This is a genomic window from Actinomadura sp. 7K534 (genome assembly GCF_004348575.1).
GTDB lineage: Bacteria > Actinomycetota > Actinomycetes > Streptosporangiales > Streptosporangiaceae > Spirillospora > Spirillospora livida.
The window spans coordinates 1-48,292 of sequence record NZ_SMKB01000030.1; the positions used below are offsets into that span (position 1 = coordinate 1).

The window sequence follows — 48,292 nt, forward strand, 5'->3', positions numbered from 1 at the left end:
CCTTCGCGCCCCCGGCCTTGAGCCCCCGCATCGCGCCGCCCCGCTTGCGGCCCTTGAGGCCGTTCGGCTTGGCGATCTTCACCGTGACCGACTTCGCGGGCTTGGCCGCCTTGGCGCCCTTGGCCGCCTTCGCGGCCTGCTTGGCGGTCTTGCGGCCGCTCTCGGCGCGGGCGGTGCGCACCTGGCGGGCCGCCTCCCGGCGCGCGTCGCGCAGCGTGGCCGCGGCCTCCCGGCGCAGCGCCTTGGCCTCGGCGCCGCTCTTGAGCTGCGTCTCCCGCGCGGCGCGCCGCAGCTCCGCCATCCGCGGCGGGCGGCGCGGCTCGGTCGCCACCATGAGCAGCGCGCCGAACAGGCCGGCGTTCTTCAGCAGGTGGGACCGCTCGCTGGCGCGGCGTTCGGGGTCGTCCTCGGCCCAGAAGCGGTGCTCGGTCGCCAGCGCGGGCACCAGCTGCGCGGCGAGCAGCAGCGTCGTCAGCCGCCGGAACCTGCCGGTCAGCAGCAGGGCGCCGGTGCCCAGGCTGAGCGCGCCCTCCATGCGGACGAGCGTCTCGGGGTCCTTCGGCAGCCATTCGATCCGGTCGGCCACCGGCTTGACCGCGGGGCCCACCCGCTCGGCGCGCTCGCGCGGGTCCCGGACGGCCTCCAGGCCGGTCATGATGTAGGGCGCCGCCACGAACGGACGGGCCAGGGTCGTGAAGGGTCGCATGACCCGCTACATGCCCATCACGCCGCGCCTCAAGCACGGCAGGATGGGACCCATGTGCGGACGCTATGCCACGACCCGAGCGCGGCAGGAGCTGCTGGACGAGTTCCAGGTGCAGCTCGACGCCGTCGACGGGGACATCCAGCCCGACTACAACGTCGCCCCGACGAAGCAGGTTCCGGTCGTCCTGAACCGGCGCCCGAAGGACGCCCCAGAAGAGGCCGCGGCCGTCCGGCAGCTGCGGACGGTGCGCTGGGGGCTCGTCCCGTCGTGGGCCAAGGACCTGTCCATCGGCTCCCGCATGATCAACGCGCGGTTCGAGACGGTGCACGAGAAGCCGTCGTACCGCCGCGCGTTCGCGCGGCGCCGCTGCCTGCTCCCGGCCGACGGCTACTTCGAGTGGTACACCCTCCAGGACCAGGGCGGCCAGGACCAGGGCGGCCAGGACCAGGGCGGCCAGGACCAGGGCGGCCAGGACCAGGGCGGCCAGGACCAGGGCGGCCAGGACCAGGGCGGCTCGCCTGACCCGGCCGAGGGCGAGAAGAAGGCCAAGAAGAAGAAGCCGCAGAAGCAGCCCTACTTCATCCGCCCCAATGACGGCGCCGTCATGGCGATGGCGGGTCTCTACGAGCTGTGGAAGTCGCCCGAGGACGAGTGGATCTGGACGTGCACGGTGATCACCACCGACGCGCCGGACGACCTCGGCCGCATCCACGACCGGATGCCGATGATCGTCGAGCCGGACCGCTGGGACGCCTGGCTCGACCCCGCGCTGACCGAGACCGAGCAGGTCCGGGGCCTGCTGGTGCCCGCGATGGCCGGGACAATGGACGCCTACCCGGTGTCAAAGGCGGTCAACAACGTGCGAAACAACGGACCGGAGCTCATAGAACCCGCGCTTTCCGGGGATAGTCCAGGCAGCAATTCCGACGGTTTGTTCTGACCGCTGCCGGGAACGCGGCGGCGGCCGGAGTCGGAGCGCATTTGCCCGGGATCCCCCTGCCGGGAGGAGTTCGCAGCGTCGTGGATATCGCCGTAGCCCGTGCCCGCCTCGAGGCCATGCTCGAGGATTTGGATCGGTCCATCGCCATTCTGCGCGGGGAGAGCCCCGAGCGCGACAATTCCGCCGCGGACGCCGGGGCCGGCCTCACCGCCCTCGACCGCGTGGAGGCCGCCCTGCATTCGCTGGAGCGGCACCGCGACGGCGTCGTGGCCGCCCTGGAGCGCATCGGCGCCGGGACCTACGGCCGCTGCCTGGCCTGCGGCAAGCCCGTCCCCGAGGGCCGCCTGGAGGCCCGGCCGGACGCCGCCCGCTGCGTGACCTGCCAGGCCAAGCACGACCGGAGGCGCTAGGCCGCGGCCCGGCCTCACTTCCTCCTGGCGCTCGCCAGGAGGTGGATGCCCAGGGACTCGTCCGGTTCCGTGGCGTTCAGCTCGGTGCGGACCAGCCGGGGCAGCGCGCGGGGCGACTCGGCCAGCACGTGCTCGACGGTCGACGGGGACAGCACCGTGCGGGGCCGGATCCACTCCACTTCGAGCCCGGCGTCGCCGAGCAGCTCGCGGAGCTGGTGGGGCGAGAACGAGCGGGTGATGCTGCCGTCCGGCCACGGGATGAGGACGACCTCGGCGCTCGGCACGTCCGACAGGTGCGCCCAGTAGTTGCGCTCGGCGAGCAGCGCCATCCCGAGGGTCAGCGAGTCGACGCAGAGCAGGACCCGGCCGCCGGGGCGCAGCACGCGGGCGATTTCGGCGACCGTGCCCTCGGTGGCGAGGTGGCGGGACAGCACCCGGTTCTCGGCGATCACGGCGTCGACGGAGCCGCCGGCGAGGAACGTGAGGCTGCCGGTGTCGCCGATGATCGGAATGGTGCCGCACTTGGCGGGCGGCGCCCCGTCCGCCGCCGGGCGCCCGTCGCCCCTGGTCGGGTCGAGGACCTCCAGGACCGTGTGCCGGGCCTCGGCGGCCTGGGCGGCGGACCGCCCGCCGGAGATGTCCAGCACGCGGGACGGCCGCCGCGGCAGCCACCGGGTCAGCTGGGCGGCGGCGACCGCCCAGTAGAAGGTCCAGTAGCGCGCCAGCGCGTCCCCCGCCCCCTCCCCGGAGATGTCGCGCAGACTGGCGATGGTGGGCTCGGACGTTCGCGCCGACGGCACCGGGTGCACGTTTGCTCCTGTTCTCGCCGTGTATGTCACTTCTTTCCCCGTTACCGGAGGCGTCACCCTCCGTGCAGGACGCCCGCGGCGGCCCGTGTCCGCCGCGTCACCCCCGGGTGCGGGAATCGGCGGCACCCATCCGGTGTTGCACCGTCTCACAGGCCAAACGCGGAGGTGCACACCCATGACCACAGCCGTTGCCGACCAGCAGCGGAGCCCTGGACTCGCGGCCCCGCGCGGCGACGCGCAGACACCCGCCCGCGTGGGAAGGCCGCGCGGACCGCTATCGTCTGGTGGATACGGCGTCATCGGCCTAGCCGAGGCCGGCGGCGCCACAGCCGAGGGGGTGGGTCAGGTACAGGGCACCACGGAGACCGTGGAGCAGCGCCGCGACCGGTTCCAGCGCGACGTGCTCCCGTTCTTGGACCAGCTGTATTCTGCCGCGCTGCGCATGACGCGCAACCCGGCGGACGCCGAGGACCTCGTGCAGGAGACCTTCGCCAAGGCGTTCGCGTCCTTCCACCAGTTCAAGGAAGGCACCAACCTCAAGGCGTGGCTCTACCGCATCCTGACCAACACGTTCATCAACTCCTACCGCAAGAAGCAGCGCCAGCCGCAGCAGGCGGCCACCGAGGACATCGAGGACTGGCAGATCGCGCGCGCCGCGTCGCACACGTCCAGCGGCCTCAAGTCCGCCGAGACCGAGGCGCTGGAGCACCTGCCGGACAGCGACGTGAAGCGGGCGCTGCAGGAGCTCCCGGAGGAGTTCCGCATCGCCGTCTACCTCGCCGACGTCGAGGGCTTCGCCTACAAGGAGATCGCCGAGATCATGGGCACGCCCATCGGCACGGTCATGTCCCGGCTGCACCGGGGCCGCCGCCAGCTGCGGGGCATGCTGGAGGACTACGCTGAGGAGCGCGGTCTCACGCGGACGGGCGGAGGGGCCAAGTGAGCGGGAAACGCGCCTGCCGCGTACTGCGTAGCGAGATGCCGGACACCGCGCCGTGCCGCGGCGCGGTGAACGAGAAGGGTGAGTGAGCCATGAGCTGTGGCGACCACCACGAGACCCCTTGCGACGAGGTCCTTGCGCGGGTCTACACCTATCTCGATGGCGAGCTGGACCAGGGCGGATGCGGCGAGGTGCAGCAGCACCTGGACGAATGCGGCCCTTGCCTGCGCGAGTACGGCCTCGAGGAGGCCGTCAAGAAGCTGGTGAACAAGTCCTGCGGCTGCGAGCAGGCCCCCACCGACCTGCGCGCGAAGGTGCTCGGCCGCATCGAGGAGATCTGCGGGGACATCAAGGCGTCCGGTGACGCCGAGAAGACCGGCAGCGCCTGAGCGTCGTATCGTTCTCGGGTGCTCGCACTCGTCACCGGCGCGGCCGGCTTCATCGGATCACACCTGGTCGACCGGCTCGTCGCCGACGGCCACGAGGTCATCGGCGTGGACGACATGTCCTCGGGCGCCAACGTCCGCCCCGGTCTCGAACTGTGGGAGATGGACGTCGGCGACCCGGCGCTCGTCGAGCGCGCCGCGGCCCGGCGCCCCGAGGTGATCTGCCACCTCGCCGCGCAGGTGAGCGTGCGCGCCAGCGTCGCCGATCCGCTGGCCGACGCGCGCACGAACGTGGTGGGCACGGCGAACGTGCTGGAGGCGGCGCGGGCGGCGGGCGGCCGCAAGGTCGTGTTCACGTCGAGCTGCGCGGTGTACGGGGTGCCGGACGCGCTGCCCGTCCCGCCGGACGCCGAGCTGCGGCCCGCGTCCCCGTACGCGGCGTCGAAGGTGTCCGGCGAGGTGTACGCGGCCACCTACAAGGCGCTGTACGGCATCGACTGCACGACGCTGACGCTGGCGAACGTCTACGGGCCGCGGCAGACCCCCGAGGGCGAGGCCGGCGTCGTCTCGATCTTCACGGACGCGCTGCTGGCGGGCCGCCCCACGCGGGTCTACGGCGACGGCACCCAGACCCGCGACTACGTCTACGTGCTGGACGTGGTGGACGCGTTCGCCCGCGCGGCGGGCGAGGCGGGCGGCGGGCGGCGCCTCAACGTGGGCACCGGCGTGCAGACGACCGACCGGGAGCTGCACACGCTGGTCGCCGAGGCGGCGGGCGCGCCGGACGACCCGGAGTTCGCGCCGCCGCGGCTGGGCGACCTCCCCGCGATGTCCGTCGATCCGCGGGCGACCCGGGAGGCCCTCGGCTGGGCGCCGGAGACGGGCCTCCGCGAGGGGCTGGCGGAGACCGTGGCGTGGGCGCGGGAACGGATGGCCCCGGCCTGACGGAAAGCCGATGGTTGGTCGTTTCTGGGCATTTCCTGGGGATAATTGGGAACGCCCGGTAATGCACGTGCATTGTGACGTGCATCGACGCTGTGCAATTACGGTCGGTGTATTCTCCCGGGGCAATTGATCACTTAAGGTGACGGCCGCTTCACAGTTGGCTCTCGTTTCTCCGCATGCCTGTGTGACCTGGGCAGTTCGCGTTAGGCTTGGGCCGGAATCAGCGACGGGAGCACGTGCCCGCCCGTGAATTCGGGAGTATGTGCTCGCCCGGGCGAGAACCGGGGCCGACGAGGTCCCGGTGGCCGGCCGCGAGGCCGGCCGGCCCGGTTCGCGGGGGGAGGCAAGGAGCCATGCTCGAGCGTGTGAAGCCGGCGGTGAACGGCCGGTGCGAGAGCCCCTCGGCGGTGTCGCTGCTGATGCCCGAGGGCGTGTCCTGGGTGTAGTGCCGGCAGGCACGCGCACGCCCGGCGGCGGCCCGCCAGTCGAACCGAACACTCCTCCGTCCCGGCGGGCCCGCGCGGGCCCGCACCGCCGCGGACGGGGCCGGGTGTTCACACCCCGAGGGGGCGGCAATGCGTGGACTCCCACTCCCTGCCTGGGCGTACGTATGCGGCGTGGTCGCCCTGGCGGTCGGCCTCATCGCGACGTCGTCCTTCGCGGAGATCGACTGGGGGACGCTCGCCGTGCTGGCACTGCTGTTCCTCGTCTGCGACTCGGCGCCCGCCCGGCTGAACCTCGCCCGGGCCAGGGTGTCGCTGAGCTTCGCCGCGAGCCTGGCGTCGGTGGTCCTGCTCGGACCGGTCGGCGCGGCGCTGGTCGGCTTCTGCGCCGTGATCACCGGCCAGCGGATCTTCGCGCCGGTCAAGCGGGTCTTCAACGGCGCGCAGTTCGCGCTCAGCGGCTTCACCGCCGGGACGGTCTTCCAGCTCCTCGGCGGTGACCGCTTCCACCCCGAGCAGATCCGCTGGGTCGAGAACGTCATCGGGCCGTTCCTCGGCGCGCTGGTCACCTTCGTCCTGGTCAACCTGACGCTGACGGCCGGGGTGCTGCTGCTCAGCCGGCAGGCGGCCCCGCGCGAGCTGCTGCACGAGAGCGGCCAGCTCGCCGTCGGCTGCCTCGGCTACGGCATGGTCGGCCTGCTGATCGCCGGGCTGTGGCCGCGGATAGGGCCGTTCGCCGCCGTGCTGGTGCTGCTGCCGCTGCTCATCGCCCGCTGGGCGATGGACCAGGCGTACGTCCAGCAGCAGGCGCACGCCGCCACGCTCGCCGCGCTCTGCCAGGCGGTCGAGACCAAGGACTTCTATACCCGCGGGCACTCCGAGCGGGTGTCCCGCGGCTCGGTGATGATCGCGCAGGAGATCGGGATGCGGCCCGACCGGGTCGAGGCGATCCGGTACGCCGGGATGCTGCACGACGTCGGCAAGCTCGGCGTCCCCACCAAGGTCCTGCAGAAGAACGGCCCGATGACCGAGGAGGAGTTCGCCGCGATCCAGCTGCACCCGATGCGCGGGCTGGAGATCGTCCGCGAGATCGGGTTCCTGGACGAGGCGCTCGCGGGCATCATGCACCACCACGAGAAGATGAACGGCCGCGGCTACCCCATGGGCCTGGCCGGCGACGAGATCCCGGAGTTCGCCCGGGTCATCGCGGTCGCCGACGCGTTCGACTCGATGACCTCCACCCGCTCCTACCGGGCGGCCCGCAGCGTCGACGAGGCGGTCGCGGAGCTGCGCCGCTGCATGGGCGACCACTTCGACCCGGTGATCGTGGAGGCGTTCCTGCGGGCGCTCGAGCGCACCCCGTGGGAGCCGCCCGGCCCGGTCGTGCTGCCCGACGACGACGTGGTGGAGACCACCCAGCAGGACCACGACGACCCGAGCACGCCGCTGCGGGTCGCCGGCGACGAGGTGCGGCGGTGACGGGACGCCCATGAGCAGCCAGAGTGCCCGGGAGAGGGCCGCGTGGCAGAGCATCGACGCCGGCCAGCTGCTGCTGATCGCGACCGCCGGGCTGTTCGTCGTCGTCGCGGTCACGCAGGTCGCGGCGGTCGGCCTGCGGCAGCCCGACGTCGCGATCATCTTCGGCGTGCTGATCGCGCTGGGCGAGCTGTTCCGGATGGTGATGCCGGGCAACCGGGAGGTCGCGCCGGTCGCCGGCGCGGGCGCGATCGGCTACGCCCTGCTGGTCGGCGTCGGCCCCGAGGGCGCCCCGCCGGACGCGCCGCTCGGCGTCGTCGCCGCCGAGCACTCGGCGCTCCAGGTCGTCGCGGTCACCGCGGCCGGGATGCTGGTCGGGTCGCTGCCGCACTTCGCGGTGGGCCGCTCCCCGCGTCCGGACGCGATGGCGCGGCGGCTGTTCACCGTCGCGGTCATCGCGCTGTGCTTCCGGCCGATGCTGGGGCTCGACGTCGTGTGGCAGCTGCTGCTGGCGGTGATGGGCGTCGTCGTGATCGCGTCCTGCTTCACCGATGTGCTGATCGCCGCGATGATCCGGGCGGAGGCCGTCCGGGCGCGGTTCGGGATCGCGCTGCGGGACGAGATCGAGGCCAAGATGGCGCTGTGCGCGGCCACCAGCGCCACCGCGATGCTGATCGCGGTCGCCACGACCGCGATGGGCGAGGCCGCGCTGCTGATCTTCACGGTGCCGATCCTGGTGACGCAGTTCGCGTTCCGCCGGTACGCCGGGACCCGCGCCACATACCTGCAGACCGTCCGGGCGCTGTCGCGCGTCACCGAGGTCGGCGGCTACGTGGAGCCCGGCCATTCGCGCCGGGTGTCGCGGCTCGCGATCGCGATGGGGCGCGAGCTCGGCATGTCCGAGGAGGAGCTCCTCGAACTGGAGTACGCGGCGCTGATGCACGACATCGGCCAGCTGTCGCTCGGCGACCCGATCCCGGGCGGCGCGACCGTGCTGGCGTCCCCGGCCGAGCAGCGCCGCATCGCCGAGCTCGGCGCCGAGGTGATCAAGCAGACCGGCGTCCTGGACCGGGTGGCGCACATCGTGCAGCTGTCCTCGCACCCCTACCGGGCGGGGGGCGACCCGGGCGGCGCGGCCCCGCCGGTCTCGCCGCCGCTCGCGGGCCGCATCATCAAGGTCGCCAACGCCTACGACGACCTGGTGGGCGAGTCCTCCGACCGGGACAGGGGCGCGGCCGTGCTGGAGCGGCTGAGGCACGACTCCGCCGCCGAGTACGACCCGACCGTCGTGGAGGCGCTCAGCCGGGTCGTGGACCGCCGCCCCCGCCCGTGACGCGCCTGCGCCGCCGCGACGGCGGCGGTGAGGGCGGCGGTGACCGTCCACAGCAGCAGCGCGCCCAGCCGCTGGTCGTCCAGCGGTGACGCGCCCCACCCGCGGCCCAGCTCCTCGAACCAGCTGCCGCGGACGGTGCCGTCCCGCATCAGGGCGACCCCGGCGAGGACGTGCAGCGGCAGGACGGCGAACGGGAGCGGCGTCCCGGCCGTCCCGCGGAAGTACGCCAGCCCGATGACCAGGAAGGCGAGCATCGCGAGCGTGTGCAGCGCGTGGTTGCTGAGCGAAGGCGGGAACAGCGGCGACACGGAGAAGCCGTAGAGGCTGAGCGGGAACAGCACGGTCGCGACGATCGGATGGCAGAGCAGCCGTATCCCGCGGCAGCCGCCCGCGGCGGCGACGAGCCGCGCGTTCTCGTCCCGCAGGGCCCGCACCGCCAGCCGCAGTGGGGCGCCGTAGAGGAGCAGCAGCGGCGCGACCACCCCGATGAGGATGTGCTGGACGGCGTGCGCGCTGAACAGGACCATGCTGTACCGGGAGATCCCGCTGCCGGTGGCGAGGAACGCGGCGAGGAGCCCCGCGTACCAGGCGGCGGCGCGGTACCACGGCCAGTCCCGCACGCGACGCAGCCCGAACCCGTACAGGACGGCCCCGGTGACGATCAGCGCGGAAAACAGCGGGTCGAGCCACCAGTCCAGGAGGTAGGGGCCGGGCCCCGCCGGGCCCGGCATCGGGTAGCCGAGGCGCAGCGCGGTGAGGTCGAGCGTGTCGGGGGCGTTCTCCGGCGGGGGAGTGCGGGACAGCCCGGTGGCGAGCGCCATCGTCGCCGCCATGGCGAGGACCTCGGCCGTCCCGAGCCGCAGGAAGGGCCGCGCGCCCGTGCCGTCCCGCAGGGCGGGGATGGTGGCGCGGCGGTGCCACCAGCCCAGCACGCCGAGGACGCCGAGCGCCGCGATCTTGGCGACGACCACCCACCCGTACCGCGAGCCGAGGTTGACGCCGCCGAGGCGCACCCAGGCGTTGACGGCGCCGCTGGCGCCGACGACGGCGAACGACACCAGCGCCAGCGTGCTGTAGCGCCCGACGATCGCGGGCAGCTCGCCGCGGAGCGCGGGCCCGATGGTGATCAGGGCGACGAGCCCGCCGATCCAGAGCGCGGCGCCGAGCACGTGCGCGGCCAGGCTGTAGACGGCGAGCGCGTGGTACGAGGCGTTCGCCGCGTGCCCGGTGAACAGCGGCGGGAGCAGCGCGGCGAGCGCGCCCGCCAGCAGGTAACCCGCGCCGCCCTCGACGCGGGGGACGCTAGCCGCGACCGACAGCGCGACCGCGGCGGCCAGGACGAGCAGCAGCGCCCGCCCCTGGGGCAGCTCGATGAGCAGCGTCCGCATCATGTTCCCGGTGAGGCCGCCGATGCCGGTGCCGAACAGGTCCAGTGCGGTGAAGACGATCAGCGCCAGCGTGCACAGCGCCCAGACGAGCGCCGTCAGCGACACGGCCCGCAGGCAGCGGCGGCCGACGGGCGACGGCGGCCGGGCGAACACGGCCGCGACGAGCAGCCACCCGACCGTGAGGACCGCGGCGGCGTTTCCGCCGAGCTTGGCGACCGTCAGCCCGGTCTTCGTCAGCGCCCCGGTCTGCGACAGTCCGGGCGCGGCGGTCTCGCTGAGCGCCCCGCCCAGCCGCATGACCAGCGCCAGGACGACCAGCGAGAGCGCGACGGCACCGATGGCGAGCATCGGCCGGTCGGTCGGGGCGGCCTCAGCCTCCTGTGCAGCCACACCACCCCGTACGCACGCACCAGCCCAAACGGTTCAACCACGTCGCGTTAAGGGACTGCGAAGAGCACCGGCAGAGATGTCAGGGCGCGGTGGAAGGGGCCGGGGCGCCATTCCAGGTCGGCGGCCGGGACGGCCAGGTCCAGTTCGGGGAGGCGGTCCAGGAGGGTTTCCATGGCCACCGACGCGATGAGCCGGGCGTGGCTCTTGGCGGGGCAGGTGTGGGGGCCGCCGGAGAACGACAGGTGCGCGCGGTTGCCCTTCCGGTCGCCGACCCGCCGGGACGGGTCGGTGTTCGCGGCCGCGTAGCTGATGAGGACGGGCTGGTGGGCGGGCAGCCGGTACCCGCGGAAGTCGATGTCCTGGCGGGGGAACGTCGTCCCGTAGCTGGCCATCGGCGGGTCGGTCCACAGGATCTCGTCGAGGGCGTCCTCGACGGGGAGGCTGCCGCCGGCGAGGTCGCCGCCGAACCGGTCGTCCGACAGCAGGAGCAGGATGCCGTTGGCGATGAGGTTCTGCTCCGGCTCGGTTCCGGCGCCGACCAGCAGCGTGAGCTGGTGCGCCATCTCGAAGTCGTCCAGCGCGGCGGGGTGGCGCATCATCCAGGACGTGACGTCCGCGCCGGGCTGCTCGCGCTTGTGCGCGACGAGTTCGAGGGTGGCCTCCGCGAGCAGCGCGTTGCCCTCCTCGGCGCCGACGGTGTCGAAGATGGCGCTCATGCCGCGGACGAGCTTGTCGCCGATGGCGTGGGGGCAGCCGAACATCTCGTTGAACACCAGCAGCGGGAGCGTGCGGGCGTACTGGCCGATGAGGTCGGCCTTGCCGTCGGCGGCGAACCGGTCGATGAGGGTGTTCGCGGCGTCCGCGACGTGCTCGCGCAGGGCGGCGGGGTCGACGCGCTCCAGGCTGTCGACGATCACCGACCGGAGCCGGGCGTGGACGGCGCCGTTGGTGAACAGCGCGTTGGGCCGGGTCATCATCATCGGCAGCACCGGGCACTCGGGGCCGACCTCCTCCTCCCACACCTCGCTGCAGCGGGGGAACCGGTCGGGGTCGCGCATGATCTCCAGCGCCGCGTCGTAGCCGAGGACGAGCGTCGCCGGGACGCCCGGCGCGATCTCGACGGGCGCGAGGTCGCCGTGCGCGCGCATCCGCGCGTAGAGGGCCTGCGGGGCCCGCGCGAACTCCGGCCCGTACATCGGGAAGCGCTCCGGTTCGGCGGGCGCCCCGGTCGCGGGCCCGTCGCCGTAAGGGGGCTGGTCGGTCACGGCGTCTCCGGGTCGAGGGTGAGGAGGTGGTCGACGAGCGAGATCAGCGCCTGGGTGGACGACCGCCGGTCGCGGGCGTCGCAGGACACCAGCGGCGTGCCGGGCGCGAGGTCGAGCGCCTCGCGGACCTCGGCGTCCGGGAAGCGCGGCGACGCGTCGAAGTGGTTGACCGCCACCGCGTACGGCAGGCCCTGCCGCTCCACCAGGTCCATGATCTCGAACGACTGCTTGAGGCGCGCGGTGTCGACGAGGACCAGCGCGCCGAGGGCGCCGCGCGCCAGGTCGTCCCAGAGCCGGGTGAAGCGCTGCTGCCCGGGGGCGCCGAACAGGTAGAGGACGAGGGAGTCGCTCAGCGTGAGGCGGCCGAAGTCCATGGCGACCGTGGTGGTCGTCTTGTCCTCGATGCCGGCGAGGTCGTCGACCAGCGCGCCCGCCTGCGTCATCCGCTCCTCGGTGCGCAGCGGGCGGATCTCCGAGAGCGTCCCGACGAAGGTGGTCTTGCCGACCGCGAAGTGCCCGACGACGAGGATCTTGAGGGCGGTCCGCACGGTCTCGCGCAGGTAGGGCGGGTCAGAGGCGAGCGCGGAGTCCATCGAGCACCTCCTGTAGGAGCCGGACCCTGGACTGCCGGCCGTCCGCCGAGCCGGCCCTGGTGGTGAGGTGCCCGTCGTCGACGAGGTCGGACAGCAGGACCTTGGTGACCCCGACGGGCAGGCCGAGGTGCCCGGCGATCTCGACGACCGACAGCGCGCCGCCGCGGCACAGCTCGATGATGCGGAGCTTCTCCGGGGAGAGCCCGGCGGTCGAAAGCGGTTGCCGGGGGGCCTGGGGGGTCGTCCCCCCAGACCGGCGGGGCAGGTCGCCGTTGAAGATGACGAGCGTGACGAGGTCGAAGACGTTGCGGGTCGGGTGGGCGCGGCCGCCGGTGACGACGTGCGGCCGGACCAGCGCCCGCTCGTTCCTGCGGCGGGTCATGCGGGACGGCCCGCGCCCGGTCGCGGCGGGCTGGTCATCTCCTTGCCCAGCCGCTGCACGAGTTCCTGCAGCCGGAACGACACGGTCTCCATGTCCACGTGCTGCGTCGCCGACACCGCCAGGTACGCGCCGGGGCCGGCGGCGACGAGGAACACGTACCCGTCGTCGAACTCGTTGACCGTCTGCCGCCAGGTGGTGTCCGGGTCGCCGCAGAACTCGGCGGTGCTGCGGGCGAGCGACTGCAGGCCCGACATGCCCGCGGCCTGCCGCTCGGCGTCGTCCCGGCTGATCCGCTCGGAGTGGGCCATGAGCAGCCCGTCGGCCGACAGCAGGATCGCGTAGCGCGTCTCCGGCATGCGCAGCGCGTCGTCCAGCATCCAGCCGAGCCGGTTCGTCCCGTCGTCCATCGCGCCGTTCCACCCCTCGTTCATGGCCGCAGGTCCTTGCTCTCGGCGGCGGTCCCCTCGGCCGCCGCGTCCCCGGACGGGGCGGCGGCGCGGCCGGACCGCGTCCCGCGCTGCCAGGCGCCGAGGCCCGCCGCGGTCTCCCGGGCCGGTCTGGCCGCGGGCCACTCCCCGGTGTCCGCCGTGCCGGGTCCCTCGTTCGTGCCGGGCCGCTCGTCCGTTTCGCCGGGCCGTTCGGCGACCGCGAGGCGGCTCCGCTTGGGCAGGCCGCCCGCCGTGGACGGGCCGTCCTCCGGCCCCGTGCCGCTGTCCGCCGCGGGGCGGGGCGCGGGCGCGGCCTCCGGCGGGCGCTCGTCCGGGATCTCGGTGACCAGCGCGCTCGGGACGAACACCACGGCCCGCACACCGCCGTAGGGCGAGCGCGAATCGACCGACACGCGGAACCCGTAGCGGGCGGCGAGCACCCCCGCCACCGCGAACCCGACCTGCGGGGGGTCGCCGAGCCGGTGGATGTCCACCGTCGCCTCGCCGGACAGCAGGTCGGACGCGCGCTGGAGCTCGTCGGCGTCCATCGCGACCCCGGCGTCGTCGATCGTGATGGCGACGCCGTTGTGCGTGGAGCGGAAGTTGACCTCGACGGAGGTGTCGGGCCGCGAGTGCCGCGCGGCGTTGTCGAGCAGCTCGGCCAGCGTCAGCACGACCGGCTCGACGGCCCGGCTCGTCACCGCGCTGTTCACCGTCCCCTCCAGGTTGACCCGGAGGTAGTCGCGGATGCGGGACGTCGCGCCGCGCACCACGTCGGTCATGGAGGACGCCGAGCGCTGCTGCCCCGGCCACGACCCGCACAGCACGGCGGTGGCCTGGGCGCGCCGTCCGAGCTGGGCGTTCATGTGGTCGATGCGGAGCAGGCCCTCCAGCACGTCCGGGTCGTCGTGGCGCTCCTGCATGGTCGAGATGGCGAGCTGCTGCTCGTTCGCGAGGCTCTGCACGGCGCGCATCATCGCCCGCAGCGTCGACTTCGCGGACCGGTCCGCGCGCTCCTTCACGCGCGCCGCGGACCCGGCGAACAGGTCCGTCACGGTCTGCAGCGACCGCGCGAACTCGGGCGCCTCCCGGTCCAGGTCGTGCAGCGGGCCCGCGACCCGCAGGCCCGGGTTGCTCAGCGACTCCATGAGCTCGGGCAGCCGGACGTCGGCCAGGTGCCGCAGCTCCTTCTCCCGCAGCTCCAGGCCGCGCTCCAGCGCGGCGGTCCGCTCGCGCAGCGCGGCGGTCGCCCGCCGCTGGCGCAGCAGCAGGACCGCGGCGGCGATGCCGGCGCCCGCCACGAGGACGAACGCGGTCGCCAGGAGGAATTGCTCCATCAGATCCTCGGTGCACACGATTCGGGCGAGGCGGGCCGGAGCGGACCGCCTCTTGGCCGGGTGGGGTGGGTGCCGGACGGCGCGGAAATACGCCGCGGTCCGGGCACCGTAGGACGATCGCGCACGGCCGCGCTTGTGCTCACGCGCAGAGATCTTGCCGCCGGGCGCATCGCACGATCACGCGCCGTCTGAATCGCGTCACTTTCCGCTGGATTCGCCTGAATCGGCGGCGGGGTGCGTACTACGCTGCCAGGCGGCGGTCAGGGCGGTGATCAGCGGGTGCCGGGCGGTCACCGGCGCGCGGAGCGAGCGGCGGAAGGGCCTGCGGTGGACGACTTCCTCGGCGGGCCGGTCCGGCGGAGCAGCTCGGCGTACCGGCTCGTCCTGTACCGGTCGGACGGGGCCGACCACGTCCGCCCCGTCGGGATCCACGACGCCTACCGCTTCCTCCTCCCGCTGGACGGCGAACTGCTCGTGCTCCGCGACGGCGGCCGGGCGCGGCTCCGCCCGGGGACGGGCGGCCTGCTGTCGCCGGCGGCGCGGGTGCGGGTCGTCCAGCACCGTCCCGCCCGCGCGCTCGTCCTGACGATCCCGGCGCACGAGGTGGACGGACGCCTGCACCCCGAGTCGCCGCTCGCCGCCGACCTCGACCTGTCCGCGGGCCTCGGCCGCGTCGTCGCCGACATGGTCCGCGCCGTCGGCGACGAGCCGCTCCCCGAGCCGCAGTTCGACGCCGCCTGCGACCGGATCACCGAGCTGCTGTGCCTCGTCGTCGCGGGCGGGCAGCGGCCGCCCGCGCCCGGCCACCTCGCCCAGGTGGAGGCGGTCGTGCGCCGCTACGTCCGCGAGCACGCCACCGACCCCGGCCTCACCGGCGCCGCCATGGCGCAGGACCTCGGCTGGTCGCTGCGCCAGATCCAGCTCGCCCTGCAGCGCGCCGGGACGACCCCCCGGGACCTCATCCGCGAGGAGCGGCTCCGCGTCGTCCGGGACCGGCTGCGCAACCCCCTCGACCGCGACGTCACCATCACCGACCTCGCCCACGCGACCGGCTTCTCCTCCGCGAGCGCCCTCAGCCACGCGTTCCGCCGCCGCTACGGCGTCACCCCCCGCGACCTCCGCAGGCACACCGCATCCCGCTGAACGGCGGCGCCCGAGTGTGTCGCATGACATGGACGCCGTCCCCGTCCCGGCCTTCACTCGTACCGTGGACGCATCCCTCGATCCGGCGCCGCCCCGCGCCCTCACGGCCTGGTCGGGCCTGAACTGCTCCGTCCTGTTCTGCGACGTCGCCGGCTTCGGCGACCCGTCCCGCGACGACGAGGACCGCCGGGTCGTCCGCGAGGCCACCTACCGCATCCTCCTGACCGCGCTCGAAGCCTCGGGCGTCGGCCTCGCCCAGACCTACCGCGAGGACCGCGGGGACGGCGCCCTGGTGATCGTCTCGCCCGCCGTCCCGACCTCGGCGCTCGTCGACCCGCTCGCCGGCCACCTGGCCGTCGCGCTGCGCCGGCACAACCACCGCGCGAGCGAGGCCGTCCGGATCCAGCTCCGCGCGGCCCTGCACGTCGGCCCCATCACCCCCGACGGCGAGGGGCTCAACGGCCAGGCGATCATCCAGGCCGCCCGCCTCCTGGAGGCCCCGGCCCTGAAGGCCGCCCTCGCCGAAAGGGGCGCCGACCTCGGCTTCATCGTCTCCCCGTTCGTCTACGACGCCTTCGTGGCCCACCTGCAGGGCGCCGTGGACCGCGCCTCCTTCGAACGCGTGACCGTCGAGGTCAAGGAGACGGCCACCGAGGGATGGATGTACCTGGCCGGCACCGGCCTCCCGGCTCGCCGGGCCGCCGCGCCGCGCCCGCCCGACCCCGGCGGCCCCCGGGGCTCCACCGTCTTCAGCGCCGACGTCGAGGTCCACGGCGACCTGGTCCTCGGCAACAAGATCATCAACGAGCGCTGACGGCGTCCCGCACCGGCGCCGGGGAGCGGGGCAGCGCGATGGTGACGGACAGGCCGCCGGCCGGGCGGGGGACCGCCGTGATCGTGCCGCCGTGGGCCTGGACGATCGACTGGACGATGGAGAGGCCGAGGCCGACGCCCTTCGCGGTCACCACGCGGTCGGCGTCGAGGCGGCGGAAGGGCTCGAAGAGGGCGGGGATCTCGTAGGGCGGGACGACCGGGCCGGAGTTCGCGACGTCGAGGACCACGTCGTCGTTCCGGGCCCGGCAGGAGATCTTCACCCAGCCGTCCTCCGTGTTGTGGCGCAGGCCGTTCTCCAGGAGGTTCTGTATGACCCGTTCCAGGAGGAGGGCGTCGCCGGTCGTGACGGCCTCGGCCGTTTCGGTCTCGACGGTGATGCCGGCGTCCTTCGCCTCCGGGGCGGTCTGGGACGTCACGTGGTCGACGATGTCGGCCAGGTCGACCGGGGCGCGGGCGGTGATCTCGTGCTCGGAGCGGGCGAGTAGGAGCAGCCCGGTGATGAGGCGCTCGTGGCGGGCGTTGATCTGCAGCAGGGTCTCGCCGAGGCGCCGGACGTCCGGCGACGCCGACTCGCGGTGCATCGCCATCTCGACCATGGCGCGGCCCAGGGTGAGCGGGGTGCGCAGCTCGTGGGAGGCGTTGGCGACGAAGCGGCGCTGGCCGTCGAAGGAGCGGTCGAGGCGTTCGAGCATCGTGTCGAAGGTGTCGGCGAGCTCCTTGACCTCGTCGCGGGGGCCGCGCAGCGCGATCCGCTCGTGCAGGCCGCGGTCGGCGGCGGGGGAGCCGGCGATGCGGCGGGCGGTGTCGGTGACGCGGTGCAGCGGGGCGAGGATCCGGCCGGCGATGAGCCAGCCGAAGCCCACGGCGGCCGCCCCGACGGCCAGCAGCGCGATCGAGCCCTGGGTGAGCAGGGAGGAGATGGCCGCGTCGTGCAGTTCACCGCGCTCCTTCTCGAACAGGCGCCTGGTCTCGTCGACGATCCGGGCGCTGTCCCGGGGTGCCTGCGCGGCCGGGCCCGGGCCGGTGTGGGTGGCGAGGAACTTGGTGTTGCCGCGGGAGAGCTGCTGCTCGAACAGGACGTAGGTGACGCCGAGGAGCAGCACGCCCGCGACGAGGAACAGCAGGCCGTAGGTGAGGGTGAGCCGGGCGCGGAGCGACAGCCTCATGGGATCCGGTACCCCGCTCCCTTGACGGTCTCGACGACGGGCGGGTCGGCGAGCTTGCGGCGCAGTTTCAGGACGGTGAGGCGGACGGCCCCGGTGAACGGGTCGGCGTGCTCGTCCCAGACCTTCTCCAGCAGCTGCTCGGCCGAGACGACGGCGCCGTCGGCGCGGAGCAGCTCGGTGAGGACGGCGAACTCCTTCCTGGCGAGGGGGACGTAGCGCCCGTCCCGGAACACCTCGCGGCGCGCCGGGTCGAGGGTGATGCCGGCGCGGTGCAGCGTCGGCGGCGCGGCCGGGCGGCAGCGGCGGCCGAGGGCGTGCACGCGGGCGGCCAGCTCGGCGAACGCGAACGGCTTGGTGAGGTAGTCGTCGGCGCCGAGCCCGAGGCCGGCGACGCGGTCGGTGATCTCGGCGGCGGCGGTCAGCATCAGGACGCGCGCCGCGGTCCCGCCCCGCACGACCTCCCGGCAGACGTCGTCGCCGTGCACGAGGGGAAGATCGCGGTCCAGGACGACCACGTCGTAGTCGTGCACGCCGACGCGTTCCAGCGCGGCGGCCCCGTCGTAGGCGAGATCGACCGCGTGCGCGTCGCCGCGCAGCCATTCGGCGATCGCGTCGGCGAGCAGCCGTTCGTCCTCCGCCACCAGCACCCGCATGAGGCTCCCTCCGCCTTCTCCCGCCGCGAGTGTGCCGGAGGCGCTGTTTCGTTTCCGTTAGTGATCGGCGCCTGGTGATCGGCACCCGGACGCGGAAACGCGGGGGAAACGCCGGACCGGGTTGCATCGCTGCCCACCGGCCGGAACCGCTCCGGCCGGGGAGACGAGGGAAGGGCACATGCGACTTCGGATACTGGCGGTCCTGCCGCTCGCGCTGGCGCTGGCGCTGACCGGATGCTCGGAGGACGACGGCGGTTCGGGCGTCGCCTCGGCGGGCGGCGCGAAGCAGGGGGCCGCGGAGGGCGGCGAGAAGCTCGGCAGGGAAGAGATGGGCGTGAAGTTCGCCCAGTGCATGCGCGACCACGGCGTGGACATGGAGGACCCGAAGCCCGGCGGCCGCGTCCAGTTCAAGGTCAAGGGCGGCGAGGGCGAGCGAGCGAAGATGGACAAGGCCATGGAGGCGTGCCGCGAGTACAGCCCGCAGGCGAACGCCTCCGGGCCGCCGGACCCGCGGCAGCAGGAGCGCGCCCGCGAGTTCGCCGAGTGCATGCGCCAGAACGGTGTGGAGGACTTCCCGGACCCCGACCCGAACGAGCCGGGCATCCGGATCCAGCGGAAGAAGGGCGATGACGACGCCACCTTCGAGCGGGCGCGGCAGGCGTGCGAGAAGGTGCTGCAGGGCGGCGGGAAGTGATGGGGGAGACCACCGCGGAGCGCGCTCCGGACCGGGAGGAGGAGCACCCGCCGCGCCGCCGCCGGGGCCGGCCGCGGCTGAGGATCGCCCTCGCCGCCGGCGCCCTGGCCGCGGCCGGCGGGACCGCCGCCGCCGCGGCGCTCGGCACCGGCGGGGACTCCGGCGCGGCGGCCGCGGCCGCGCTGCCGCCGGCCACCGCGAAGGTGACCGAGCAGACCCTCAGGGACACCCTCAGCGAGGAGGGGCGGCTCGGCTACGGCCCGGTGCACGTCGCGACGAGCCAGGCGAAGGGCGTGCTGACCAGCCTTCCCGGCAGCGGCGACGAGATCACCCGGGGGGAGGAGCTGTACGAGGTCGACAACGACCCGGTCGTGCTGCTGTACGGGTCCAAGCCCTCCTACCGTCCGCTGGCGGTCGGCACCGAGGGGTCCGACGTCAAGCGGTTCGAGGCGAACCTCAGCGCGCTCGGCTACGGCGGTTTCACCGTCGACGCCGAATACACCGACGCCACGGCCGCCGCCGTCCGGGAATGGCAGGACGACCTCTGGGTGGCGGAGACCGGGATCGTGGAGCTCGGACGCGTCGCGTACGCGTCCGGGGCCGTGCGGATCGACGGCGTCCAGGCGAACCCGGGCGAGCCCGCGGCCCCCGGCAAGAAGGTGCTCTCCTACACCGGCACCGCCAAGGCCGTGACCGTCGAGCTGGACACCGCCGACCAGCGGATGGCGGAGAAGGGCGCGGCCGTCGAGGTGACGCTGCCGGAGAACGAGGAGGTCACCGCGAAGATCGACGAGGTCACGACGGTGATCGACCCGGGCGAGCAGGGCGAGGAGCCGACGACCCGGGTGGAGGTGACCATCTGGCTCGACTCCGGGAAGGCGAAGAAGGCGGCCGCCGCGTACGCCCTGGCCTCCGTCGACGTCACCTTCACCGCCGGGGAGCGCGAGAACGTGCTGACCGTGCCGGTCTCCGCGCTGGTCGCGCTCAGCGAGGGCGGCTTCGGCGTCGAGGTCGTCAAGGGCTCGACCTCGTCCTACGTCCCGGTGGAGGCCGGCCTGTTCGCGGACGGGAAGGTCGAGGTCTCCGGCCCGGGGATCGCGGCGGGCACGGTCGTAGGGGTGCCGAAATGATCGAGCTGCGGGACGTGACCAAGCACTACCCCGGCGGCGTCCGCGCCCTCGACGGCGTGTCGCTCCGCGTCGCCGCCGGGGAGCTGGTCGCGATCGCCGGGCCGTCCGGCTCGGGGAAGTCGACGATGCTGCACGTCCTCGGCACGCTCGACCGGCCCACCTCGGGCCGCGTCCGCATCGCCGGGCACGACGTGGGACGGCTGCCGGACGCGAAGCTGTCGGCGCTCCGGGCGGCCGCGGTCGGGTTCGTCTTCCAGCACTTCCACCTCGCGGCGGGCACCCGGGCGATCGACAACGTCGCGGACGGCCTGCTGTACACGGGGCTCCGCGCGGCGGTGCGGCGGCGGCGGGCGGCGGCGGCGCTGGAGCGCGTCGGCCTCGGCCACCGGCTGGACCACGAGCCGCACGAGCTGTCCGGCGGTGAGCGGCAGCGCGTCGCGATCGCGCGGGCGGTGGCGGGCGAGCCCGCGCTGCTCCTCGCCGACGAGCCGACCGGCGCGCTCGACTCGGCGTCCGGAGCCGGGGTGATGGCGCTGCTCCGCGAGCTGCACGCCGCCGGAACCACGGTCGTGGTCATCACGCACGACCGGGAGATCGCCGCGGGCCTGCCCCGCCGGGTCCGGATGCGGGACGGCCGCATCGTCGGCGACTCGGCCGCCGCCGCGCTCGCGGAGGCGGGCCGATGACCGCCCCCGTGTCGCGGCCGGTGCTCCGGCCCGCGCGGATGTGGCCGGGCGACGTGCTCAGGGTGGGCGCGGTGGGCCTGCGCACCCGCCCGCTGCGGGCGTTCCTGTCGGCGCTCGGCATCGCGATCGGGATCGCGGCGATGGTCGCGGTCGTCGGCGTGTCGTCGTCCTCCCGCGCCGACCTCGACTGGACGCTCGCCGCGCTCGGCACGAACCTGCTGACGGTCTCGCCCGGCAGCACGCTGACCGGGGAGAAGGCGCAGCTGCCGCTCGAATCGGAGGCGATGGTGGCGCGGATCGCGCCGGTCCGGGAGGTGACGGCGATCGGCCTGCTGGACGAGGCGAAGGTCTACCGGACGGACCGCGTGCCCGAGACCGAGACGAAGGGCATCGCCGCCTACGCGGCCCGCACCGACCTCCGGGCCGCCACGGGGGCGGAGCTCGCGGGCGGCGCCTGGCTGAACCCGGCGACGGGCGCGTACCCGGCGGTCGTGCTCGGCGCGACCGCTGCGGAGCGGCTCGGGATCGGCCGTCCGGACCCGGACATGCAGATCCTCGTCGGGGGCCGCCGGTTCACCGTCATCGGCATCCTGGCCCCGGCGCCGCTGGCCCCCGAGCTGGACACGGCCGCGCTGGTCGGCTGGCCCGCGGCGGAGTCCGTGCTGGGCTTCGACGGGCACCCGACGACGATCTACACCCGGTCGCGGGAGGCGAGCGTCGAGGACGTCCGGGACGTGCTGGGCGCGACCGCGAACCCGGCGGCCCCGAACGAGGTGGACGTGTCGCGTCCGTCGGACGCGCTGGCCGCCAAGCAGGCCGCGGGCGAGGCGTTCACCGGGCTGCTGCTCGGCCTCGGCGCGGTCGCGCTGCTCGTCGGCGGCGTCGGGGTGGCGAACACGATGGTCATCTCGGTGCTGGAGCGCCGCTCGGAGATCGGCCTGCGCCGTTCCCTGGGCGCGACCCGCGGCCAGATCCGCACGCAGTTCCTCGCCGAGTCGCTGCTGCTGTCGGCGCTCGGCGGCGCGGCCGGCGCGCTCATCGGCGTGCTCATCACCGCCGGGTACGCCCTCTACCAGGGCTGGCCGTCGGTCGTCCCGGCGTGGGCGGTGGCGGGCGGTGTCGCGGCCACCCTGGTCATCGGCGCGGTCGCCGGGCTGTACCCGGCCGTGCGGGCGTCCCGCCTCAGCCCGACCGAGGCGCTCGCCGCCGCCTGATCCCGTCACCGCCGCATGACGGCCCCGGAACCGGTGAGGTTCCGGGGCATGGACGAAGGGGAACCGGAAGACCCCGTCACGCTCGTGCTCACGTGGGACGTCAAGCCCGGCCGGGAACGCGACTTCGAGGAGCGCGCGGAGCGGCTGCACCGCGCCGCGGTCCGGTTCCCCGGGCACCTGGGCGCGGTGTGGCTGCGCGCCGAGGGGGCGCGGAACCGGTACTACACCGTCGTCAACTTCGCCGGCCAGGAGCGGCTCGACGGGTGGCTGGAGTCCGCCGAGCGCGCGGAGCTGATCGACCGCGTCCGCGAGGTCGCCGGCGAGCACCGGCACGACACCACCGGGATGGAGACCTGGTTCAGCCTCCCCGGGGAGTCGGTTCCGGCGCCGTCGAAGCTCAAGATGATCGCCGTGACGTTCTGCGCGGTCTATCCGCTCAGCCTCCTGCTGAACACGTTCGTCACCCCGCTGACGAGGTCGTGGCCGCCGCCGCTGCAGGCGCTGACGTTCCCGCTCCTGGTGATCCCGCTGCTCACCTTGTTCGTCATGCCGGCGCTGAGCAGGCTGCTGAGGCGCTGGCTGTACCCGTCCGGGCGGACCCACCGGCCCGCGCGGCCGGGCCGGTGACGTCCGGCCCGGCGGTCAGGCGAGCAGGGCGGTCAGGCGAGCAGGGCGGTCAGGCGAGCAGTTCGCGGAGTTCCTTGACGGCCTCGCGGAGGCGGTCGGCGAACACGTGCATCGCGTCCGCCACCGCCTGCGGCGTGCTGAGGTAGACGTTGAAGCGGTCCGGGAGCAGCACGTAGGCGACGCCGATGCACTGCTCGCTGGTCGACCCGAAGCCGAAGTACCGGATGTTGACCGACGGCGCCGAACTGGTGCTCAGGTAGTCGTCCCGCATCGTCAGCCAGCCCGGCGACTCGAACAGGCCGAGCGGCTCGGTGACGCCGAGCTCCGCGCCGCGCCGCCGCTGGATCAGCTGCAGCTCCCAGAGGTGCTGCTCGGGCGCCTGGCCGCTCTGGCACTCCTTGGCGCGCCGGACGTGGGCCTCGGCGGCGGCGCGGAACGCGTCCCGGCGGGCCTCGGCACCGGCGTCCGGGTCCTCCATCAGGTCCACGAACCGCAGGACCTCCGGGGTGACGACGCGCATCGCCTCGGTGCGCCCGTGCCGGTACCGGCGGGTCGCGATCGACTCGTAGGTGGCGCCGGTGATCCCCTTCGCGCGGCGGTGCGCGAGCTGGTAGGCCATCTGCACGAACGCGTCCGGCGACATCTTCAGCGGCTTGATGTGGGCGGAGCCGAAGTCCTCGAACGACACCGTGGCGGTGGCGGTCGCCGCGCCGTAGGCGGCGAAGGACGCCGCGGCGTCCTCGATGTCCTCCCGCAGGGCGTCGTCGAGGACGAACTCGATCGGCTCGATGACCGGGAGCCCCTGCGACACGGCGCCCGAGCGCCGGGAGACCAGCTCGGGCGGCGCGTCCAGCAGCGCGTCCACGAAGGCGAGGATCGTCGTGCCGTCCAGCTCGCAGTGCTCGACGTTGATGCCCGCGGTGCCGTCGCCGAAGACGACGAACGACACGGCCTTGTCGAACCAGCGGTTGCCGCTGTCGCCGTGGAGCAGGTGGTCGCAGGCGTCGAGGGTGTTCTTGGGGACGAAGTTCTCCAGGCAGACGCAGAACAGCGCCGTCTCCACCTCGTCGATCGCCTCGGCGTTGCGGGGGTCGAGCGCGATCAGGGCGCGGCGGCTCTCGGCCCACTCGGCGCGGGCCATGGTGGTGAGGTGCCCGGCGGACGGCTCCGGCGCCGCCTCCGCCTTCATGATCGTCTGGAGTCCGGCGGTCAGCTCGTCCAGCGTGTGCGGGCGGCCGTCCGGGCCGAGGACGTCCATCCGGATCATGTTGCCGCGGAAGAACACCACGATGTGGCGGGCCCGCGACGGCCCCGGCCACTCCGCGGTGTAGGGGGCGCGGACGGTGTCCTGCTCGGCGCCGGGGATGCGGGTCGTGGAGAACAGGTACTTGTGCTGCTCCATCGTCAGCGGGCGTCCGCGCTGCACGGCCGGCGGGACCTCCTCGGCGTCCAGCCGCAGCTTGTAGTCGAGCGCGCCGGCGATGAGCCCGGCGGCGCGCTCCGCCTGCCCGTCGGCCGACTCCTTGAACAGGAAGAAGAAGTTGGCGTTCAGGGCGATGCGGTCCCGCCGGCCGAGGTAGCGGTACGGCCAGAAGGTGTCGAGCCAGCTGTGCACGCCCTCCGCCGCGTCGTAGCGTTCGAGCGCCGCGTGCAGCGCGCGGCCGGGGCCGCCCGGGCGGGCGAACTCCGCCAGCGCGGACTCGGTCCGCGCCCGCTCCCCGGCGGTCAGCAGCGGCCCGCACCACTCCATGAACTTCGCGCACGTCGCGTCGAGCGTCGGCAGCGGCACCCGCGGCAGGTGCTCCTCGTTGCCGAAGGTGCGGGTCGAGATCTCTTCGCTGGCGTTCACTTCGATCCTCGTGTTGTCAGTGCTCAGGTGCACGGCTTGGAGATGTAGAGGCGCGCGTAGAACCAGCCGGTGGTCTCCAGCCCGGCCGGGTCGACGCCGGCCGCCGCGAGGCGGTCCAGGACGAGCGACCGCTCCTGCGGTGTCGCGAAGCGCCGCTGCCGGAACAGCCCGTCGTGCCGGACGGTCTCGTACCCGGCGGCGGCGAGGGTGTCGGCGATCGGGTCGAACGGGAACATCCGCAGCACGAAATGCGCCATCCACGGGCGGCGGCCGTCCTGCGCCTCGACGATGCGGGAAATGGTGCGCTCGGTGACGTATCCGAGGCAGCCGGTGGAAATGACCAGGTCGGTCCCCGCGAGTTGCGCGCGCTGCTCGTCGGTCGGGTCGCCGTTCTCCAGATCGGCGTGGACGGTGCCGTCCAGGAATCCGGCCTCCAGCGCGTAGGAAAGGGCCTCTTCCGAGGCGTCGAGGCCGAGGAAGCGCAGGTCGTTCGCGGTTTCATGGGAACGGGTCAGCTCCCGGTCGCGGGCCAGCAGCGTCGCGCGGGTGCGCCGGTGGGCGTCGCGGCCGCCGTAGCGATCGTACAGCTCGCCCATGGTGGCGCCGTATTTCACCAGCGCCGCGTTGATGCCGTAGGAGCAGCCGATGTCCAGAACGGTCGGGCGCGGCACCCCGAGCGCCTGCCGGTATTCCGCGATGAACCGGCGGAAATGCGGTTTCGCCAGTTCCGGGATGTTGTAGTCGAGTTCGCGCAGCGTGCCGAAATAGGCGCGCGGGTCGGGCGAGGTGTAGATGTGGTCGAGCGAGATCTTTCCGGTCGTGTCAACGCGCACGCGGTCTCCTAATCCAGCAGCCGGTCCACCCGGACGGCGCGCCCCTCCGCCGCCAGATGTGCGGGCAGGACGCGGCCGAAGAGCTGCTTCGTGCGCGCGACGCTGCCGATGACCCCCGGACGCTCGCTGTAGGCGAGGATCGCCGTGTGCCGAGCGGTGTCGCCGCCGACGGTGCTCACCCTGTGCAGGGAGTACCGTCCCTTGAAAAGCTGCAGGTCGCCGGGGCGCAGTGCCAGCCGGCGGATGAGCTCGCCGCCGTCCCCGGTGAGCACCCTGCGCACGTCGCCGAAGTTCTCCGCCTCCGCCGACCTGATGTTCGGGCAGTACTCGAAGACGCCGCCCTCCTCCGATTCCCGGGTGAGCAGGCTGACGGTGAACTCGTTGGTGTCGAAATGCCAGGGATGCTCCATCCCGGGCTTGACGACGTTGAGGCAGAGCGCCGACAGCGGGTCGGCGAGCTCGTGCACCCGCGGCAGCCCGAAGCAGGCCGCGACGAAGCGCTGGAACAGTTCGCTGGAATAGAGCCGGTGGACGATGAAGTCCGCGGGGATGTGGTCGCGGGCGACGAACGCGTTGCCCCGCTCGATCGTGATGCGCCCCGGGTGGTCTTCCGGCAATGGGGTGCCGATGTCGATGTTGTAGGCGTTCACCGTTTCGACGTCGTAATGGGCGCGCGGCGCGATCGTCGCGCATTCCGCGCTCAGCGCGTCCTGCAGTGCGGGCCGGATGAAGTCGGGAAGCACGCAGCATCCCGATTCGGCCAGCGCCTCCCGGGTCCGGGAAACCGCGGCGTCCCATCCGGGGCCGCCGGGATCGGTCAGCGGATAGCGGCCGGTGTCGACGACCTCCGCGAAATCCTCCGCCGCACCCATGAAGATCCTTCCGCCTCGGCCGACCCCAGATGGGTTTAGCACAGTCCTTCGGGCCATTCACGGCCCCTCCTTTCCGGGGTGGTTGTCAGAAACCGATAGGCCGGGCCCGTGACCTGTGACTTCGAACGGTCCCGGACGCGCGCGCCCGCCGCCGGAGGTGTGGTCCATCTCACCCGGCCCTCCGGCGGCCCCGCCAAGGGGGTGGCGCCGGGGGCGCGTTTCCGCGAACCTTTCGGCGCGCGGGAGCGTCACCGACCGGTGAGGTTCGATCATGAGCAGCGCGTGTGCAGACCCACGGGGGTGGCCGGGATGGAATGGCGGCTGGCGGAATTCACCGAGGACCGCGAGCTGGGCCGCGGTGCGCAGGGGCGGGTCGTCCTCGCCCGGCACACCGCGTCCGGCGCACCGGTCGCGATCAAGTACCTAGGGCGGGCGGACGCCGCGGCCGTCGCCGGGTTGCGGGCCGAGGCGCAGATGCTCGGCCGGCTGACCAGCCCGTACGTGGCGCGCCTGTTCCGGTTCGTGGAGAGCGAGCACGGCGCGGCGATCGTGATGGAGGCGGTCAACGGGGCGTCGCTCAAGGAGGTGCTGCGCGAGCACGGGTCGCTGGCGCCGGAGGCGGCGCTGCTCGTGCTGAAGGGGTCGCTGCTCGGGCTCGCCGCCGCGCACGCCGTCGGGGTCGTCCACCGCGACTACAAGCCGGCGAACGTCGTCGTGCGGCCCGACGGGCTGAGCAAGCTCGTCGACTTCGGCGTCGCCGTCCTGGCCGGGCAGGGCTCGGCCGCCGGGACGCCGCTCTACATGGCGCCCGAGCAGTGGCGCGGCGAGGCCGCCACGCCCGCCACCGACGTGTACGCCGCGACGTGCGTGTTCGTCGAGTGCGTGACCGGGCGCCGCCCGTTCCCCGCGGCGGACCGGGCCGCGCTGATGAACGGGCACCTCACCGCGCCCGTCGACGTGGCCGGCGTGCCCGAGCCGCTGCGCCCGCTCGTCCAGCGCGGGATGGCGAAGGACCCGGGGGAGCGGCCCCCGGGCGCGGCGGAGTTCGTCACGTGGCTGGAGTCCGCCGCGGCCGCCGCGTACGGGAGCGACTGGGAGCGCCGCGGCGTCCGCGCGCTGGCCGCCGCCGCGGTCGCGCTGGCCGCGCTGTTCCCGCTCGGCGCGCTCGCGGTCGCCCCCGCCGGGGCCGGTGCCGCAGGGGCGGCCGGCGCGTCCACCGCCGGCGCGGCGGGCGCGGCCGGGACGGGCGGCGGGGCCTCCGCCGGCACCGTGGGGGCGTCGGTGAGCAAGGGATTCCTCGCCACGGCGGCCGGGAAGGGGACGATGGCGGTCGCCGGCACCGCCGTGGTCGCCGCGACGGCGGGCGGCGCGATCTACGCGGTGCAGGACGACGCCGAGCCCCCGCCCGCCCCGGTCGTGACGCTGGCCGCGGACAGCCGGACGCTCACCGGCGGCCCGGTGCCGATCGAGATTCAGAACGCGCGGTACGCCAGGGTCACCGGCTTGGGCGACCCGGCCCTGGAGCGGCGGATCAACGCCGAGCTGCGCGGCCCGCTGGACCGGCTCATCGAGATCGCGCGGCGGGGCGTCCGCCAGGCGCCCTGCCCCGCGGGCAGGCCCATGGAGATCGGCACCGAGACGACGCTCGGGGTGCGCGGTCCGCGGCTGGTGTCCGTCCGGTACTTCCAGCTCTCCGACTGGTGCGGGCAGGCGGACGGGTCGCCCGGCGGCGAGGTCGTCACCGTCGACCTGCGCACCGGACGCAAGCTCACCGCGGCCGACGTGTTCCGCCCCGGCACGCTGACGGCCGCGGGCGTGCGCCGGCTCCAGTCGAGCGTCGAGCAGCGGGCGCCGACCGAGCCCCGGTGGGAGGACTGCAGCTCCGACGGGCGGTTCGAGATCGCCGACTTCTTCCCCAGGAAGGCGCCCACCGTGCCTGGCAGGGACACCGACCCGCCCTTCCTCAACGCGTTCTTCACCCCGGGCGAGTTCCGGATCGCCCATCTGTCGGGCGGCAGCGACGGCTGCGCGAACCTCAGCTTCGGCGCGTCGTACGCGAGCGTCCGCGACCTGCTGAAACCCGAGATCGCCGCGGCGCTGCCCGGCGGCCCGTCCCCCGCCCGGAGCTGATCCGCACCGGGTCCCCGGCTTTGCGATCCCTCGACGCTCAGCCGCGCGCTCCCGGGTAGGGGACGGGCGTGCAGACGTTCCTGCCGTACGCGGACTTCGCCGCCACCGCCCGCGCCCTCGACCGGCGCCGGCTCGGCAAGCAGCGGGTCGAGGCGATCCAGGTGCTGCGCGCCGTGACCGTGCCCGATTACGGCTGGCGGCACCACCCGGCGGCGCTGATGTGGACGGGGTACGAGGAGGCCCTCGTCCGCTACGGCCTGGAGGTCTGCGGCCACTGGTGCGAGCTCGGCCACGGCGACACGTGCGCGGCGACGCTGCGCGCCGACCTCGAAGGGGCGACGGGCGTGCGGCGGCCGCGGAACCAGGAGGAGCTCGCCGGCGCCGGGGAGCTGCCGCCCTGGCTGGGCGACGCCGAGTTCCACCTGAGCCACCGGTCGGCCCTCGTCCGCAAGGACCCCGAGTTCTACGGCGCCCTCTTCCCCGGCACGCCGGACGACCTGCCCTACGTGTGGCCCGGCTCGGACCGCGGGCCACATGGGAGACGTCCAACCGGGTAACGGAAGGGCGGAACGGTGCCGAGCGAACGGACGGTGCCGAACGAACGGACGGCCTAGGACGGCGAACCGATGCTGAGAGAGCTCGTGGCGGCCAGCCACCTGATGTCCATGGAGCAGCTGCCGGGCGCCGTCGCCCGGCACGCCGCCGACTCCGGCCTGCACGACGTGCTGATCTACGCCTCGGACGTGCAGCAGACGGTCCTGCGGCTGCTCACCGGACGCGGGCACGACGCGGGGCAGGACCCCGGCGACGAGACTCCCGAGTACAAGGTCGAGGGCACGCTCCCCGGCCGGGCGTTCCGGACCATGCGGCCGGTGAAGGGCCAGGTGTCCGACGACGGGCGCTGCCAGTGGTGGATGCCGATCCTCGACGGGGCCGAGCGGATCGGGGTCCTCCGCGTCACCGTCGGCCGGGACGACGAGCAGGCCCTGGACGACGCCGAGTACCTGGCCGGCCTCGTGGCCCTGCTGGTCGTCAGCAAGGGCCCCTACAGCGACTCCTATTCCCGGCTGATACGGACCCGGCCGATGACCGTGTCGGCGGAGATCCAGTGGCGGCTGCTGCCGCCGATGACGTTCGCCAACGACCAGGTGGTGATCGGCGCGGCCCTGGAGCCCGCCTACCAGCTGGGCGGTGACACGTTCGACTACGCGCTGGCGGGCGAGACCGTCCACCTCGGCGTCTTCGACGCCATGGGCCACGACACCACCGCGGGCCTGACGTCCGCTCTCGCGATCGCGGCGTGGCGCAGCAGCAGGCTGCGGGGCGCCGGGATCCTGGAGACGGGCCAGGCGATCGAGGAGGAACTCGTCCGGCACGACGGCTCCGGGCGTTTCGTGACGGCCGTGCTGGCGGAGCTCGACCTCCGGTCGGGCGCCCTGTCGTGGGCCTCGTACGGGCATCCCGAGCCGGCCGTCATCCGCGGCGGGCGGTGGGTGACCACCCTGGACTGCCGGCCCGGGGCCCCGCTCGGCACCGACCTCGGCGTCGTCCCGAAGCTGTGCACCGAGCAGCTCCAGCCGGGCGACCGGGTCCTGTTCTACACCGACGGGATCGTGGAGGCCCGCGACCCGCAGAAACGGGAGTTCGGCCTCCACCGCTTCGTCGACTTCATCATCCGCCACGAGCAGGACGGGATGCCCGTCCCCGAGACGCTGCGGCGGCTCATCCACAGCATCCTCGACCACCACGCCGGTCACCTGGACGACGACGCCACCGTCCTGCTGGTCGAGTGGAACGGTCCGCTGGGCACCGGCGAGGACGCAATGGACGCGTTGCGCCAAACCTGAACCCCACCCGATTCGTTGACTTGCGGCGTGTTGTTGTTATGCAACGCTCCATAACAACAACACGCCGCAAGTCAACGGGGTGGGGGGAGGGCGAGGGACTGCAGGAGCATCGGGTACGCCTTGTGCAGCTCGCGCTCCCAGTACGGCCAGTCGTGCTGGCCGTCGTAGAAGCGAGTGGTGACGGGGATGCCCCGGTCGCGCAGCCGTCCGGTGAACGAGCGGGCGTGGTCGCGGGTCGCGGCCTCGACCGGGTCGGTGAACGGGAGCCCGCCGAGCGGCCCGGCCTTGCCGTTGCCGCTGGCCACCCACAGCCGGACGCCGCGCAGCCGCTCGGCGAGGTCGGCGGGGTTGTGCGCGCGCCAGATCGCGGCCTGGTCGTCGGGGTGCCCCCACACGCGGCGCCAGTCGGTGCCGGGGCACGCGAGCGCCGGACCCCAGCCGGTCGAGTTCTTCCCCGGCTCGTGGCCGAGGAGCGTGTCGAGGTATCCGCTGAACGCGGCGGCGGCCTCGAACATGCCGGGGAAGCGCGCCGCGTAGAGCATCGCGCCGAGACCGCCCATGGAATTCCCGGCGATCACGCGTCGTTGCCCGGCGTTGTAGTCGCGTTCGAGAATGCGGCGGAGTTCGGTCATGTGGAACGTCTCCCATTGGGGCGTTCCGCCTTCTCCGTAGTTCCACCAGTCGGAGTAGTTGCCGCAGCGCCCGCCGTTCGGCATGACGACGATGACGCCCGTGCGGGCGGTCAGTTCGGCGACGTCGGTATCGCGCGTCCAGGCCGTGTAGCCGTCGACTCCGCCGTGCAAGAGCCAGAGGGTGGGCCAGGTCCGGTCGGTGTCCTTCGTCCATCCCGGCGGGAGGAGGAGCCGGACCTTCTCGATGCGGCCCATGGCGGGGGATTCGATGGTCAGGTCCACGGTGCGGGACGCGACGGACGTCTCGGCGACGACCTCGGGCCCGGTGCCGGCCAGGGCGGTGGAACGATCCACGGTCGGGGCGGGGACGAGCGGGGCGAGCAGGGCGAGCAGGGCGAGGGCCGCCGCGCATGCGGCGGCGGCGACGCGGTGAAGCAATGCGAGGCCTTTCGAGAAAGGCCGGACAGGGTACGCCGGCCTTCGAAAAGGGGGGGGTGCCGTCGTGCGGCTGATGTGCGGACGCGGAATCGCCCTCGATTCCGGTCGCCTTCGGGCGGGGATGTGCCCGGTGATGATCGTGCTCGGCAGGTTACGGGACGGGTCGTGCTCACTACTTACTCGGAGTAGGTTCCCGTTGTCCGTGCTTTCGATGCTTCTTCTATAAAGCGTATAAAATGCATTACCGGCCGTTGGAAAACGGTGCGCCGGGCGCCCGCGAGGGGCGCCCGGCGCACGTCGGAACCCGGGCGTGGGAACTCAGGAGTCCGCCACCGGCTCGGAGACCGGGCCGTTGACGTACCGGACGGCCTGCCGCACCAGCCAGCGGGCCGCCATGTAGAGGATGAGCAGCACGCCCAGCAGCGGCAGGATGAGCAGGATGATCTGCAGGCCGGAGGTGACCAGCACGAGCGGGCTCGCCCCGTTCGACGCCGCCGTGGCCAGGCCGCGGATCATCATCCAGTCCTTGGCGACCAGGTTCGGGATCTGCGTCGTGATGAGGCCGAGCTGGAACACCAGCAGCGGCACCACCGTCAGCACCCAGACCGTGACGAAGATCTGCGGCCAGCGCTTGAGCTCCTGGAGCTTCGGGTCGGCCGGGCGGCGCAGCAGCTTGCGGCGCAGGATCGGCCCGATGTACTTGAACAGGTCGGGGATGCCGATCAGGTCCGACATGATGTAGTAGCCGTCGAACCGGAGCGTCGGCAGCAGCTGCTGGATCATCTCGAAGTTGACGAACAGCACGGCGACGAGCAGCGGCTCGAACCCCGTCCACAGGTACAGCCCCGCGAGCCCGAGGACGAAGATGCCGTTGAAGTACACCCCGGCGAGGTCGGCGCGCAGCCGCCCGGCGCGGCCGAGCCGGTACGACTCGGTGATGTCGGTGTAGAACGCGGGCCACACGAGGTAGATCCCGCAGCCCATGACCCCGGGGCGGACGCCGCCGTACCGGCAGGCGGCGGCGTGCCCGAACTCGTGGAAGACGCACGACAGCACCCCCAGCCCCATGATCATCAGGATGCTCACCGGGACGAGCAGGGTCTGCTGGAACGCCTCCGCGATCGACCGGCTGGTGAGCAGCCAGACCTCGCACCCGATGACGGCGGCGACCGTGACCGCGACGATCACCGGCCGGAACAGCCAGCTGAACAGCCCGGCGATGAACCAGGTGACCCGCTCCGGGCACACCGCGACCTTGAACTTCAGGCCGAGAAATGGATTCGCCTTGACCAGGGGCGGCGACGTGCCGTCGGTGTAGCCGGTGACGCCGAGCGGCGCGAGCTTGCGGTCGACGAGGTAGACGACCTGCTCGGCGGTCAGCCGGGCGCCCGCCTCCTCGCTGACCGTGGCGGCGACCGTTTCGAGCGCCGCGGGGACGTCCCGCGTCTCGGCCAGGTCGCGGTGGTCGTGCAGCGCCTTGGCGACGAGGAACAGCAGCGGCGGCAGCCTGACGAGCTGCCGGTTGGGGAGGCACACGAGCTGGGGCGGCTCCCGGTAGCCGGAGTTCTTGAACTCGCCGACGAGTTCCGCGCCCTCGGCGAGGGCCGGGAAGGCGAGGGACTTCGGAACGCCGGCCTCGTCGACGGCCTGGTCGGCGGGGGTGCTCATGAGTCGTGGTGGACGGAGACGGGAATGCAGCTCAGCGTCGTCTCTTCCGGCTGGGCCAGCAGACCCGTGCCGAGGAGGCCGGACGTTCCCGCCGAGTGCCAGTACTGGCAGGCGTACACCGCGTCGGTGCCGCCGCCGCCTCCGCCGCCGGCGGACGACAGCACTAGCCGTCCGGGAAGGACCTCGCCCGACAGCCGGTCGAGGTCCGCGTAGCTGAGCTTGTGAGGGGTCGTCTGGCTCATGGGTTCGCCTTCAGATCGTCCGGAAAGAGGGGGAAGGGCTGGCGGGAGAACACCAGCCCTTCCGTGCGGGCGCGAGCCCGCGGTACTGCTCTTCGGTCAGCCGTCAGCTGCCCGCGGCCACCGTGCTGCCGGCGCAGGCCATCGACGAGCTGTTGGTCGCCGGGTTGACGATGCCCAGCAGGCCGTGGTTGACGGCCGTCACGGCCTGGCAGTTCGGCGCGACGATGGCGCCGCCGCCGTTGCCGCCACCGGCGAGAAGGGTGGACAGAACGGCGCGCTCCGGCAGGACCTCGCCGGTCAGCATCTCGAGCTCGGTGTAGGTGTACGACTTCATGTCATTCCTCTTCTTGGTCGTGCCCGGATCTCACGGTGGATACCGGATGTCCCTTTTCCCGCCTCCGGTCAGAAGCAGGTAGCTCTACGTATAGCAGACCTCACCTAGAGTAGCCAAGCATGGGCCTGCCAGCGGTTTCACCGTGTCCCCCGGAGGGGACGCGCGGCGCGCTCGGCCGCCGCCGACCACGACTTCCCGCGGGAGAGGAGGAAGGGCTGGCGGGAGAACACCAGCCCTTCCGTTGCGGGCGCGAGCCCGCGGTACCGACTCCTCGGTCAGCCGCCCGCGACCACGGTGCTGCCGGCGCAGGCGATCGACGAGCTGTTGGTCGCCGGGTTCACGATGCCCAGGAGGCCGTGGTTGACGGCCGTCACGGCCTGGCAGTTCGGGACGACGATGGCGCCGCCGCCACCGCCGTGGCCGCCGCCGGCGAGCAGGGTGGACAGAACGGCGCGCTCCGGCAGGACCTCGCCGGTCAGCGTCTCGAGCTCGGTGTAGGTGTAGGACTTCATGTGGTTCCTTTTCTTCCTTGTCACGCCCGGATCTCAAGGTGGATACCGGATGTCCCTTTCCCGCCTCCGGACAGAGGCGGGTAGCTCTACGTATAGCAGACCTCACTGGGAGTAGCCAAGATCCCCTTGTCCAGCGGTTTTGTCGCTTACGGGAGGCTCGCGGGGCGCCCGCGGGAGGGGGCGTCAGCGCCTCGATGCGCTGCGGGACGGGGCTTGCGGCACCGCGACGGTTCAGCGCGCGGGGGCGGGTATGCGGGCCTGCATGGAATTCGGATACACACTGCTCTGCGAGCAGACACCGCCCAAGCAGCTCGTGGCCGACGTGGTGGAGGCGGAGGAGGCGGGCTTCGACTACTCGGCCGTCTCCGACCACTACTTCCCGTGGCTGGAGGACCAGGGCCACTCCGCCTACGCCTGGTCGGTGCTGGGCGCGCTGGCCCAGGCCACCCACCGCATCCCCCTGATGACGCAGGTGACGGCCCCGATCATGCGCTACCACCCGGCCGTGGTGGCGCAGAAGGCCGCCACGATGGGCGTCCTGTCGGACGGGCGGTTCACGCTGGGGCTCGGCGCCGGCGAGAACCTCAACGAGCACGTCGTCGGCCGCGGCTGGCCGTCGGTGGACGTCCGGCACGAGATGTTCGCGGAGGCCGTCGAGATCATCCGGGCGCTGTTCGGCGGAGACTACGTCAACTACCGGGGCCGGCACTTCACCGTCGACTCCGCGAAGCTGTACGACCTGCCGGACCGGCCCGTCCCGATCGGGATCGCCGGCTTCGGCCCGCGCGCCGGGCGGCTGGCCGCGGAGCACGGCGACCTGCTCATCTCCGACCAGCCCGTCAAGGAGACCGTGGACCTGTTCCACGCGGAGGGCGGCGCGGGCAAGCCCGTCTACGGGCAGCTCCCCGTCTCCTACGGGACCGACCTCGACGAGTGCAGGGAGCGCGCGCACCGGATCTGGAGGTTCTCGGCTCCGGGGTGGAAGGTGATGGCCGAGCTTCCGGGCCCGGTGAACTTCGAGGCCGCGGTGCGGACCGTCCGTCCCGAGGACGTCGCCGAGTCCGTCCCGTGCGGCGACAACGTGGACGACTACGTCGAGGCCGTCCGGAAGTTCGCGGACGCGGGGTTCACCCACCTGGCGATCTGCCAGTCGGGGGCCGAGCAGCAGAAGGACTTCCGCACGTGGGCGGAGGCCGATCTCCTCCCGGCCCTCCGCGAACGTTTCGGCTGATCAAAGTTCGCGTCCGTGTTCCGGACGCCGGGTGACGCCCGCGCCCGCGAGGTCATCCGCGCGGTAAAGGTCTGCCGATCTTTGCCCCGGCCGGGCTCAGGCCGTCGCGGGCTGCGGGCCGTGCCGGGTCCAGAGCACCGTGGCCAGGAGTTCGTCCAGTTCCTCCGGGTCGCCGGGGATCAGGTCCGGTGCGTCGAGGAGGGTCGCGAGGCGGCGGACGTCCGGGTCGTCGGCGTGCGCCTGCAGCCATTCCGGTCCCGCGCAGTCGCCGACGGCCGCCACCAGGTCGCGGAGCGACGCCGGGGCGGCCACGTCGCCGGCGGCGTGGACACCGGCCAGGACGTGCAGGACGGCCGCCGCCCTCTCGCGTGTCTCGGCGTTGCGCGTGCGGGTGCGCACGTAGTCCGCGGCTGTGCGCGTCTTGCGCAGGATGAGCGTGGGGGCCGTCATCGCGGGGTCACCTCCCGGGAGCTCGGCTGATTGTTGCGCTTGCTCTGCCCGTCCCACGTTACCGGCCGGTCAGGCCCGGTCCCCGGGGCCGGAGCCCAGGGCGTCCAGGCGGCGGGCGAGCTCGTCGCGCTCGCGGGTCACCTGGGCGAGCTCGTGCTGGAGCTCGATGATGCGGCGGATCGCGGGCAGCGTCATGCCCTCGTCCATCATGGTCAGGACCTGCTGGACGCGGCCGATCTCGTGCCGGCTGTAGCGGCGCTGGCCCCCGGCCGACCGGCGCGGCGAGACGACCTGGTGCTGGTCGATGCGGCGCAGGAACGCCTGCTGCACGTCGAGCATGTCGGCGACCTGCCCCACGGTGAACAGGGCCGCGTGCTCGTCGTCCATGGGCAGCTTCACGCACACTCCTTCTTCTGTCTCTGCCGGACGGGACCGCGGCCCCGCCCCGGTGATGCCCGGGACCGGGCCGCGGTGATCCGCCGCCGGATGTTGGTCAGCCCTTGAGCGCCTTGCGGCCGCGGCCGGCCTGGACGGCGACCTTGCGGGGCCTGGCCTTCTCCAGCACCGGGATGCGGATCGCGAGGACGCCGTTGTCGTAGGCGGCCTCGATCGCCTCCGCGTCGAGGTGCTCGCCCAGGTAGACGCGGCGGGTGAAGGAGCCCATGGTCCGCTCGCGGATGAACGGACGCTCGTCCTCGCCGATCTCCTCCTCGCGGTGCGCGGTGACCGACAGGACGCCGCGGTCGACGGTGATCTCGACGGAGTCGGGGTCCACGCCGGGCAGGTCGAACCGCAGGACGACGTCGTCGGCGCGCCGGATGCCGTCCATCGGCATGCCCGCGCCGGTGCCGTTCCCGGCGACCTGGCGGAACGCCCGGTCGAACTGGCGCTCGAACTCCTGCACGAACGGGTCGATCGACGTCAGCAGCATGATGCCTCACCTCCGAAGATGTCCCGGGCCTCGGGACGGCCCGGGGGCCTGATCGCCACAGAAGGAAACTTGCAACTCAGACTGTAGGTTACCTCCAGCGACATGTCAATCATCTACCTCCCCGCACTTGACAGTCTTCTGCCCCTGTGGGTATAGAAAAGGTGTATCGGTCGATGACCTGGTGAACGCGCAGAGGGTTCCAGGGGAGTGATCGAGATGCAGCGCCTCGTGCCGCGGCGGGTGGACCGCGAGTTCGCAGAGCTGATCTGCGCCGACGACCGGTGGCTGAGGGACGAGTTCGACGCCCTGGTCGCGGCGTCCTTCGGCGGACCGCCCGTCCGGCTGGGGCCGCCCGCACCTCCCTGGACACCGCCCACCGGGCGACCGTGGCGATATATCCGGTTCTCGTGCCCGCCGGCGCGTGTCGCGCGGCGCGCGGGCCGGCCAGTCGGGAGCGGTCTCCCGATGCGGCGGCAGCGCGCACCTCCGCGAAGCGGCCCGGTGCGCGCACGTCAGGAGGAAGGAAGACCGGAAGGAGGGCTATCGCGGCACAGAGCCGTCAGCTGAAGTCTCGCTCTTTCGCATCTGCCGGACCGGCGGGCGGCGACCGCCCGCCGGTCCTCTCATGTCCGCGGTATCAGGCGGCGCAGTACTGGGCCTGCTTGCCGATCGCCCGGTAGGGGCAGTCGGCGTAGTCGGTCAGCCGCAGCAGGGCCTCGCGGCTGCGCTGGACCTCCCGGTCGATCGCGGACGGCGGCGGGTAGAAGCTGCCGCCGCCCAGCTCGAACGTGTACGAGAAGATGCGGTACTGGCCCCACGTCCAGTCGATGGTCGTGCCGTCGGTGATGTACAGGTCGCTGGACTGCTCCGGGGTGAACCCGTTCGTCGAGGCCAGCTCACGGCCGATCGTGCGGTGGGCGAGTTCGTCGTCGGCGGTCATCGTCCCGGGGACGGTGTTGTTGTAGGTGTAGCCGAACGGCCACAGCACCAGTTCGGCCTCGGAGTGGACGTCCAGGAACATCTTGATCTGCTGCTGGCCGCCCACGACCCGGCTGCGGACGAAGTCGGCGATCACCTTGGTCTCGGGGGCCGACTCGGCGCGGGTGCCGCGGTAGGTCTGGCTGGAGCCGCTGCCGGACGAGCCGCCGCAGCACCCCCACCGGTAGGCGAAGTTGCGGTTGAGGTCCGTGCCCGTCGACGTCGAGTTGGGCTGGCGGTTCTTGCGCCACATCCGGCCGGCGGAGGTGTCGCTGGTCATGTCGTAGACCTGGCCGTCCGGGTTGACCATGGGCATGATGTAGATCTCGCGCCCGTTCACCAGGTTCCTGATGCGGCTGTTGCCCGCGTACCCGCCGGTGAGCTGCCCGATGTAGTCGAGCGCCTGCTCGGCGGTGAGCCGCTCGCGCGCGTGGATGTTGGCGATGATGAGCACCTCGGGCTCGTTCTCGTCCACCGCCACGTTGTCGCTGATCTTCACGCCGACGATGTCGCGCCCCTGGTACGACCTGCCCGCGACGAACTGCCGCGCGATCTGCGGGTACGCGGCGACGACGGAGTCGACGTTCTGCCGCATCTCGGCGTACGTGTGGTACGACGTCGCGGCCTTGGTCTCGACCGGGGCCGGGGCGGCCGAGGGCGCCGCCTGCACCGAGTAGCCGAGTCTCCGGATCGCCCGCACCTCGGCCGGGACGGCGGTGACCGAGAGCTCGCCCGTCCGGACGTCGTCGATCGCCGCCCCGGTCCGCGCCACCTCGGTGCGCTGCTGGGCGGTGCCGGGACCGGTCACCACGTACTGCGCGGCGGCGTCCGGGGCCGGGGCGGCCGCGGCCGCGGGGGCGAAGGTCAGCACCAGGGCGAGCGCCGACGGGATGGTGAGGAGGGAGCACAGTTTCCGTGCACTGTTCATACGGCACCTATTCGTGCTGCGCGCCCGGCGATCGCCTTGCGGGATGCCTGAAGGAAGCGCACGGGCGCTGGGGGTGCCGTCACCATGAACGGGAACGGAACGCTTGACAATCCCTGCCCAAGACCGGCGAAACGCCCGATACCGCACGGGAAGTGGCAGGTCAGAAGCCCAGTGGTGGGACTCCCGTGGTCGATTTCAACGAGGATCAGGGCGGATGTGAAATTTCAGATCCGATCGCTGTTCGGTCGAAAAGCGGCGGGTCTTCACGCAGGCGCAGCGCGAGAGTCTGCTGGCGACGATGTGGCGGGGCTCGGGCGAGAGACAGCACGAGTGGACCGCCCCCGCGACCACGACCGGCTCAACCGGCCCCCGCGGTCGACTCCTGCCGACGCCACCGCCGCATCGGCGGGGGCGCCGCCTGATGGGCGGACGCGAGGTGGTCCTGGAACTCGGCGTGGCGGAACTGGTACACGGGGCCGACCGCCCGCAGCAACCCGAGCTTGTGCGCGTCATCAAGGAACCGCATCAGATCCCGGGGTGCCAGACCCCGTTTTGCCAGATGTCTGACAACGATCCGGTAAGCGACCCATGCGCGATGATTGCTCATGGCGAGTCCGATCAAAGGGCCGGATGCTCCACCGAGCAGGAACGCCGATGTGGCATCGGATAGCAGGAATACGGCGACTCCAATGGCACACCCAGCCGGTAGTGCGACCACGATGATTCTCGTGATATTGAGAAGGCGGTCTCCCCGCCAGGTGGTCAGCGGGGTGTTAGGCCGGTCACTGGGGATCGGGTTCTCCAGCCAGTCGATGATTATCGCCGCCAGCGAAGCGATGAAACCTATGGTCAGAATGACAATCACATCACGGATGGAGCTGCCGGCAATTATTAGGAATATTGCGAACGTGAGGATTAGTGCGACGGACCCAACAACTCTTCGAGTCAGCGATATTGTGATGCGGCCGTTCAGATTCGCGATCCCCGGCTCATCATGTGACCACGGCCGAGATGCCGCCGTGACGAGAAAGCTGACGAGGACGCCGATGGCCAGGCCGACGACGAGACCGGTCAGCAACCAGGCGACGAGCCAGATCATGAGATCGACGGGCGTGCGGCCTTCCGGTCCGACTGAGAGGCCGACCACGAGACTGCTTGAAAGCCCTGCCGTGCTGCCCGTCACGAAGCGGATCAGAGCCCTGACCCTGCGCTTGAACTGTTTCGGGGGGAGGGCGTGGCGGGCGAGGTGCCACCAGGCCAGGTCTCGGGTGCGCGGGGTGCTGTCGGAATTGCGGGGGTGAGTGAGGATGTGGGCGAGGTAGGCGAGCCAGCGGCGGGTGTCTTCCGGGTCGCGCCTTTTGCGGGGGCGGAAATGGTCAGCGGGGTCTTTGCTCGGCGGGCGCGCGGTGATGACGGCGGGGATGAGCTGGTCGAAAAGGTGGGTCTGGAGGGCGGCCGGGGTGGGGAATCGGGCCGGGTCGGCCAGGGGAGCGGGATCGGCGCCGGGGGCGATGTAGACGGTGCGGAGCAGCCACAGGCCCAGGGGAGTCTTGGTGATCTGGGCGATGGGGGACGTCGGTGTCGTGCGCAGTTCCGTGAGGATCTGGTGCCAGGTGGGCGCGGGCACCGGGGGGAGCGTCAACTCCAGGTAGTCGGCGGCTTCGGCTGGTTCGAGGGGACGGGCTTCCATGACCGCCGCCGAGGTGATGACGTCTCCGGCTTCGGCCACGGCATCGGCGAACTCAAGGGTGCGGCTGGTCAGGATGAGCTGGTCGTCTCCGCCGAGGGAGCGGTTGAGAGCGGTGATGACTTGCGCTTGGGCGGTCGGAGACAGTTCGTCGAGACCGTCCAGGACGGGGAGGATGTGGCCTCCGGCAGTCAGGGCGTTGACGGCCGGGGCGCCGATCTGGTCCGAGCGGAGGGCCGGGTAGTCCTGGAGGAGGCGTTCGGCCAGCCATTCGTGCAGGCGCAGGTGTTCGGTGGTGTCCCATCCCGCGATGGGGAGCAGGACCGGCACCGGCTCGTCGGGCGTGCGGGTCTTCAGCAGGTGGAGCAGGAGCTGGACCGCGAGCGTCGTCTTGCCCATGCCCGCTGCGCCGAGAATCACCAGGCGACGTCGGCGAGTGCTGCGGAAACGGTCGGCGAGGGCGGGGACGGCTGCGCTGGACGCCTGCCACTGCATCCGGCCGGCGGCCGCGGCGGCGGTGTCCTCGATGCTGACGTGGTGGTCCATCAAGCCGGGTGCCTGGACGAGTTGCCATGTCACGGGGATGGGGTCCGGGTCGTCCAGCGACCGCAGGGCCGCCTCTTCCTTCCACTGGTGTTCGACGATCTGGGCCAGCAGCGCCGCGGCCTGCTCAAGGTCCGCCGGGCCGGGGATCGTGCGCGCTTCACGGGAGCGGCGGCGCGACCACACCGCGACGCCCGTCCATGCCACGGCCGCCGCGAGGAGGAAGCCGCCGGTGAGCTGGGCGCGGTTCGCGGAGTCCTGGAGACCGTCCTCGGCCGTGAGCGGCCAGAAGGTGATCGCTGCCAGGGCCAGGAGTCCGGCCGTCACCGTCGCGAGAACCAGCCACGGCTTACGGGCACGTCCATAACGCATGGTGACATCGTCGTGGCGAACGCGGTGTCGCGTGGACGGCGGCCGCATGTGGACGGAGGAGGCGCCCGGCGGCGTCCGTGAGACACGAACGCATTGTGTATTCCCCATCGGTCACTCTGATCATCGGGACGAACCGGAAACCCATTTCCATCCGTCCGTAGATGGCCGAAATCCACTGTCCGACTTTGCGGTAAATGATCCCGACTTCGGGGTTGACCACGGCGCACCCATTGCTTATCTTCTTGGTAGAACGCGTTCTACCTCGGGTTGGAACTCACCGTCGGCGTGGACGAGAGTTACCGCTGCCCACCGTCCCGAATTCTTCGTGCATTGGCCACTCGTTCGACCGGGTGGAGTTCGCGCGGAGGCAAGGGGCAACCCACCCCAGCTCCAGGGTGCAGGCGCGACGCCCACGGTTCGAAATGAGACTCGCATGTCCCGCACCAAGAAACTCGCCGTTCTCGCCTCGACCACAGCCGCGGCGGCCGTCACCGTCGCGATGACCGCCACCCCCGCGATGGCCTGGACGGCCGGCAACTTCACCGCCACGCTCAACGGCACGATGGTCATCAACGCGGGCATCCCCGCCGAGTGCACCGGCTCGACACTGAGCGGCACCATCGACGCCAACGGCAACCTCACCATCACGTCCGCCTCGGTCAGCGGCTGCGGTGTCACGGTCACGCCCAACAACCTGCCGTGGTCCGGCAGCCTCAACAACGGCGTCGCGAAGCTCAACGGCTTCTCGATGAGCGCCATCGGCTGCACCTACGGCGGCAACCTGACCGGCAGTTTCACCGGCGCCAACAACCTCCCGGTCACCGCCAACTTCGCCAACCAGACGGTGAACAGGACCAGCGGCTGGCTGTGCCCGGGCTCCGCCACCGTCACCGCGAAGTACAACTTCGCCGCGGCCTGATCCACGGGTGACCGGGCGGGCCTGACGTCAGCCCGCCCGGTCACCGACCCGTGACCCCGGTTCCCACCCCGCCGGGGTCACGGCATCGGCGAATATCCGACGAGCAATCCCGGCGCGGGCGATGACTCATCGCAGTGAATGCCATCCGAGAGTCTGGGTAATGGCAGGAAGTACCTGTTCTACGAAGGCCCGCGGCGAGCGGTTCGCCGCGGGCCGTCTTTGCCGTCCATTCGCGTGAGGAAAGGTAGCTCGCCGGAGTCACGGCGCGGGGATCGCCGGCGCTTGCAGGGGTGGTGCCGGAGTGGGAACGGCGCGGCCGGACGGGAGGGTCACCGTACGGCCGTCCATGAGGTGCCCGAAGTCCCTGGGACGCGGCGACGCGACGATCCGGGCGCCGTGGCGTTCGGCGGCATCCAGGATCGCGCTCCGCGACATGGCGTCGCCGCTCTCGTGGACGGCGAACACCAGGGGGCCGAGGCTGCTCATCCCGGCGGGCACGCCCGATTCGTGGAGCGTTTCCAGGAGGGCACGTACCGAGAAGGGCTGGCACGAGATCTCCGCCTTCTTGAGCCCGAGTGACTGGAACTCCGCCAGGCCGTCGCGCAGGAGCCGCAGGTCCGCGTTCGCGACGGCGGGGACGATGGAGTGGTAGAGGGCGGCGAAGGCGCAGAGGCATTCACGTTCGGGGGTGGGCGTGTGCTCGGCGAAGAAGTCGCGTTCCCGCGTCCCCGAGACGCTCGTCCCCGAGGCGGGCATCAGGAGGGCGAACGCCCAGTGCCGGGGGATCGGCAGCGCGACGGACAGCGGAGGGCTCTCGCGCGGCGCTCCGGCGCTGCTCGGCCGCATGGCCTGCCCGGTGTTGGGCTGCCCGCAGTCGACGAGGAAGCCGCCGCGCCAGAAGGCGTGCCAGCCGATGCCGGACGTTCCGCCGCGTCCGCTCAGCAGTGACAGGCGCTCCGGGGGCAGCCGGAGCCCGTGGCAGGCGGCGGTGGCCGCGACGGTGCCGAGGCACAGCATCGTCCCGGTGCCCAGGCCGACGTGCCGGGGCGGCAGCCGCTCGACGATGAGGGACGTGGCCGGTAGCCCGGCCGTCTCCAGGAGTCCGGTGAGGCGCCGCGCTTCGGCGGGGGCGAGGCAGCCGCCTTCGACGGTGTGCCGCCGCGCGGGCTCGGCATGTATGACCATGTGGGGTCCGTCCAGGGAGAAGCCCGCGCCTCCGTAGACGCGGCGGCTGATCCCGGCGGTGTCGAGGAGCCCCAGGTGGAGTCTCGGGTACGCGGTGAGCGTGCGGCGCATGGCGCTAGTCCTCCGGCGGGTGCGACAGCTCGGAGTCGCTCCACACGGCCTCGAAGTGTTCGGTGAGAGCCGTGTACATGTGGCCGCCGCGACGGCAGAGCAGGGTCATGGTGTTGCGGCTCTGCCGCTTCGACAGGAACGGACCCCAGAACGCCTCGTCGTCGATCACGCAGACGTTGATGCTCGGTATGCAGGAGTAGAGCCTGATCTGGAAGCTTTCCGGTTGATCCTGCCTCAGTTGCCGGGTGTAGCGGAGCATGGCCTCGACGTCGCTCCTGATGCTGTCGGTGTGGTTCCCCTCCTCGATGTCGCGCTGGTTCGCGTACGAGCATCCGGATCCGGGCGCGTCGGGGTCGATGAGGAGTATCCGGACCTTCGCGGAGCCGGCCCAGTTCGCGAACTGGGGACCGAAGTCCTCGCGCAGTGCCCGCAACCCGAAACCCATGATCGATATCTCGCGGCGCGCCTTCTGGAAACGCGGCTCGTACTGGTCGCGGATCGGGACGGAGCGGTAGTGGAAGCCGTCCACGATCCCGAGCTTGGCGAGGTTCTGCAGGCTGCGCGCGGACACCTCGTTCTGGCGGACCCAGAAGAAGACGACCCATCCGGCGAGTCCCGTGGCCATCATCGAGGTGCCGACGGCGAGGGCGACCGTGTGGTCGATGGCCAGGAGCGAGACGCCGACGAAGAACACGAGCGCGTGGACGAGGAGATAGATCCAACTGCTGGGAGTGAGCTTGGAATGCATGGTTCCACCCGGGGGTCGGCCGCGTCACCGTGCGTTCTGTCGGGGGGAGGCCGCGCCTACTCGTTGTAGACGACCTGGCCGGGCCGGCGCCGCCGGTGGCTGCGGAGCGCGATCTCGACCGGCCGGAAGAGCGGATTCGGCAGCCGGTCGAGTGAGTACCACTGCCAGGGCCCGGACTTGCGCGGCTCTCTGTTCACGGGCTCGCCGGTGGCCTCGACGATGAACTCGAAGTCGATGTAATGGCGGTCGTACTCACGGATGTTGCTGACGCAGAACAGTTCCGCCCGGGTGAGCACGAGCCCCGATTCCTGTTCCAGTTCGCGGGCGACGGCTTCTTCCAGGCTCTCCCCAAACTCCAGCCCGCCGCCGCACCAGGCGTAACTGCCCGCGCCGTGCGAGCCTTTCCGCTCCCCAAGCATCACCCTGTTGTCGCGCAGCACCATCGCCCCGACCCCGACGGTCGGGATGATCTGGTCGAGCTCGTGGTGGAGTCCACGTATCGTCGTGGCTCCGGCCTTGTGAGAAGGCATGGCTTCCTTTCAGTCGGCGCCGGCGCGCTGCCGTCGCAGGTAGTCGTGCATTTCGGCCGCGGTCACGCGGTCACCGAAACCGGCCATCGACTTCTCTTCGACGAATCCGGTGCCGTAGGCGCGTACCCGCCGCCCCGCCCGGCTGACCAGCACCTTTGAGATGTCGTGATCGCCGTGGCGCAGGTACCAGGTGCATTTCTCGTCGGACAGCTTCGCCAGCGCGGCGAGCAGGGCGGGGAAGCCGCTCTCCCGATACGGGTACTGATCGGGGAGGCCGAGGAGCGCGGCCATGGTCCGCGCCTGGCTCACGATGATGTCCGCCCGCTTGATCAGGGGCTCGATCGTGTCCAGGTCGAGGTACCTGTCCATGTCGTGCGGGACGAGGTCGAGCCAGAACACCGTGCCGTGCTCGTTCGCGATCTTCATGGCGGCCGTGACCGCCGTACGCGATGGTTCCGCGAGTAGCAGGTAGCCGTCGGCGAAGACGGCGTCGCTGCCGGAGATCGTGCCGTGCGCCTCTTCGATGTCCGTCACGGACAGTTCCCGGATCGGGGTGGTGTCGTCCGCGGCGATGATCCTTCTCGCGTTCCGGTCTCTTAGGACGATCGTCCTGCCGTTGGCGACGCCGGCCGAGGTCGGCAGATGACAGCTCGTCACCAGCCGGGACAGGTAACGGACGATGTCGTCGGTGTGGTGGTCGCGGCCGATCCGGGAGATCACGTGCACGGCATCGAACCAGCGCACGGCCTGCTTCGCGAAATTGATCGCGGTCCCCGCCAGCACGGCGTCGACAGGTGTGAACTCCAGGTGGTCGACGTGCGTGTCCTCGAATGCCTGTTCGTTCAGGCGTGCCCGCACTTCGACCCGCACGTCCCCGATCACCGCGATCGATAACGGCGCCGGCGGTCCCTCTGGAACCGTTCCAAAACACTCATGACCATTCATGTCAGACCTTGTCGTCGCCTGGATTTCCAGTCTCGGACGCGCAGGTCGTGGAATGGTAACGCGAAACCGTAAAAGATCGTAAGTAGCCGTCGGTTTATGGGGATGGGACTGGATTGCGAGGGTCAGTAACTGGGCGCTTTCATGGCAGGTCGGGGGGCGGTTCGGTCCTCTCCTGGAGCATCGGCCGCAAAGTCCGGTTCTGGACAGGAGAGGGCGCGCGGACCTTGAAAATACTCTTGCGTCGGCTACGCCCGGACGGCGGCCGGGCCCACTCCGCGGTCGCGCGTGCGGGGTTCTGCTGTAGCGGCGCTGGTGGCGGATACGGGCGGCGGTGAGGAACGGGCGTGGCCCTCAGCTTGGGCCACTTGGTTCACCGGGCGTCGTCAGGGGAGGACTCTGCGGCCTCAGGTTGCGTCAGCCTGCCGTCCGGGGCCGGACGGGTTCGTCTCCTCCTCTGGCATCGAGGCGACCCGTTGGCGGGGACGGGACGGTGGACGCGGGTCCAGCCATGGGCCTTCGCGCGCCCAGCGGGTGGCGCTGGTCGTGCATCGCACGAACCGGAACGTGACGAGCCCCCGGCCACGTCGGGCCGAGGGCTCACGGAGTCGAGCGGGGGGAGATCAGGCGAGGTCGTGCGCGTTGCTCTTTACCGAGCGAGTGAACGCCGACCAGGCCGAGGCGCTGAAGGCCAGCTTCGGCCCGTCCGGGTCCTTGGAGTCCCGAACACCGACCATGGGGGCAAGGTCTGCCACCTCAACGCACTCGCCACCCGAATGATCGCTGTGGCTGCTCTTGCGCCAGAGACCTCCTACCTCAACGCAATCGCCACCGCTGTGACCACTTCGGCGACTCTTTCGCCACTGGACACGAAGCACCTCGTTCATAGACCTTCCATCACCGTCCTAATCAGAGCCCGGGACTCCTCAACAGGGAGTGCGTAGCCGCGGAGCAGGTCCCAGCGTACGACTTTGTCTCGGATCCTGTCAGGGCGCTCGATCAAGAGTCCTTCACCTGCTGACTCTGTGTAGGCGAGGTCGGGTCTGTCGTCGAAAGTCAACAGAGTAAAGCTTCCACCGAGGCCAGCGTGGTATCCCGCACTAATCGGCACGACTTGAAGCATTGTGTTGATCCGTTTCGAGACCTCAAGCAGGTGATTTAGCTGCTCGCGCATGATCTCGGGACTTCCTACAGTGCGCCGAAGTACGGTCTCGTCTAGGACGACCCAGGTGTGTGGCACGATCTCACGGTCAAGGACTGCCTTCCTTTCCATCCGCTTTGCCGCGAGTTCGGCGGCGTTGGTCCCGTCGTTGGCATCGAGGATGGCGCGAGTGTAGTTCTCGGTCTGGAACAAACCGCTGATGAGTAGCATGCTGAAGATACGGTAGGACGTCGCCTTCTTCTCGTGTTCCAGGTACTCCGGAAAGCCGGGCGGAAGGATGGTCTGGACTTCGACATCGTTGGCGAGCTTCCAGAGTCGGTGGAAGTAGCCATCCGTCTTGAAATAGGTGTCGAGGTCGAGCGCGCTCTGTCCCGAGACCTTGCGCCCGCTCTCCATGGTGCTAATCCACTGCGGGGTGCAGCCGAGTGCGTCCGACAGTTCCTTTCCCGTAAGGCCGGCCTTGTCGCGCAGGCGGCGGAGTTCCGTGCCGAAGAAGATGCGCGCTCGATTTTCACCCATTTGGAGCCTCCGGGGGGTAAACCAGCGAGGGCTGGTTGTGTCGATCTTGGCTCAGCTTGACCGGCAGTGTGGAACGGTCACTAGCGCACTTTAACCCGGACCATGAGGCTGTTCGCAAGCTTTTCGACGCAACGACAGACAACGAGGTCCCCGAGATGCCAAAGAGGTCGGTATCGCATAATTCCACAACAATAGGGCAAATGCCCTTCGTGTCCGATTGGCGGGGCGAGCGATTGGACGACGGGTTCATCGCACACCGGATCGGCGAACTGAGCGACTACCAGGTGCTCAACGGCTGCCTGGGCGAGGTTCAGGCGCAGGACGAGGGCGAACTGTGGCTTCTCTGCGACGCGCAGACCCGACTCTCCGAGCGCATCGCCCTCGCCGAGTCCACGAGGAGGCGGCCGTGAGCATCCCCGAGCACGAGTCCCCGGCCGTCGAGTCGTACGTGCGTCTCAAGGCGCTCGAAATGCACCTCAAGGCGCACGGCTTCACGACTCATCACGTGGCCGGAGGACTGGTCGTCCGGAACGTGACCTCCACCGCGCGTAGTTGCTGTGGAGCCCGAGGAGTCGCCGGTGACACGATCACCTGCCGACCGCACGACGGGGACGAGGGGCGCTACTGGTACTTCACGTCCTGGCAGCAGCCCATTGCGGAGTCCGAACGCATCACCGACGCCCTGGTCATGATCAAGGGCTATCTGGGAGCCCCCGCTTGAACCCCTCCGCGCACGGAGCATGGCACCCCAGCACGACGGCCTACCTCGCCAAGCTGAGGCGCGAGTTCCCGACGTTCGGCATCATCGCCGACCCGGACCGCCCCATCTGGATGGCAGTCCGAGGCGATGACGTGTTCATCAGGGCGACGGACGGCTACGTCCTCCGTCAGCGACTCCTGGAGATATCGGATCAATGAGCCCGGCTCTGACGGCACCACGTCTCTGAGCGTTCTTCTCTAGGATCGCGGTGTGCGTCAGATGCCGTCGGCCGATATGGTCAGTTTAATTTCGTTCCTCGCCGTTTTGCTGATCTTTTTTAGCATTGATGTGCGTTCGAGAAATTCGGCGGCCTCGAAGCCATGGCATGCGTACCTTTTCGAATGGTCGTCCCGGGTCGGCGGCATCGCCACGGCTCTGGCCCTGGCCCTGGGGTGGGCGGACCTGTTCCTCCCGGACGAGAGCAGCCCGATCCATGTGGCCTTCGTGGCCTTCCCCGGGTCGGTGGGGGTGTTGTGCGCCATCGTGCTGGGCGTGGAAATGCTCTGGCAGCGATGGGACTCGCCGTAGCCGGGCGCATTGCCGTCGGCCGACCTGGGGCGACCTCTCCGGGAAGATAACAGTGGGTTACCGTTCGATTGCGATGTGGGGTGGGTGGGGAAG

At 71.7% G+C, this 48,292-nt stretch carries 50 protein-coding genes and 1 pseudogene; 22 read left to right on the forward strand and 29 right to left on the reverse strand.

Translation table 11 applies throughout. The features are described 5' to 3' along the window. Nucleotides 1–706: DoxX family membrane protein (locus tag E1266_RS09175; RefSeq protein WP_132045776.1), on the reverse strand; the 706-nt coding region annotated here is incomplete at its 3' end. Nucleotides 707–758: 52 nt separating this feature from the next. Between E1266_RS09175 and E1266_RS39345 the strand changes: the two genes are divergently transcribed. Beyond that, the gene (locus tag E1266_RS39345; RefSeq protein ID WP_132045778.1) at nucleotides 759–1,646 is read left to right on the forward strand and encodes an SOS response-associated peptidase; all 888 of its coding nucleotides are present in this window, start codon (nucleotides 759–761) and stop codon (nucleotides 1,644–1,646) included. Between the two features lie 80 nt (nucleotides 1,647–1,726). Next, nucleotides 1,727–2,056 (forward strand): TraR/DksA C4-type zinc finger protein, encoded by a 330-nt coding sequence (locus E1266_RS09185; protein WP_165965997.1) that lies wholly within the window; start codon nucleotides 1,727–1,729, stop codon nucleotides 2,054–2,056. Nucleotides 2,057–2,070: 14 nt separating this feature from the next. Here E1266_RS09185 and E1266_RS09190 read toward each other — a convergent pair whose 3' ends face one another. Next, nucleotides 2,071–2,865 (reverse strand): methyltransferase domain-containing protein, encoded by a 795-nt coding sequence (locus E1266_RS09190; protein ID WP_132045780.1) that lies wholly within the window; start codon nucleotides 2,863–2,865, stop codon nucleotides 2,071–2,073. Nucleotides 2,866–3,118: 253 nt separating this feature from the next. On the opposite strand from E1266_RS09190, the gene E1266_RS09195 reads away from it, so the two are divergent. The 5 genes from E1266_RS09195 (at nucleotide 3,119) to E1266_RS39350 (ending at nucleotide 8,388) form a co-directional block, all read left to right on the forward strand. Next, nucleotides 3,119–3,808 carry a sigma-70 family RNA polymerase sigma factor gene (locus tag E1266_RS09195; protein WP_243718319.1) on the forward strand — a complete coding sequence of 230 codons (690 nt, stop codon included), beginning with the start codon at nucleotides 3,119–3,121 and terminating at the stop codon, nucleotides 3,806–3,808. An 89-nt stretch (nucleotides 3,809–3,897) separates the two neighbouring features. Beyond that, nucleotides 3,898–4,194, forward strand: coding sequence for a mycothiol system anti-sigma-R factor (gene rsrA / locus E1266_RS09200; RefSeq protein ID WP_132045784.1), 297 nt, complete (start codon nucleotides 3,898–3,900; stop codon nucleotides 4,192–4,194). Nucleotides 4,195–4,212: 18 nt separating this feature from the next. Continuing rightward, nucleotides 4,213–5,136, forward strand: coding sequence for an NAD-dependent epimerase/dehydratase family protein (locus tag E1266_RS09205; RefSeq protein ID WP_132045786.1), 924 nt, complete (start codon nucleotides 4,213–4,215; stop codon nucleotides 5,134–5,136). A gap of 575 nt (nucleotides 5,137–5,711) precedes the next feature. Beyond that, nucleotides 5,712–7,058 (forward strand): HD-GYP domain-containing protein, encoded by a 1,347-nt coding sequence (locus tag E1266_RS09210; RefSeq protein WP_132045788.1) that lies wholly within the window; start codon nucleotides 5,712–5,714, stop codon nucleotides 7,056–7,058. A 10-nt stretch (nucleotides 7,059–7,068) separates the two neighbouring features. After that, complete coding sequence (locus E1266_RS39350; protein ID WP_132045790.1) at nucleotides 7,069–8,388, forward strand: HD domain-containing phosphohydrolase; 1,320 nt, start codon at nucleotides 7,069–7,071, stop codon at nucleotides 8,386–8,388. A gap of 14 nt (nucleotides 8,389–8,402) precedes the next feature. On the opposite strand, the pseudogene E1266_RS09220 reads toward E1266_RS39350, so the two are convergent. The 6 genes and pseudogenes from E1266_RS09220 to E1266_RS09245 all read right to left on the reverse strand — a co-directional run. Then, nucleotides 8,403–10,124 (reverse strand): annotated as a pseudogene (locus E1266_RS09220) (cytochrome c oxidase assembly protein); the annotation flags it as partial. Nucleotides 10,125–10,213: 89 nt separating this feature from the next. Further along, nucleotides 10,214–11,431 (reverse strand): cytochrome P450, encoded by a 1,218-nt coding sequence (locus E1266_RS09225; protein WP_132045794.1) that lies wholly within the window; start codon nucleotides 11,429–11,431, stop codon nucleotides 10,214–10,216. Next, a complete protein-coding gene (locus tag E1266_RS09230) occupies nucleotides 11,428–12,024 on the reverse strand; it encodes an ATP/GTP-binding protein (RefSeq protein ID WP_132045796.1) in 597 nt (198 codons plus the stop codon). Before E1266_RS09230 ends, E1266_RS09225 begins: the two co-directional genes overlap by 4 nt. Beyond that, entirely contained in the window at nucleotides 12,002–12,406 is a 405-nt protein-coding gene (locus tag E1266_RS09235; protein WP_132045798.1) for a DUF742 domain-containing protein, read from the reverse strand. Before E1266_RS09235 ends, E1266_RS09230 begins: the two co-directional genes overlap by 23 nt. Next, nucleotides 12,403–12,837 carry a roadblock/LC7 domain-containing protein gene (locus E1266_RS09240; RefSeq protein WP_243718316.1) on the reverse strand — a complete coding sequence of 145 codons (435 nt, stop codon included), beginning with the start codon at nucleotides 12,835–12,837 and terminating at the stop codon, nucleotides 12,403–12,405. The genes E1266_RS09235 and E1266_RS09240 overlap by 4 nt, the downstream gene beginning before the upstream one ends. Beyond that, nucleotides 12,834–14,171 (reverse strand): ATP-binding protein, encoded by a 1,338-nt coding sequence (locus E1266_RS09245; protein ID WP_132045800.1) that lies wholly within the window; start codon nucleotides 14,169–14,171, stop codon nucleotides 12,834–12,836. The genes E1266_RS09240 and E1266_RS09245 overlap by 4 nt, the downstream gene beginning before the upstream one ends. A gap of 327 nt (nucleotides 14,172–14,498) precedes the next feature. Between E1266_RS09245 and E1266_RS09250 the strand changes: the two genes are divergently transcribed. Further along, nucleotides 14,499–15,314: an AraC family transcriptional regulator gene (locus tag E1266_RS09250; RefSeq protein ID WP_132045802.1), complete on the forward strand. Its 816-nt coding sequence runs from the start codon at nucleotides 14,499–14,501 to the stop codon at nucleotides 15,312–15,314. A 64-nt stretch (nucleotides 15,315–15,378) separates the two neighbouring features. After that, nucleotides 15,379–16,128 (forward strand): hypothetical protein, encoded by a 750-nt coding sequence (locus tag E1266_RS37845; protein ID WP_165965998.1) that lies wholly within the window; start codon nucleotides 15,379–15,381, stop codon nucleotides 16,126–16,128. Here E1266_RS37845 and E1266_RS09255 read toward each other — a convergent pair. Continuing rightward, nucleotides 16,115–17,314, reverse strand: coding sequence for a HAMP domain-containing sensor histidine kinase (locus tag E1266_RS09255; protein WP_132045804.1), 1,200 nt, complete (start codon nucleotides 17,312–17,314; stop codon nucleotides 16,115–16,117). The two genes, E1266_RS37845 and E1266_RS09255, sit on opposite strands and share 14 nt — an antisense overlap. After that, nucleotides 17,311–17,967 carry a response regulator transcription factor gene (locus E1266_RS09260; protein WP_132045806.1) on the reverse strand — a complete coding sequence of 219 codons (657 nt, stop codon included), beginning with the start codon at nucleotides 17,965–17,967 and terminating at the stop codon, nucleotides 17,311–17,313. The genes E1266_RS09255 and E1266_RS09260 overlap by 4 nt, the downstream gene beginning before the upstream one ends. Before the next feature lie 178 nt (nucleotides 17,968–18,145). Here E1266_RS09260 and E1266_RS09265 point away from each other — a divergent pair, with 178 nt between their 5' ends. Genes E1266_RS09265 through E1266_RS09285 form a run of 5 tightly spaced genes read left to right on the forward strand, consistent with a single transcriptional unit; the run spans nucleotide 18,146 to nucleotide 22,318 of the window. Then, on the forward strand, nucleotides 18,146–18,661 hold the full coding sequence (locus E1266_RS09265) for a hypothetical protein (protein WP_132045807.1): 516 nt from the start codon (nucleotides 18,146–18,148) through the stop codon (nucleotides 18,659–18,661). Continuing rightward, nucleotides 18,661–19,791, forward strand: coding sequence for a peptidoglycan-binding protein (locus tag E1266_RS09270; RefSeq protein WP_132045809.1), 1,131 nt, complete (start codon nucleotides 18,661–18,663; stop codon nucleotides 19,789–19,791). Before E1266_RS09265 ends, E1266_RS09270 begins: the two co-directional genes overlap by 1 nt. Next, the gene (locus E1266_RS09275) at nucleotides 19,788–20,477 is read left to right on the forward strand and encodes an ABC transporter ATP-binding protein (RefSeq protein WP_132045810.1); all 690 of its coding nucleotides are present in this window, start codon (nucleotides 19,788–19,790) and stop codon (nucleotides 20,475–20,477) included. The genes E1266_RS09270 and E1266_RS09275 overlap by 4 nt, the downstream gene beginning before the upstream one ends. Beyond that, entirely contained in the window at nucleotides 20,474–21,691 is a 1,218-nt protein-coding gene (locus E1266_RS09280; protein WP_132045812.1) for an ABC transporter permease, read from the forward strand. The genes E1266_RS09275 and E1266_RS09280 overlap by 4 nt, the downstream gene beginning before the upstream one ends. Nucleotides 21,692–21,739: 48 nt before the next feature. Then, nucleotides 21,740–22,318, forward strand: a complete 579-nt coding sequence (locus tag E1266_RS09285) for an antibiotic biosynthesis monooxygenase (protein ID WP_132045814.1) — start codon at nucleotides 21,740–21,742, stop codon at nucleotides 22,316–22,318. 49 nt (nucleotides 22,319–22,367) lie between these two features. On the opposite strand, the gene E1266_RS09290 is transcribed toward E1266_RS09285, so the two are convergent. The 3 genes from E1266_RS09290 to E1266_RS09300 are packed head-to-tail and all read right to left on the reverse strand — an operon-like array spanning nucleotide 22,368 to nucleotide 25,872. Further along, nucleotides 22,368–24,167: a choline/carnitine O-acyltransferase gene (locus tag E1266_RS09290; protein ID WP_207945512.1), complete on the reverse strand. Its 1,800-nt coding sequence runs from the start codon at nucleotides 24,165–24,167 to the stop codon at nucleotides 22,368–22,370. Between the two features lie 23 nt (nucleotides 24,168–24,190). Continuing rightward, complete coding sequence (locus E1266_RS09295; protein ID WP_132045816.1) at nucleotides 24,191–25,000, reverse strand: class I SAM-dependent methyltransferase; 810 nt, start codon at nucleotides 24,998–25,000, stop codon at nucleotides 24,191–24,193. Nucleotides 25,001–25,008: 8 nt separating this feature from the next. Beyond that, the gene (locus E1266_RS09300) at nucleotides 25,009–25,872 is read right to left on the reverse strand and encodes an arpA protein (RefSeq protein ID WP_132045818.1); all 864 of its coding nucleotides are present in this window, start codon (nucleotides 25,870–25,872) and stop codon (nucleotides 25,009–25,011) included. Between the two features lie 282 nt (nucleotides 25,873–26,154). Between E1266_RS09300 and E1266_RS38750 the strand changes: the two genes are divergently transcribed. The 3 genes from E1266_RS38750 to E1266_RS09315 all read left to right on the forward strand — a co-directional run bounded on the left by E1266_RS38750 (nucleotide 26,155) and on the right by E1266_RS09315 (nucleotide 29,849). Further along, nucleotides 26,155–28,002, forward strand: coding sequence for a serine/threonine-protein kinase (locus tag E1266_RS38750; protein ID WP_243718318.1), 1,848 nt, complete (start codon nucleotides 26,155–26,157; stop codon nucleotides 28,000–28,002). 68 nt (nucleotides 28,003–28,070) lie between these two features. Next, the gene (locus E1266_RS09310) at nucleotides 28,071–28,559 is read left to right on the forward strand and encodes an MSMEG_6728 family protein (protein ID WP_132045819.1); all 489 of its coding nucleotides are present in this window, start codon (nucleotides 28,071–28,073) and stop codon (nucleotides 28,557–28,559) included. 69 nt (nucleotides 28,560–28,628) lie between these two features. Next, the gene (locus E1266_RS09315; protein ID WP_132045821.1) at nucleotides 28,629–29,849 is read left to right on the forward strand and encodes a PP2C family protein-serine/threonine phosphatase; all 1,221 of its coding nucleotides are present in this window, start codon (nucleotides 28,629–28,631) and stop codon (nucleotides 29,847–29,849) included. 71 nt (nucleotides 29,850–29,920) lie between these two features. On the opposite strand, the gene E1266_RS09320 is transcribed toward E1266_RS09315, so the two are convergent. The 5 genes from E1266_RS09320 to E1266_RS09340 form a co-directional block, all read right to left on the reverse strand. Further along, nucleotides 29,921–30,919 (reverse strand): alpha/beta hydrolase family protein, encoded by a 999-nt coding sequence (locus E1266_RS09320; protein WP_132045823.1) that lies wholly within the window; start codon nucleotides 30,917–30,919, stop codon nucleotides 29,921–29,923. Nucleotides 30,920–31,237: 318 nt separating this feature from the next. Further along, nucleotides 31,238–32,587 carry a hypothetical protein gene (locus E1266_RS09325; RefSeq protein ID WP_132045825.1) on the reverse strand — a complete coding sequence of 450 codons (1,350 nt, stop codon included), beginning with the start codon at nucleotides 32,585–32,587 and terminating at the stop codon, nucleotides 31,238–31,240. Beyond that, nucleotides 32,584–32,829 (reverse strand): hypothetical protein, encoded by a 246-nt coding sequence (locus E1266_RS09330; RefSeq protein WP_132045827.1) that lies wholly within the window; start codon nucleotides 32,827–32,829, stop codon nucleotides 32,584–32,586. The genes E1266_RS09325 and E1266_RS09330 overlap by 4 nt, the downstream gene beginning before the upstream one ends. Nucleotides 32,830–32,932: 103 nt before the next feature. Beyond that, nucleotides 32,933–33,163 carry a hypothetical protein gene (locus E1266_RS09335; protein WP_132045829.1) on the reverse strand — a complete coding sequence of 77 codons (231 nt, stop codon included), beginning with the start codon at nucleotides 33,161–33,163 and terminating at the stop codon, nucleotides 32,933–32,935. A 275-nt stretch (nucleotides 33,164–33,438) separates the two neighbouring features. Beyond that, the gene (locus E1266_RS09340) at nucleotides 33,439–33,675 is read right to left on the reverse strand and encodes a hypothetical protein (RefSeq protein ID WP_132045830.1); all 237 of its coding nucleotides are present in this window, start codon (nucleotides 33,673–33,675) and stop codon (nucleotides 33,439–33,441) included. 262 nt (nucleotides 33,676–33,937) lie between these two features. Between E1266_RS09340 and E1266_RS09345 the strand changes: the two genes are divergently transcribed. After that, nucleotides 33,938–34,906, forward strand: a complete 969-nt coding sequence (locus E1266_RS09345) for a TIGR03557 family F420-dependent LLM class oxidoreductase (RefSeq protein WP_132045831.1) — start codon at nucleotides 33,938–33,940, stop codon at nucleotides 34,904–34,906. Between the two features lie 96 nt (nucleotides 34,907–35,002). On the opposite strand, the gene E1266_RS09350 is transcribed toward E1266_RS09345, so the two are convergent. The 5 genes from E1266_RS09350 to E1266_RS09370 all read right to left on the reverse strand — a co-directional run bounded on the left by E1266_RS09350 (nucleotide 35,003) and on the right by E1266_RS09370 (nucleotide 40,795). Next, the gene (locus tag E1266_RS09350) at nucleotides 35,003–35,356 is read right to left on the reverse strand and encodes a hypothetical protein (RefSeq protein ID WP_132045832.1); all 354 of its coding nucleotides are present in this window, start codon (nucleotides 35,354–35,356) and stop codon (nucleotides 35,003–35,005) included. 69 nt (nucleotides 35,357–35,425) lie between these two features. Then, nucleotides 35,426–35,755: a MerR family transcriptional regulator gene (locus tag E1266_RS09355; protein WP_132045833.1), complete on the reverse strand. Its 330-nt coding sequence runs from the start codon at nucleotides 35,753–35,755 to the stop codon at nucleotides 35,426–35,428. A gap of 94 nt (nucleotides 35,756–35,849) precedes the next feature. Continuing rightward, nucleotides 35,850–36,287, reverse strand: a complete 438-nt coding sequence (locus tag E1266_RS09360; protein WP_132045834.1) for an Hsp20/alpha crystallin family protein — start codon at nucleotides 36,285–36,287, stop codon at nucleotides 35,850–35,852. A gap of 637 nt (nucleotides 36,288–36,924) precedes the next feature. Continuing rightward, a complete protein-coding gene (locus E1266_RS09365) occupies nucleotides 36,925–38,193 on the reverse strand; it encodes a M14 family metallopeptidase (RefSeq protein ID WP_132045835.1) in 1,269 nt (422 codons plus the stop codon). A 358-nt stretch (nucleotides 38,194–38,551) separates the two neighbouring features. After that, on the reverse strand, nucleotides 38,552–40,795 hold the full coding sequence (locus tag E1266_RS09370) for an NACHT domain-containing protein (protein ID WP_132045836.1): 2,244 nt from the start codon (nucleotides 40,793–40,795) through the stop codon (nucleotides 38,552–38,554). Nucleotides 40,796–41,228: 433 nt separating this feature from the next. Between E1266_RS09370 and E1266_RS09375 the strand changes: the two genes are divergently transcribed. Beyond that, nucleotides 41,229–41,714, forward strand: a complete 486-nt coding sequence (locus E1266_RS09375) for a hypothetical protein (protein WP_132045837.1) — start codon at nucleotides 41,229–41,231, stop codon at nucleotides 41,712–41,714. Nucleotides 41,715–41,972: 258 nt separating this feature from the next. Here E1266_RS09375 and E1266_RS09380 read toward each other — a convergent pair whose 3' ends face one another. The 6 genes from E1266_RS09380 to E1266_RS09405 form a co-directional block, all read right to left on the reverse strand. After that, nucleotides 41,973–43,010, reverse strand: a complete 1,038-nt coding sequence (locus E1266_RS09380) for a beta-ribofuranosylaminobenzene 5'-phosphate synthase family protein (protein WP_132045838.1) — start codon at nucleotides 43,008–43,010, stop codon at nucleotides 41,973–41,975. Nucleotides 43,011–43,014: 4 nt separating this feature from the next. Then, entirely contained in the window at nucleotides 43,015–43,758 is a 744-nt protein-coding gene (locus tag E1266_RS09385) for a hypothetical protein (RefSeq protein ID WP_132045840.1), read from the reverse strand. Nucleotides 43,759–43,814: 56 nt separating this feature from the next. After that, nucleotides 43,815–44,288: an NUDIX domain-containing protein gene (locus E1266_RS09390; protein ID WP_132045841.1), complete on the reverse strand. Its 474-nt coding sequence runs from the start codon at nucleotides 44,286–44,288 to the stop codon at nucleotides 43,815–43,817. 9 nt (nucleotides 44,289–44,297) lie between these two features. Continuing rightward, nucleotides 44,298–45,233, reverse strand: coding sequence for a PfkB family carbohydrate kinase (locus E1266_RS09395; RefSeq protein ID WP_132045843.1), 936 nt, complete (start codon nucleotides 45,231–45,233; stop codon nucleotides 44,298–44,300). Nucleotides 45,234–45,853: 620 nt separating this feature from the next. Further along, nucleotides 45,854–46,117 carry a DUF397 domain-containing protein gene (locus E1266_RS09400; RefSeq protein ID WP_132045845.1) on the reverse strand — a complete coding sequence of 88 codons (264 nt, stop codon included), beginning with the start codon at nucleotides 46,115–46,117 and terminating at the stop codon, nucleotides 45,854–45,856. Further along, nucleotides 46,114–46,911 carry a helix-turn-helix transcriptional regulator gene (locus E1266_RS09405; protein WP_132045847.1) on the reverse strand — a complete coding sequence of 266 codons (798 nt, stop codon included), beginning with the start codon at nucleotides 46,909–46,911 and terminating at the stop codon, nucleotides 46,114–46,116. The genes E1266_RS09400 and E1266_RS09405 overlap by 4 nt, the downstream gene beginning before the upstream one ends. 200 nt (nucleotides 46,912–47,111) lie before the next feature. Here E1266_RS09405 and E1266_RS09410 point away from each other — a divergent pair, with 200 nt between their 5' ends. From E1266_RS09410 to E1266_RS09425, 3 genes are all read left to right on the forward strand, one after another. Further along, the gene (locus E1266_RS09410; protein WP_132045848.1) at nucleotides 47,112–47,321 is read left to right on the forward strand and encodes a hypothetical protein; all 210 of its coding nucleotides are present in this window, start codon (nucleotides 47,112–47,114) and stop codon (nucleotides 47,319–47,321) included. Beyond that, nucleotides 47,318–47,632, forward strand: coding sequence for a hypothetical protein (locus E1266_RS09415; RefSeq protein WP_132045850.1), 315 nt, complete (start codon nucleotides 47,318–47,320; stop codon nucleotides 47,630–47,632). The genes E1266_RS09410 and E1266_RS09415 overlap by 4 nt, the downstream gene beginning before the upstream one ends. 249 nt (nucleotides 47,633–47,881) lie before the next feature. Next, a complete protein-coding gene (locus E1266_RS09425) occupies nucleotides 47,882–48,199 on the forward strand; it encodes a hypothetical protein (RefSeq protein ID WP_207945513.1) in 318 nt (105 codons plus the stop codon). The last annotated feature ends 93 nt before the right edge of the window (nucleotides 48,200–48,292 follow it).

Excerpts from the sequence above, each read along its gene's own strand:
- E1266_RS39345 (WP_132045778.1), top strand. The coding sequence starts at position 759 with ATGTGCGGACGCTATGCCACGACCCGAGCGCGGCAGGAGCTGCTGGAC.
- rsrA (WP_132045784.1), top strand. The coding sequence starts at position 3,898 with ATGAGCTGTGGCGACCACCACGAGACCCCTTGCGACGAGGTCCTTGCG.
- E1266_RS09210 (WP_132045788.1), top strand. The coding sequence starts at position 5,712 with ATGCGTGGACTCCCACTCCCTGCCTGGGCGTACGTATGCGGCGTGGTC.
- E1266_RS39350 (WP_132045790.1), top strand. The coding sequence starts at position 7,069 with ATGAGCAGCCAGAGTGCCCGGGAGAGGGCCGCGTGGCAGAGCATCGAC.
- E1266_RS09230 (WP_132045796.1), bottom strand. The coding sequence starts at position 12,024 with ATGGACTCCGCGCTCGCCTCTGACCCGCCCTACCTGCGCGAGACCGTG.
- E1266_RS09235 (WP_132045798.1), bottom strand. The coding sequence starts at position 12,406 with ATGACCCGCCGCAGGAACGAGCGGGCGCTGGTCCGGCCGCACGTCGTC.
- E1266_RS09240 (WP_243718316.1), bottom strand. The coding sequence starts at position 12,837 with ATGAACGAGGGGTGGAACGGCGCGATGGACGACGGGACGAACCGGCTC.
- E1266_RS09245 (WP_132045800.1), bottom strand. The coding sequence starts at position 14,171 with ATGGAGCAATTCCTCCTGGCGACCGCGTTCGTCCTCGTGGCGGGCGCC.
- E1266_RS09255 (WP_132045804.1), bottom strand. The coding sequence starts at position 17,314 with ATGAGGCTGTCGCTCCGCGCCCGGCTCACCCTCACCTACGGCCTGCTG.
- E1266_RS09260 (WP_132045806.1), bottom strand. The coding sequence starts at position 17,967 with ATGCGGGTGCTGGTGGCGGAGGACGAACGGCTGCTCGCCGACGCGATC.
- E1266_RS09265 (WP_132045807.1), top strand. The coding sequence starts at position 18,146 with ATGCGACTTCGGATACTGGCGGTCCTGCCGCTCGCGCTGGCGCTGGCG.
- E1266_RS09270 (WP_132045809.1), top strand. The coding sequence starts at position 18,661 with ATGGGGGAGACCACCGCGGAGCGCGCTCCGGACCGGGAGGAGGAGCAC.
- E1266_RS09275 (WP_132045810.1), top strand. The coding sequence starts at position 19,788 with ATGATCGAGCTGCGGGACGTGACCAAGCACTACCCCGGCGGCGTCCGC.
- E1266_RS09280 (WP_132045812.1), top strand. The coding sequence starts at position 20,474 with ATGACCGCCCCCGTGTCGCGGCCGGTGCTCCGGCCCGCGCGGATGTGG.
- E1266_RS09285 (WP_132045814.1), top strand. The coding sequence starts at position 21,740 with ATGGACGAAGGGGAACCGGAAGACCCCGTCACGCTCGTGCTCACGTGG.
- E1266_RS09300 (WP_132045818.1), bottom strand. The coding sequence starts at position 25,872 with ATGGGTGCGGCGGAGGATTTCGCGGAGGTCGTCGACACCGGCCGCTAT.
- E1266_RS09315 (WP_132045821.1), top strand. The coding sequence starts at position 28,629 with ATGCTGAGAGAGCTCGTGGCGGCCAGCCACCTGATGTCCATGGAGCAG.
- E1266_RS09325 (WP_132045825.1), bottom strand. The coding sequence starts at position 32,587 with ATGAGCACCCCCGCCGACCAGGCCGTCGACGAGGCCGGCGTTCCGAAG.
- E1266_RS09330 (WP_132045827.1), bottom strand. The coding sequence starts at position 32,829 with ATGAGCCAGACGACCCCTCACAAGCTCAGCTACGCGGACCTCGACCGG.
- E1266_RS09335 (WP_132045829.1), bottom strand. The coding sequence starts at position 33,163 with ATGAAGTCGTACACCTACACCGAGCTCGAGATGCTGACCGGCGAGGTC.
- E1266_RS09340 (WP_132045830.1), bottom strand. The coding sequence starts at position 33,675 with ATGAAGTCCTACACCTACACCGAGCTCGAGACGCTGACCGGCGAGGTC.
- E1266_RS09345 (WP_132045831.1), top strand. The coding sequence starts at position 33,938 with ATGGAATTCGGATACACACTGCTCTGCGAGCAGACACCGCCCAAGCAG.
- E1266_RS09350 (WP_132045832.1), bottom strand. The coding sequence starts at position 35,356 with ATGACGGCCCCCACGCTCATCCTGCGCAAGACGCGCACAGCCGCGGAC.
- E1266_RS09360 (WP_132045834.1), bottom strand. The coding sequence starts at position 36,287 with ATGCTGCTGACGTCGATCGACCCGTTCGTGCAGGAGTTCGAGCGCCAG.
- E1266_RS09365 (WP_132045835.1), bottom strand. The coding sequence starts at position 38,193 with ATGAACAGTGCACGGAAACTGTGCTCCCTCCTCACCATCCCGTCGGCG.
- E1266_RS09370 (WP_132045836.1), bottom strand. The coding sequence starts at position 40,795 with ATGCGTTATGGACGTGCCCGTAAGCCGTGGCTGGTTCTCGCGACGGTG.
- E1266_RS09375 (WP_132045837.1), top strand. The coding sequence starts at position 41,229 with ATGTCCCGCACCAAGAAACTCGCCGTTCTCGCCTCGACCACAGCCGCG.
- E1266_RS09380 (WP_132045838.1), bottom strand. The coding sequence starts at position 43,010 with ATGCGCCGCACGCTCACCGCGTACCCGAGACTCCACCTGGGGCTCCTC.
- E1266_RS09385 (WP_132045840.1), bottom strand. The coding sequence starts at position 43,758 with ATGCATTCCAAGCTCACTCCCAGCAGTTGGATCTATCTCCTCGTCCAC.
- E1266_RS09390 (WP_132045841.1), bottom strand. The coding sequence starts at position 44,288 with ATGCCTTCTCACAAGGCCGGAGCCACGACGATACGTGGACTCCACCAC.
- E1266_RS09395 (WP_132045843.1), bottom strand. The coding sequence starts at position 45,233 with ATGAATGGTCATGAGTGTTTTGGAACGGTTCCAGAGGGACCGCCGGCG.
- E1266_RS09400 (WP_132045845.1), bottom strand. The coding sequence starts at position 46,117 with ATGAACGAGGTGCTTCGTGTCCAGTGGCGAAAGAGTCGCCGAAGTGGT.
- E1266_RS09405 (WP_132045847.1), bottom strand. The coding sequence starts at position 46,911 with ATGGGTGAAAATCGAGCGCGCATCTTCTTCGGCACGGAACTCCGCCGC.
- E1266_RS09410 (WP_132045848.1), top strand. The coding sequence starts at position 47,112 with ATGCCCTTCGTGTCCGATTGGCGGGGCGAGCGATTGGACGACGGGTTC.